Source organism: Demequina pilifera (genome assembly GCF_048814985.1).
Lineage (GTDB): Bacteria > Actinomycetota > Actinomycetes > Actinomycetales > Demequinaceae > Demequina.
In genome coordinates, this window is record NZ_JBMDTW010000003.1 from 432235 (window position 1) to 489622 (window position 57388).

Here is a 57388-nt window from a genome sequence, read left to right on the forward strand (position 1 = left end):
CCCCCCCCCCCCCCCGCTACACGTCCGGGTCTCGGCGCCCCTCCCCCTCCCCTGGGGCGCCGTGCCCGGATCACCTCGCGCTGACGCGCCGGTACCGTCCTGTCATGGACGACTCTTCCCAGGTGCTCGCGGGCGGCAATATGAGTGGCCCCGTGGTGCGGATGGGCAGCCGGGTCCATCGCCACGCCGGGCCTCAGGCGCCCACCATTCATCGACTGCTCTCTCACGTGCGCGCTGCGGGCGTGTCGTGGGTGCCGCGCGCTCACGGCTTCGACGAGTCCGGGCGCGAGGTCCTCGACTACCTCCCCGGCGACGTCGTCCACGACCTGCCCCCCTGGTTGTGGGACGAGCGGAACCTGGCCGCCGCCGCATCGGCCCTGCGCGAATGGCACGATGCGACCGTCACCTTCCCGCGCACTCCGGACGATGTCTGGTGGCAGGAACCGCGCGAGCCGCAAGAGGTGATCTGCCACACGGACTTCGCGCCCTACAACCACGTGTATCGGGACCGCCGATGGGTGGGCGCGATCGACTACGACCTGTGCGTCCCTGGACCGCGCGTCTGGGACCTCGCGTACACCGCGTACCGGTACGTTCCCCTCACCCCACACGCGGCCGATGCCGTCCCGGACGGGGATCCGTGGGGAAGGTCCGAGTTCCCGCACGCTGAACAGCAACGACGTCTGCGTGAGTTCCTGAACGCGTATGGCCCGGTGGGTGGCGCACCCGTGACCAACGGCGCCGTGCTCGCCATCCTGCCGGCTCGCCTGGACGCGATGGCGGACTGGTGCGCGGCCCAGGACAGCGAAGCCCTGCAGCGCAACGGCGTGATGTACCGCGCTCACGCCCGGTGGGTCGAGACCGGCGCTCTCACGGATAGCCTCGAGGCATGACCTCCCGCATCGCCATCGTGACCACCGTCGAGATGCCCGTGCCCGACGCGGACGAAGAGCTGCTGCTCCCGCTCATGCCCGAGGCCGAACTCGTCAGCTGGGACGACCCGTCCGTCGACTGGTCGCGCTACGACCTGACGCTCCTGCGCTCGACGTGGAACTACACCGAGCATCTCGAGGAGTTCCTGGCGTGGGCCGAGCGTGTGAGCCAGGTGTCGCGCCTCATGAATCCGGTCGAGACCATCCGTTGGAACACCGACAAGCGCTACCTCGAGGACCTCGCGGCGCAGGGCTTCGCGACGGTGCCGACCGTCTTCGTCGCTCCGGGACAGGCGGCTGATCCGCAGGCGTTCGACGGACACATCGTCGTCAAGCCCTCGGTGGGCGCCGGGTCGAGCGGAGCCAAGATGTTCCGCGATGACCCAGCGGGCGCATCGGCCCACCTGGCCGTGCTGCACGAAGACGGGCGGACGGCGATGATCCAGCCGTACCTGAGCGCCGTGGACACCGCGGGCGAGACCGCCCTCATCTATGTGGGAGGGGAGTTCTCGCACGCCGCGCGCAAGGCCGCGATCCTGTCCCAGGGGATGTCGTGGTCGACGGGGCTCTACGCCGACGAGAAGGTGGTCGCGACGGAGGCCACGGAGGCCGAACGCGTGCTCGCCGACCGAATCGTCGCCTCGCTCCCCGACCTCGCCTACACGCGCGTGGACCTGCTGCCGACCGACAAGGGCCCGGTGGTGCTCGAGCTGGAGCTCACCGAGCCGAGCCTGTTCCTGGCGTTGGGCGAGGGCGCCCCGGAGCGCGCGGCGAAGGCCTTCCGCGCCCTCGCCTGACGCCCCCACCCACTTGGAAGATCTCGTGCAGACGCGCTTGAGGAATGCCTCAACGCGTCAAGGCTCGACCAACCCCGCCTCGTACGCGACGATCACCGCCTGGACGCGGTCCCGCACGCCCAACTTCGCGAGGATGCGGCCCACATGGGTCTTCACGGTCGCCTCCGCGACGAACAGGTCGGCGGCGATCTCGGCGTTGGACCGCCCGGTGGCCACCTCGCGCAGCACCTCGGTCTCGCGCGGCGACAGAGCGGCCAGCCTCGAGTCACCCGATGGCGCGGGCGTGCCCTCCTTCGGTAGCCGATCGGCGAACATCTCCAGCATCCGCCGTGTGACGCGTGGCGACATCACGGCGTCCCCCGATGCGACCGTGCGGATCGCCTGCACGAGTTCCGCAGGCAGAGCATCCTTCAGCAGGAAACCACTCGCACCAGCGCGCAGCGCCCCGAACGCGTACTCATCCAGATCAAATGTAGTGAGTACGATGACTCGGGTGTCCGGATGCTCCGCCACGATCTGCCGAGTCGCCTCGATGCCGTCCAATCCGGGCATGCGCACATCCATCAGCACCACATCCGGATGGAGCGCCCGCACCTGACCCACAGCGGTCGTGCCGTCGCCCGCCTCACCCACCACGTCCAGGTCGTCCTCACCGCTCAGGACGAGGGCGAAGCCCATGCGCACGAGCGACTGATCGTCCACCAGGAGGACGCGCAAGGGTTGGGGCGTCATGACTGCTCCTCCGCAGACCGCTCAGCGGGCAGCTCGGCAGTCACGCGCCACCCACGCCCGAAGGGACCCGCATGAACTGTTCCTCCCAGCAGTCCCACCCGCTCACGCATGCCGACCAGCCCCATCCCGGCACCCTCGAACTCGGGCGCGGATCCGGACTCGCTGCCCGGCTCGAGCGTGCCCTGGTCGACGACATCAACCACCCATCGACCCGGATCCTGGCGGATGGCAAGGCTCACTCCAGGCGTGCCGGGCGCGTGCCTCAGGACGTTGGTGAGCGACTCCTGCACCACGCGATAGATCGCAAGCCGCAGTCCTGTGTTCTCCGGCAGTGCGAGGCCGAGGCCCTCTGCCTTCACCGGCAGCCCGGCTGCCCGGAACCCTTCGACGACCTCCCGCAGGTTCCTGCTCTCCCCAGCGGGACCCATGGGAACCTCGCCCTCGGTCAACGCCCCCAGAACACGGCGCATGTCACCGAGCGCAGCGCGGCCCGTGCGGGACAGCTCGTCGAGCGCGACCCGAGCCTGGTCCGGGCGCCTCTCGAGCGCCACCGCCGCACCGTCGGCAAGCCTCACCATCACGGACACGCTGTGCGCAACCACGTCGTGCATCTCGCGCGCGATGCTGGCGCGCTCCTCGGCGCGGGCCACCTGCGCTTGCCGGTCCCTGTCGCGTTCCAGCGCGGCCGCACGCTCGGCAAAGTCGGCGAGTCGTTCGCGCCGAAGGCGGACGCTGATGCCAAGGGCGACGCCCACAAGGGCGAGCGACACGATTCCGAAGGTGCTGGTGATGCGCTCGTCGACGAGCGCTATCTGAGTGCCGTCGTCGGTCACGATCTCCTCGAGCAGCGTGTCCTGCCAGGCCCAGACTGCCGCAGTGGTCACTGCCACGGCCACCGCGGCCGCCGTCCACGATCCTGAGGCCGGATGTGCCACCGCGACCGCGTACAGCGCCAGCGCGATGCCGAGCTCCGTTCCGCCAAGGTGCCCCGATGCCAGCAGGGCCACGGGCGTCAGCGCCACGAAGACCGCCACCACCGTCATCGGAAGCCGGCGACGCAGGAGGAGCGCCCCGGAACCCACCACACCCAAGGAAACCGCGAGCGGCACACTGAGGGGCTGGTAGGGATCGATCGCGGCGAGGTACGTGTTGAGGGCGTAGAACCCCGCCACCGCCGCATCCGCCACCCACGGGTGGGCGCGAAGGTAGCGGCGCGCCGAGCCGAGCCGGCTGTCAGCCGGCTCGGCCAGGTTGGGGCTGTCCGCCATCACAGTGCCCTCACGTTCCCCCACCTCCGCGCTACGCGTCACGGCGCCGCAGCGCCACCATCGCCAGTGCGAGCAGCGTCACGGCCCACGCCACGAGCACAGCGAACCCGAGCCACGGGGACAGGTTCGGCCCGGTGTTCATGTTGTCGATCGCTGCCAGCGTATCGCTGTCGAACAGCACCTTGCTGCCCGCCGTCATCGGAAGGAACGGGCTTACCAGGTCGAACAGCCGCAGGGGCACCAGCGCGATGACGTTCTCGACCACCAGCAACAGCGCGATGACGAGCGTGAGCCCCCCGGCGGTGTGCCGCATGAGGCCGCCGATCGCGAGGGCTAGCAGCGAGATCGCCACGAGGTACAACGGCAGCCCCACCAGCATCCTCACCACCTCGGAGTCGCCGAGGTCGAGCTCGATCCCCAACGTGTCGTGGAAGGGCATGGTGGCCACGAAGGACGCGACCATGGACACGAGGGTCACGGCTGCGATCGACCCCCCGAGCACGATGGCCTTGGCGACCAGCACCATCCATCGGCGGGGCACCGTCGCGAGCGTGGTGCGAATCCCGCCAGTCGAGTACTCACCGCCCATGGCCAGAACGCCGAGGACGGCGACCGCGAGTTGAGCCAGTTGGTATCCGGCGGTCACGTACTGCGCGACGTTGCCCAGACCCGGGCCCGCATCGACCATCTGGGTGGTCGTTCCCCACGCGGCGAGCACACTCACCGCGACCAGCAGTGCGACCATGGCGACCAGCGTCCACCGGGTGGATCGCAGGCCGCGGAACTTGATCCATTCGGCGACCACTGTGCGCCTCAAGGTGACGGGTCCCGCGGTCGTGTCCTGAACCCGCTCGGGCGAGTTCTTCGCGGCCAGTGTCGTCGTGCTCATCGTGATCCACCTTCGTATTGAGGCGCCTTGGCGCCGTCTTCATTCGCATTCATGGGTGCGGAGCGGAACTCCACATCGTCGGCGGTGAGCTGCAGGTACGCGTCCTCGAGCGAACCGCCGATCGCCGTCAGTTCGTGCAGGGCGATGCCTGCGTCTGCGGCCGCGTCGCCGATCTGGGACGCGGTGAGGCCGGTCACCTCGAGGGACTCGCGGCCGGTGGCGACCACTGTGGCGCGCTGACCGCGCAGCATGCCCTCGAGTCGTTCGGCGTCCGGGCTCGCCACCCGGACCCGCTCGCCGTGCGCCTCAGCGATCAGTGCGTCCACCGGGGCGTCCGCGAGTACGCGACCGCGGCCCACGACGATCACGTGGTCCGCCGTGAGGGCCATCTCGCTCATCAGGTGCGACGACAGGAAGACCGTGCGCCCCTCGTCTGCGAGCGACCGCGTCAGCCTGCGGACCCACAGCACGCCCTCCGGGTCGAGGCCGTTGACCGGCTCATCCAGGATCAGCGTGTGCGGGTCACCCAGCAGCGCCGCGGCGATGCCCAGCCGCTGGCCCATGCCGAGCGAGAAGCCGCCCACGCGCTTGTCGGCGACGGTGCCGAGGCCCGCGAGGTCGATGACCGCGTCCACTCGCGACCGGCCGATGCCGTGGGTGGCGGCCATCGCAGCCAGGTGATTGCGCGCGGTGCGTCCAGGGTGCACCGCCTTCGCGTCCAACAGGACGCCAATCTCCCTCAGCGGCGCGCCGTGGTCGACGTAGCGCGCACCGTTGACGGTGACTGAACCCTTGGTCGGGGCATCCAGTCCCACTGTCATCCGCATGGTGGTGGACTTGCCAGCCCCGTTCGGGCCCAGGAAACCGGTGACACGGCCCGGTGCCACTGTGAATGACATATCGTCCACGGCGGTGACGGGTCCGTACCGCTTGGTCAACCCTTGTGCCTCGATCATGATCTCTCCTCTTGCTCGGTTGATTTCGAGCGTAGGAAGAGCGCGAGCCGCGGACGACCGCCTCAGGGCGGAACGTGGGTGCCGTGTGGTGTACGACTTTCGGCGTACCTCTGCGCCCGTGAGCTGAACGCTGGGCGGGAGGCGGGCACTAGCCTGATGCTTGGCTTTCCATGCGACCCCGGAGGTACCCCACATGAGCGCACCGATCATCGAGGCGCGCGGCCTGCGCAAGACGTACAAGGTCCGCGGCCGTGGCAAGGAGACGCCGCGCACCGTGGAGGCCGTCAAGGGCGTCGACATCACCATCGATGCGGGCGAGATCGTGGGATTCCTGGGCCCCAACGGCGCGGGCAAGACCACGACCCTGCGGATGTTGACGACGCTGCTCGATCCGAGCGGCGGCACGGCCACCGTCAACGGCCACGACCTCGCGAAGGACCCCGTCAGCGTCCGACGTTCGATCGGCTACGTCGCCCAGATGGGCACGACCGACCCGTCCGCGGTCGCCGGCGAGGAACTCGTGGATCAGGCACGGTTGTACGGCATCGATCGTGCCGTCGCCGCCGAGCGCGGCAAGGCGCTGCTGAGCGGGCTGGACCTGGACGGGGTCTGGGAGCGCAAGTGCGGCACGCTCTCGGGCGGGCAGAGACGCCGGCTGGACATCGCCATGGGCCTCATCCACGAGCCGCGCATCGTGTTTCTGGACGAGCCGTCGACGGGGCTCGACCCGCAGTCGCGCGCGAACCTGTGGGACCACATCCGCCGCGTGCGCGATGACTTCGACACGACCGTGTTCATCACCACTCACTACATGGACGAGGCCGATGCGCTGAGCGACCGGCTGCTGGTGATCGACCACGGCGAGATCGTCGGAAAGGGCACTGCGGAGGACCTCAAGCGCTCCGTGGGCGGCGACCAGGTGCTGCTGACGTCCACCAGCGCCGATGCGGCGCTGTCCCTGGCCGATGCGGCCGCCGCCATCCTCGGCGACCTGCCTTCCGAAGTCGACGGAGACGTGGTGCGACTGACCGTGCCCGATGGCGCATCGGCCCTGCCCAGGCTGCTGCGAGGGCTCGGCGACTCGCACGATGTGGAGGGCGTCGCCGTGCGCCGCCCCACCTTGGACGACGTGTTCCTGACAATGACCGGTCGGTCGCTGCGGGACGAGGAGGACTGACATGACGATCGCTCGCGACACCTGGATCATCTTCACGCGGGCCATGCGCCTGAGCCTGCGCCAGCCCGTCTGGGTGGTGTTCGGACTCCTGCAGCCCATCCTCTACCTCTCCCTGTTCGGCCCCCTGCTCGAGACCATCGCGGACACCCGTGCCTTCGGCGAAGACGCGGACGCCTGGCAGATCTTCGTGCCCGGCCTGCTCGTGCAGCTCGGCCTGTTCGGAGCGAGCTTCGTGGGCTTCGGGCTCATCTCGGAGTGGCGCTCGGGCGTGATCGAGCGCATGCGCGTCACGCCGGCGTCCCGCGCGTCCTTGCTGCTGGGCCGGGTCATGCGCGACGTCGTGGTGCTGCTGGTCCAAGGCACCATCCTGGTGCTGGTCGCGCTGCTGTTCGGCCTGCGTGCCCCGTGGTGGGCCCTGGTCGCCGGCGTGGGGACGGTCGCCCTGCTGGGCGCGTGCTTCGCCTCGCTGAGCTACGCCGTGGCCCTCACGCTGAAATCCGAGGACTCGTTCGCGCCGCTGCTCAACGGCGTGGCACTGCCGTTGCTGCTGCTGTCCGGCATCCTGCTGCCCATGTCGCTGGCGCCCCGCTGGCTGGAACTGCTCTCCGACGTGAACCCGCTCAAGCATGTGGTCGAGGGCGTGCGCGCCATGTTCCGCGGCGAGCTCGGCGATCCCATCGCACTGTGGGGCGTGGCGATCACGGTGGGCCTGGTGCTCGGCGGCATCGCCATCGGGACGCGGGTGTTCCGGCGCCAGAGCGCATAGGACGGGTCAGCGCTCGACCGGTCCTTCGTTGCCGTAGGGGTCGAGCAAGTACTCCGTGCCGCCGCAGTCGGCCACGATCCGGTCCCCCTCGAAGGTCCCCGATCGCGGCCCGTCGACCGGCCGGCAGTCGTCACTGGGCGTCTGCACCACGGCCGTGTCGTCGACGGCGTCGGAGGCCAGGTCGTGCACCACCCACATCTCGTCCGCGAGCCGCTCCGTATCGGGATCGATGAACACACCGTGATACACGGCGCGCTCCGAGGCCGGGTCGAACCACGCGTCCACGCCGAGCTCGCGCGACAGGCCCTGCTGGGCCATGCGCCGAATCTGGTCCGAGACCAGGCTCGACTCCCACTCGGAACCATCGCGCCAGAACACTCCGGTCGCGTAGCCGCTGGGGTCGAACGAGACCCACAGCTCACGTTCGTCGGGCTGGTCCGCGCGGTACTCGACGTTCGCCAACCCACCCGGCACCACGTTCGCCGAGTTCACCACTGAACCGGCGAAGTCCTCGGTGCTATCCAGAGAGACCAGGTCGTACTCGATCACCTGCTCAAGTTCCGACTTGCCGCCGCGCTCGATCCACGCGACCCGGAGCTCGGGATCCCAATGCACCAGGTTCATGTCGAAGTCGGTGCGCAGGTCCGAGATCTTGAACAGGTCCTCCGTGGGGCTCACGAGATACAGCGCCTGAAAGTCTGACAGCCACGTGAAGTTGTCGCCCTCCCCCTCACGCACCACCGTCATCGACCAGTCATCGTCCGCAAGCTCCCACACCCAGCCTTCAAGAATGCGGGCGGGGGGTTCCAGCTCGTTCTCAGGGCTCGTCATGGGCGGCAGCTCGTAGGACGTCCCCTGCAGCCACTCTGGGCGGCCATCGTCGGCTACGGCGCTCTCTGCCTGGGGTGACGCCGTGGTCCCGGGCGTCTCGTCTCCGATGAATCCGTACTCTCCGAGGAGCCAATAGGCGCCGTAGCCCGCGAGCCCCACCACCACGATCGCGATCAGCACCCCCACGGGAAAGCGCCCGCCGTCACTGCCCCTGTCGCCGCTATCCATGGGCTGATTGTAAGAAGCGCAGGCCGGCCGTCGCCGGGGGCGCGCGGCCGGAACGGACTTGCGCGCGCATCGGCCGTTCGCCACAGTGTGTGGATGGCCATTTCCGCCCACGCGCCTCAGCGCGCCAATCCGCTCACCGAGCTCACGCTCGCGTCCCTGCGTTCGCGCACCTCGGCGAAGTGGCGGAGGTACAGCGCGGACGTGCTGCCGCTGTGGGTCGCGGAGATGGACGTGGCGCCCGCGCCCGCGGTCCGCGAAGCGCTCGAGCGTGCGGTCTCGGGCGGCGACCTGGGGTACCCGGCCGGCACCGCCTATACGGAGGCGCTCGCCGAGTTCGCGGACCAGCGCTGGGACTGGTCCGTCTCACCCGGCCACATGACCACCGTGGCGGACGTCATCACGGGCTACGTGGATGTCATCTCGATGCTCACCGAGCCCGGCAGCGACGTCGTGGTGAACCCGCCGGTGTACCCGCCGTTCTTCTCGTACCTCAAGGCAGCGGGAAGGAACGTCATCGATGCCCCGCTCGGCGCCGACCTGCGCCTCGACTTCGCCTCGCTCGAGGACGCGTTCCGCAGGGCCACCGAGGGCGGACGGCCAGCCGCCTACCTGCTGTGCAGCCCGCACAACCCGACCGGCACCGCCCACACCCGCGCCGAGCTCGAACGGGTGGCCGCTCTCGCGGATCGCTACGGCGTCCGCGTGGTGGTGGACGAGATCCACGCCCCCCTGGTCTACGCCGAGCACGAGTTCGTGCCGTACCTGTCCGTCCCCGGAGGTGAGAAGGCGTTCTCGCTCATGGCCGCGTCCAAGGCGTGGAACCTCGCGGGGGTTCCCGCCGCGATCGTGGTCGGCGGCAGCGCGGTGCAGACCGAGCTCGCCGCATACGCCACGTCCCCGCACCACGGTCCGACCCACATGGGCACCATCGCGCAGACCGCCGCGTACCTGCATGGCGGCGAATGGCTCGACGACCTCATGGACGGCCTCGACGCCAACCGGCGACTGCTCGGCACGCTGATCGACGAGCACCTCGCGGGGGCCGACTATCGACTCCCCGAGGCCACCTACCTGACGTGGATCGATTGCGGCCCGCTCGAGCTCGAGGGCGACCCCGCCGCTCATTTCCTGGAGCATGCCAAGGTCGCGCTCAACTCGGGACCCACGTTCGGGGCGGGAGGCGACGACCACGTCCGGCTCAACATCGCGACGCACCCGGACATCATCACGGAGGCCGTGCGCCGCATGGGCGCATCCACGCACCTCGGCTAGTACGGCTCGGCCAGCACGGCCGATGCGCGGGCATCAGTCCTCGATCGCGCCCTGTGCTGCGGCCGGCTTGGTCCACACCAGCGTGTAGCGCCACAGCAGCTTCTTGGCGAACACGCTGCCCGGCATGAGCCGCGCGGCCTCGCGCTTGACGTCCTCGTAGGTGTGAGGGGGCGGCCAGGCGCACGGGGAACCGTGATCCCAGTAGCCCCGGAACAGCCTCTGGAGCTTGTCGGCCACCGACGCGACCATCTCCCGAGGGATGTCGCGCCAGGTCGCCTTCGCCAGACCCACCACGATCACCGTGCCGCCGGGGGCGGTCAGCTCCTTGAGACGCTCCAGCCCCGCCACGATGTCCATGTGATGGAGCGCCGCGATCGAGGCGACCACGTCGAACGATTCACGCGGCAGGTCCGCCGTCAGCACGTCCGCCTCGACGTAAGCGATGCGCGACGTGTCCTGCGCGCGGGCGCGGCGGATGCTGTCCGCGTCCTCATCGATGCCGGTCACGTCGAGTCCGCGCTTCGCGAGCGTGCGGGCGAACAGCCCCTCGCCGCACCCGACGTCCAGCGCGGTGCGCGCCGTCTCAGGCACCTGCTCGATGACCTCGCGCTGATAGTGGATGTTCAGATTCCACCGCTTGCGGTCCGGCTTTGGCTCGTCCTCGCTCATGGCGCCCATTGTCGCAGGTCACCGATGCTCCCCCGCAGGTCCTGAGTGCTCAGAATCGCGACTTCTGGGCACTGAGGACCTGCTGGGGCTCAGCGACCGACCGCGCGGCGCGCTCGGCGCGGTTGACCAGACCGCCGGCGCGCGGGCATACGCTGATCGCGTGACGACGATGCGCATGCCGCCTGCGGAGGTGGCGATCGACAAGGACCTCGTGCGGGCGCTGCTCGCCGACCAGCACCAGGACCTGAGCGACTTCGAGGTCGGCGCGCCCGTCGAGGGCTGGGACAACACCACGTTCCGCCTGGGCCAGACCCTCGCCGTCAGGCTGCCGCGCCGCTCGACCGGCGCCGAGATCGCCACCACGGAGCTGGAGTGGCTGCCGCGGCTCGGCCGCGAGTGGACCTTCCCCGCTCCGGTCCCCGTGCGGATCGGCGAGCCGGCGTGCGGATATCCGTGGCGGTGGAGCGTGGTGCCGTGGGTCACCGGCGAGTTGGCCTACGACGCCCCCCTGACCGATGCGGGCGCTCGCGATCTCGGAGCGGCGCTCGCTCAGGTGCACCAGCCCGCGCCGGACGATGCCCCCGTGAATCCCTATCGTTCGGGGTCGCTGCACGACGTCGCGGAGGTGTTCGACAGCCGCCTGCGCGGGCTCGAGGACGCCGGCGACATCAGCCTCGAGCACGCGGACGTGCTGCGCGCCGTGTTCGAATCGGGTGCGGACACCCCGGAGCCCCCGCGCACCTGGTCGCACCTGGACGTCCACGGGGCCAACGTGCTGACCCGCCACGGTCGGCTCGCGGGGCTGCTCGACTGGGGCGACGCAGGCGCGGCAGACCCGGCGACGGACCTCGGCCAGGCCTGCACCCTGGTGGGGACGGTTCACGCCAACGCCCTGCTGCAGGCATACGGCACGGCCATGGGGCCGATGCGCGCTGGAGCGGGCAGCCCCGGGCGCCTTCGGGTGGCGGCCCGGGCGGTCGCCTTCGCTGCCACGCTGGCCTCCATCGGCGACGAGCCGTATCGATCGGCGGGGCTGCGCGCGATGCAGGACTGGGTCGACACCGACGTCGCGTGGGCCGCGTAGCGGCGCCTCGAGCGCGCGTCGCTGCGATAGCGGCTCAGTCCGTCGCGACCGCGACCCGCTGAGCGCGGCGCGCGCTGCGCCGAAGCTTGCGGTCGATCGCCACGGGCGAGGTCGTCAGCAGATCCACCACCGACTGCTCGAGCGCGAGTTGAATCGCCGCGTCGCGAGCGCCCGGCGAGAGCTCCTCTCCGTGCTCCCCCAGCGCCTCCACCACGGACGCGACCGAGATTCCGTCCTCCCACAGGTCGACCACGCGGGGGTCGACGTATGAGGCGCGGGCGACCGCCGGGGTGTTGCCCAGTTGAGCGGCGACCTCGCGCATGACGCCCGCGACCGCCCGCTTTCGCGCCGTGGGACTCATCTGGGCGGGGTCGCCTGCGCGGGCGAGTGCCTGCGCCGCGATCACGGTGCCGTGCCACGTGCGGAAGTCCTTCGCGGTCGCATCCGGCTCAAGAACCATCTGCAGATAGTCGTTGATGTCCTCGCTGGTGACGTCGTGCCACGACACCGGCGTGCCGGCCTCGCGCCACGCGAGCAGTTGCGGATCGTCGTCGGCGCGACGTTTGAGAGTCGTGATGGCGGACTCGACCTCCGGATCGCGGACGACGACGTGCCGCTTCTTCCCGGACTTGGCGACGTAGTCGAACACCACGCCTTCGTCGGTCACGCGGGCGTGCTCGCGCAGCACCGTCGCGAGCCCGTACGAGCCGTTGTCGGCGGCATACCCCTCCCCTCCCACGCGGAACAGCCCCCGGTCGAGCAGCCTGAATGCGATGCCGAGCACGTGCTCGCGGGACATGTCGTCGCGGCCGGCATCCGCATCGGCGACGGCCCGTGCCGCGGGCAGCGCCGCGGCGACCTCGAGCACGCGCTCGTGCTTGGCGCGGTCGCGACGCTCGCGCCACGCCGGGTGGTAGAGGTACTGGCGCCGGCCCGCGTCATCGGTGCCGAGCGCCTGCAGGTGCCCGTGCGGCCATGGACAGATCCACACGTCGGTCCACGCGGGCGGGATCGCGAGCGCGCGAATGCGCTCGATCACGTGCGTGTCGCCGATGCGGTTGCCGGCCTCGTCGAGATAGGTCCAGCCCTTGCCGGCGCGCCTGCGCGTCAGGCCCGGCTCGGAGGGGCGTGAGCGGCGCAGTCGCGGCATGAGTTGAGCGTAGGCGCCCTCCCGTCAGATTGGCGCGACTGGGTATCCAGGGAGCCTGGGGCGCCGCAGATCGGCCCTCCTGGGTATCCAGGGTGGGTCGAGAGCGGGAGGACGGGCACCGAGCGGGGGACACGGCCGCGAGATAGTGTCGAAGCATGGAGACGCTGCGGAGCGAGCGACTGGCGTTGCGGCCCATGACCATGGCCGACGCCGAGGATCTCGCGGAGCGCCGCTCCGACACCACCACGGCTCAGTACCAGGCGTGGCGGGCCCCCTATCCCGTCGAGCGGGCGCGCGAACTCATCGCCGACGTCACCTCCCGGCCGGGGCCGATGCCCGGGCACTGGTACCAGCTCGCCGTGGTGCGTCTGCGGGACGACAAGGTGCTGGGCGACGTCGCCATCTGGCTGTCCGAGAACGGCCGCACCGCCGAGGTGGGGTTCACTCTCCACCCGTGGGCGCGGGGCCACTACTACGCGACCGAGGCCACCGCGCGGCTCGTCGACTACGCCGTGTTCCACCTGGGCGTGCACCGCATCGAGGCGTCGACGCACCCCCACAACATCAGCTCGATCAAGGTGCTGGAGCGGATCGGCTTCATCCACGAAGGGGTCAGGCGCGAACGCTACTGGGTCGAGGACGAGGTCTCGGATGACGCGATGTACGCGATCCTCGCCCGCGAGTGGAGAGCACGCCGCGCTCAGGACTGAGCACGTGACCGCGCGGCGCCGTCTGCTGGGGTCAGAAGTCTCCGGGGGCCACCTGCAGGCATGTGAGCCCGAGGTCGTCGCGCCACATGTCCACCACGTGGTTGCGGTCGTCGAGCACGCACAGCACGTCGAAGCGGGGCTCGATCTCGGCGTGGTAGATCTCCTGCTTGACGATGCCGTCCGGCCTCTCGTCGTCGTCGGGGCGCAGGTGAAGCCCCTCGTACGGCACGGGCAGGTGAGACGTCAGCCACCGTTCGGTCTCCGCGCGTGAGACCTCCTTGCGTCCCGAGATGATGACGATGGTGTGCCCCGCCAGATGGAGGGCGCGGACCACCTCGAGGACGGGCTTATTGGGCGCGTCGAGGTCGTACCCCGTGGTCGCGAACGGGTGCCGGTCGCCCATGTGCGCGAGAGTGCCGTCGAGGTCGACGATCACAGCCGAGGGTCGTTCCTGATCGGGGCCGGCTCCGCTTGCTGAGGTCATGGATCCATCCTGACGCATGGACGGCTCGAGTTCGCACGCCCGCGACTAGGCTGACCGCATGTCCCCCGACGCCCCTTTGTACGTTTCCGACGAGACTGTCCGCGTCCTTGTCGACGAACAGTTCCCGGAACTGGCGGGTCGCGAACTCGGCCGCCGCTACACGCTCGAGGACCAGTTCGCGATGAGGATCGGCGACGACTACGGCGCGATCTTTCCGCGCGTTCCGGGGCGAGACGAACACTTCGCAAGGGCCGCCGACCTCGTCGCCGAGCCTGCGAAGTCGTGGACGTTTCCGGCCAGCCATCCGATCGCCACGGGCGTGCCTGGTCATGGCTTTCCATGGCACTGGAACCTGGTGCGGTGGATCTCCGCGTCCACCGCCGGCTTCGTGCCGCTGCATGTCGAGTCGGCCCGACCGTTCGGCGCGGCACTGCGGGAGATCCATACGCCCAGCCCTCCGGGTACTCCGCTCAACCCGCGCACAGGAATCTCCCTGCGGGACCTGCGCGAGAAGTTCATGGACCTGCTCGCATACGCCAAGGCGACCGGCGCTCCCGAGAACCGGGTCCTCGACCCTGCCGCTGCCCTAGCCGTCTACGACAAGGGCGCGACGGCGTCGGCTGACGTGCCGTTCACCTGGACCCATGGGCGGCTCGAGCCGCGAGCAGTGCTCTCCGACCGGGGCGCGTTCGCCGGCATTCTGGCCTGGCACAACTTCGGCGCGGGCGACCCCGCCGCCGACCTCGGATACGGCGTCAACCTGCTCTCATCCGACATGCGTGACGAATTCTGGGCCGGATACGGCGACATCGACGAGGCGACCGCGGCCCGGGCGGAGGCGTTCCAGGTCCACGCTGCGCTGCGGCACATCCAGATCGACAACCCGTTCCTGATGCGGATGGCGTGGGAGCGGCTCATCGAGCTGGGTCTGGCGGACGAGGCCTGAGCCCGTCCCGATGAGGAGGCCGCTGCCCGTGGCAAACTGAGGCCATGGACATCTACGAGACCCCGCTCCCCGGCATCGGCGTCCGGTATGAGTTCCAGGCCGAGGGCGGAGACCACGTGGGCGTGGTGGTGAGGCGCGACGGCAAGCGCGACATCGCGCTGTACGACCGCGAGGACCCCGATTCGTGCAAGGGCACCGTGGAGCTGTCCGAGGGCGACGCGTCCAAGGTCGCGGAACTGCTGGGAGGCACCAACATCACCGCCCGGCTCGACACCCTCAGCCACATGGTGGAGGGCCTGTCGATCGAGTGGATCACCATGCCCAAGTCCGGGGGTCTGACGGACCGCACCATCGGGGACGGGCGGATCCGCACCGAGACCTCCGCATCGGTGGTCGCCGTGATCCGCGGCGATGACGGCATCCCCGGCCCGGAGCCCGACTTCACCCTGCGTGCAGGAGACACCGTATTGGTCATGGGCGGCGCCGATGCCGTGCGCGGAGCGACGTCGATCCTGACGGGCTAGCGATGCTCGTCACCGCGCTGCCGCTCGAGGTTCTCCCCGAACCCGAGACCAGCCATGCGGGGGCGGTGCTCATCGAGCTCGGCATCATCCTGCTGGTGCTCGCCGCCCTGGGGCGCGTCGCCGCTCGGATCGGCATCCCCTCGATCCCGCTCTACCTCCTCGCCGGGCTGGTCATGGGCGACGGCGGCTTCATCCCGGTCAGCGCGGGCCAGGAGTTCCTGGAGGTCGGCGCCGAGATCGGGGTGGTGCTGCTGCTCCTGCTCTTGGGACTGGAGTATGCGCCGGAGGACCTTCGCAACGGGCTCAAGTCCAACTGGGCCGCGGGCCTGCTGGACGGGCTTGCCAACGGCGTGCCGGGCTTCGCGGTGGGACTGATGCTGGGGTGGTCGCCCACCGCCTCGCTGCTGCTGGCGGGCGTGACCTACATCTCGTCCTCCGGGATCATCGCGCGCCTGCTGGACGACTTCGAGCGCGTCGCCAACCGCGAGACGCCGGTGATCCTGAGCCTGCTGGTGATGGAGGACATCGTGATGGCGGTGTTCCTGCCCATCGTCGCCGTGCTGCTGGTGGGAGCATCGCTCCTGCAGGGCGCGATCGCCGCCGGAATCGCACTCGCGATCGTCGCGCTGGCCTTCGTCGTGTCCATGCGCTTCTCTCGCCACGTGTCCCGGCTTGTCCACTCGCACTCGCGCGAACTGCTGCTGCTGGGGGTGCTGGGGCTCACGTTCCTGGTCGCCGGCCTGGCCGATGCGGTTCAGGTCTCCGCGGCCGTCGGCGCGTTCCTGCTGGGCCTCACCCTGTCGGGCCAGGTCGCCAACGACGTGCGCACGCTGCTGCCGCCCCTGCGCGACGTGTTCGGCGGGCTGTTCTTCGTATTCTTCGGGCTGTTGATCGACCCGCGCGACCTGGTTCCGGTGCTGCTCCCGGCGCTGGCACTCGCGCTCGTCACCGCCATCACCAAGATCTACACCGGGATGTGGGCGGCCAAGCGCAACGGGATCGGCCCCAAGGGCCAGTGGCGCACCGGGCTGTCGCTCGTGCCCCGCGGCGAGTTCTCGATCGTGATCGCGGGACTGGGCGTCGCGGCCGGCGTCGAGTCGCAGTTGGGCCCTTTCACCGCGGCGTACGTGCTGATCCTCGCGGTCACCGGCTCCCTGCTCATGCGCTTCGCGGACCGGATCCCCCCTCCTGGGTCGTGGGGCGCGAAGCGCACGTCGGCGGCCCCCGCATCGAGCCCGGCACCGGTCGCTGATCGGGCCCGGCGCATCCCTCCGTCGTAGCGCCACCCGCGACCGCTCTCGTCGGGGCAGCCGACACGGCACAATATGCTCATGATTCGCGATGCCACGAGCGCCGATGCTGCGGCGATCGCCGCCCTGTACAACCCGTACGTGCGGGAGACCGTCATCACCTTCGAGTACGAGGAGGTGACGGCCACGGACATGGCCTCGCGGATCGCCCGCGTCCAGGAGCTCGACCTGCCGTGGCTGGTGCTCGAGGACGAGGGCTCCGTGATCGGCTATGCGTACGCGGGCCCCTACCGCCCGCGCGCCGCCTACCTGCACTCCGTCGAGGCCACGATCTACCTCGCGCACGGGGCCAGCGGCCGGGGCCTGGGCCGCGAGCTGTACGACGCGCTGATCGCCCGACTGCGGTCCTCCCACGCCCACTCGGCGATCTCGCTGATCGCCCTGCCCAACGATGCGTCGGTGGCGCTGCACCTCGCGACGGGCTGGAGCGAGGTCGGCCAGCTGCGAGAGGTGGGGCGAAAGTTCGACCGCTGGGTCGACGTCGTCTACTACCAGCTGGACGTCTCCACGCACTGAGCGCACGCGCCCACCCGGCCCTCGCATCGGCCGGTCACTCCCTCGCCCCAGGACGGGGCCTTGCGCGTTCGCGCGAGTGTGCGCCACCATGAACGAGTCGTCCTCGAGGCGCTCACGCGCACAGCGGACGGCCCCCGCCCCGGCGGGGTTGACTATGGAAGAAGAGAATAATGACAGTCCCCACCTCACGGCGGGGATCCGAAGCGGGCTTCTCGTTGCCTGAACTGCTGGTGGTCATCCTCATCGTCGCTCTGCTCGCGGCCATCGCCATTCCGCTGTATCTGGATCACTCCAGGAAGGCGAATGACGCGGCGGCGCAGTCCGACGCGATGAACCTCGGCACCCTGGTGCGAGCGGCCTTCGACGAAGGGGGCGAGCCCACGGTCACCATGGACGGGGACCGCAGGTACACCATCGACGGTGAGGTGGCGTTCGGCGCCTCGCCGGGGGTCGAGTTCGTCACCTTCACGGAGGGCGATCTCGAGTCATGGTGCGTGCAGCTGCGGCACCCCGACGGCGACAAGGCGGCCAGCCCGGGCGTGCGGTTCGACGCCCAGCACGGCTACGTCGAACAGGCGGCCTGCCCGTAAGGATCCTCCGCTGACGCACGAAGGCCCGGTCCCCTCGCGGGGGCCGGGCCTTCGTCGTGCAGCTGAGGTGCGGCTACACGCCGCGGACGGCGCGCGTCGCCTCGAGCATGTGCGTCAGCGTCTCGGTGGTCTCCTCGTAGCCGCGGGTCTTGAGGCCGCAGTCGGGGTTGACCCACAGCTGCTTGCCGGGGATCGAGTCCTTGGCCAGCTGCAGCAGCTCGGTGACCTCCTGCGTCGAGGGAACGCGGGGCGAGTGGATGTCCCACACGCCCGGTCCGATCTGGCGCTCGTAGCCGTGGCTGCGGATGGCGGGAAGAACCTCCATGCGCGAGCGGGCGGCCTCGATCGACGTGACGTCGGCGTTCAGGCCGTCGATCGCGTCGATGATCTCGCCGAACTCGGAGTAGCACAGGTGGGTGTGCACCTGGGTGTCGTCCTTCGCGCCAGAGGTCGCCAGGCGGAACGAGTTGACCGACCAGTCGAGGTAGGCCGACTGCTCGGCCTTCTTGAGCGGCAGCAGTTCGCGCAGCGCGGGCTCGTCGACCTGGATGATGCCGATCCCGGCCTCCTCGAGGTCCGCGATCTCGTGGCGCAGCGCCAGGCCCACCTGGTTGGCGGTGTCGCCCAGCGGCTGGTCGTCGCGCACGAACGACCACGCGAGGATGGTCACCGGGCCGGTGAGCATTCCCTTGACGGGCTTGTCCGACAGCGACTGCGCGTACTGCGCCCAGCGCACCGTCATGGGCTCGGAGCGAGCGACGTCGCCCCACAGGATCGACGGGCGGGTGCAGCGCGAGCCGTACGACTGGACCCAGCCGTTCTTGGTGACGTCGAAGCCCTCGAGCAGCTCCGCGAAGTACTGCACCATGTCGTTGCGCTCGGCCTCGCCGTGCACCAGCACGTCCAGCCCCAGGTCCTCCTGGAGGCGCACCACGGAGGCGATCTCGTCCTTCATCGCCTGCTCGTAGTCGGCGTCCGACAGCTCGCCCTTGGCCCACGCGGCGCGAGCCTTGCGGATGTCCTGGGTCTGCGGGAACGAGCCGATCGTGGTCGTGGCCAGCTCGGGCAGGTGGAAGCGGTTGGCCTGCGCCGCGGCGCGGGCCGAGTACGGCGCACGCTCGAACCAGCCCGGGTCGACGTCAGCCAGCGCGTCGCGCACGTCCGCACGGTTGGTGCCGGGGTGCTCGGCGCGCGCCTTCAGCGCGGCGCGGGCATCCGCCAGCGCACCGGCGACCGCGTGCTCGCCCTGCGAGCGGGCCGATGCGAGGGTCACCACCTCGGACACCTTCTCGTCGGCGAAGGCGAGCCAGCTCAGCAGCTCCTCGCCCAGGTGCTCCTCGCCCTGCAGCGTGTGCGGGACGTGGAAGAGGCTGGTGCTCGAGGAGATGGTGACCGTCGCGCCCAGGGCGGCGACCGCATCGGCCTTGCGCAGCGCCTCATCGAGGTCGGTGCGCCAGATGTTGTGACCGTCCACGACGCCCGCGACGATGGTCGCGCCCGTGAGGTCGACATCGGCCGGGACCGAGCCGCGCACGAGGTCGATGCCGATCGCGTCAACGCCCGCGTCCTTCAGGACGGGCAGCGCGTCGGCGAGCGAGTGGTAGGGCGCGGCGACGAACAGCGCCGGACGCTCGGAGGCTCCCACGAGGGTCTCGTAGACCTTCTGGGCGTTCGCGAGCACGTCCGCGCGGTCGGCGTCGATGTCGGCGACCAGGATGGGCTCGTCGATCTGCACCCACTCGGCGCCCGCGGCCTTGAACGCGGCCAGGAGCTCGACGTAGACGGCGAGCAGGTCGTCCAGGCGCTCGATGGGGTCAAAGCCCGTCGGGGCATCGTCGCTCGGCTTGGACAGGTACAGGAACGTCAGCGGACCGGTGATGACCGGGCGCGTCACGAACCCGGCCTCCTTGGCCTCGACGAACTCGTCGACCCAGCGCTTGCTGGCGAGCGTGAACTCGGTCTCTGGGCCGATCTCCGGCACCAGGTAGTGGTAGTTCGAGTCGAACCACTTGGTCATCTCAAGCGGGGCCTTGTCGCCCTCGCCGCGTGCGATCGTCGAGTAGCCGGCGAGGTCCACGCCGCCGTTGTCGTCGCGAAGCGACGAGAAGCGGGTGGGGACGGCGCCGAAGGTGACGGCGGCGTCGAGCACGTGGTCGTAGAACGAGAAGTTGCTGGGGATCGAGCTGTCGGTGCGGCCCAGGCCGAGCGCGGCCAGGCGGTCGCGGTTGGCGGCGCGCAGCTCCGCGGCGACCGACTCGAGGTCGGCCTCGGACGAGCCAGCCTTCCAGAACGACTCGAGGGCCCGCTTCAGCTCGCGCATTCGGCCGATGCGCGGGTAACCAAGGATGGTGCCGCCGGGGAAGGCGGGCGCAGGGGCTACAGGCTCAGTGATGTCAGACATGGTTCCTCGTGGAGGTATCGGTGCGCGGCGGGCTCGCCATTGCGCTTGGTCGACGCGTGCGTTCAGCGCCGATGCGTGCGCCGCGAGTCTAGTCGGAAGGCGGGGGCGTGGCTACTTGCGGGGTGCGAGACTGGGGTCATGACTGAAGAGATCACAGACAAGCAGGTCACTCTCGCGCGAGAGGCGGAGGGCGTCTACGTGGCGCGCAACGCCGAGGGCGCCGAGTACCGGTTCGGCTACAACGTCGACGGGGCGCTGAGCTCGATCGAGCTGCTCATGGTCGCGATCGCCGGGTGCTCCGCGACCGACCTGGACATGATGACCTCGCGCAGGGCCGAACCCACCAAGTTCGACGTCACGGTCGACGCGCAGAAGGTGGCGGGATCGTCGCCCGCCTTCCTGCGAAACATCGAGGTGCTGTTCGACGTCGCGTTCCCCGAGGGCGAGGACGGCGACAAGGCTCGCGCGCGGATCGGCGCCGCGCTGAAGGCGGCTGAGGAGAAGACCTGCACCGTGTCGCGCACGGTCAGCCACGGCTCGGCGGTGACGCTCAAGGCGACTGACGGGTCCTGACTGACGTCAGTCGCTCGTGCGGCGCAGCGGGAGCTGCGAGACCAGTTCGAGCGCGGCCTCGTGCTTGTTGAAGGTGATGACGTGGATTCCCGGCGCGCCCGCGTCCAAGAGGTCGCTCGACAGCCGGGCGGCGTGAGCGACGCCGGCGCTGCGAGCCGCGGCGTCGTCCTCGGCGGCCTCGAGATCGGTGACCAGCGCGTCGGGGGTCGCGACTCCAGTGAGCTGTGCGGCGCGATGAGCGCGCGTCACTGACACGAGCGGCATCACCTCGGGGATGATCGGCAGGCCGATTCCCTCCTCGCGCGCGTCCGCCACCAGCGAGCGATAGTGGTCCACCTCGTAGAACACCTGGGTGATCGCGAAGTCCGCGCCCGCATCCTGCTTGGCGTGCAGGATGTCGAGGCCCTGCTGACGCCACTGCGGGATCGCGTGCTGCGCCGGGAACGCGGTGACCCCGATGCTCAGGTCCTCGACGCCGTGGGCCTTCGCCACCTCCCTGAGGAGCGTCACGAGCTCGCTGGCGTAGAGCAGGCCGTCCGGGTGCGGGCGCCAGTCCGCCTGGCCCTGCGGCGGGTCGCCGCGCAGTGCCAGGAAGTCTCGCACGCCCTCGTCGAGATAGGCCTCGATGACCCCCGTCAGCTCCGCGCGCGACTGATCGACGCAGGTCAGGTGCGCGAGGGGGGGAATGGTGTGGGACTCCGCGAGCCGCTGGACGACCGAGCGGGACGTGCCGCGCGTGGAGCCCGATGCGCCGTACGTGATCGACATGAAGTCGGGCTCGGTGGCCGCGAGAGTGTCCATCGTCGCCTCGAGGGTCGCCTCGGCCCTCGGGGTGCGCGGAGGGAACAGCTCGTAGCTGAGCGTGGGCGCGTGCTCGCGCAGCAGATCGCGGATGGTCATGGCGCTGGCCACGATAGTGGTGCGCGAGGTGCGTGCGCCATTCAGGGGCGCGCGATGCCGTCCCACCTGCCGTCCTCCATGCCGCGCGCCTGACCGTCCCCAGGCGTCCGGTAACCACCCGCGTCCTCCGTCGCCCCCAGCCCCTTCGCACGTGCCCGCGCGGTCCCCCAGACTGGACGCATGATCACGGAGACCAACGACCTGATTCGCTGCTTCGGCAACGGGGACCCGCTCTACGAGCGCTATCACGACGAGGAGTGGGGCCACGAGGTGCGCGGCGACGCGGCGCTGTTCGAGCGCATGGTGCTCGAAGGCTTCCAGTCAGGGCTGTCGTGGCTGACGATCCTGCGCAAGAGAGAGGCCTTCCGCGGCGCCTTCGCGGGCTTCGAGCCGGGGGCCGTCGCGGAGTTCGACCACAGCGACGTGGAGCGGCTCATGGAGGACGCCGAAATCGTGCGCAACCGCCGCAAGATCGAATCGGCGATCGTCAATGCCCAGGCGGTCGTGGCGCTCCAAGCCGCAGGCCGGTCCCTCGACGACGTGGTGTGGTCGCACCAGCCGCCCTTACGAACCGGTGCACCGGCGACGTGGGAGGACGTGCCGGCATCAACTCCCGAATCGGCCGCGCTGGCGAAGGAGCTGAAGTCGCTCGGATTCGTGTTCGTGGGGCCCACGACCATGTACGCGCTCATGCAGGCGTGCGGGCTCGTGGACGATCACGTGGCGGGGTGCATCGCTGCGTCGAACACGCCGCCGCGACAGCGGGACGGAGGCTAGCGCGAGAAGGCGAGACCGGGCGATCGGACGCCCACCAGCACCTCGGTGTCCGGCCGCCACTCCTGATCGCCGAGCACCCGCGCCTGCACCGGATCCTCACACGCCGGCAGGTCCAAGGTGACCACCGCATCGTGCCCGAAGTAGGCGACATCGCGCACCATCGCCCTGACGCCGGGCCCCGCACTGACGCCAGCGGCACTCGCATCCACGTCGCTGAGCGACAGCTGCTCCGGCCTCAGCACCAGGTCCACGGTGTCGCCGGCGTGCGCGAGGTGACCGTCGGCGAGGTTCGCGGGCACCGCCCCCAGGGGCCCCACCACCGTGCCGTCCTTCCACGTGCCGGGCAGCACCAGTGCTCCGCCCACGAACTGAGCGAGCCACCGGGACATCGGCTTCGCGTAGATCTCGGCCGGGGTGCCGACCTGCACGAGCCGACCCTCGTCCACGACGGCGACCTGATCCGCCATCGACAGCGCCTCGTCCTGATCGTGCGTCACGAGCACGGCGGTGGTCTGCGCTCTGCGCAGCACCTGCCGCACCTGGCCGCGCACCTCGGCGCGCAGCGCCGCGTCCAGCGCCGAGAACGGCTCATCCAGGAGCACCACGTCGGGCTGCGTCGCGAGAGCCCGCGCCAACGCGACACGGTGGCGCTGCCCGCCGGACAGCTCGCCGGGCATGCGGGTCGCGTAACCGGCCATGCCGACCATGTCCAGCAGGTCGAGTGCGCCTTGGGCACGGCGCTGGGCGCGCGGCAGCCCGAATCCCACGTTCGCGAGCACGTCGAGGTGAGGGAACAAGGCGGCGTCCTGGGGCACCAGCCCAATGTTCCTGCGCTCGGGCGCCACATGCACGCGGGGGCCGGACAGCACCGTGCCGCCGATGACGACCGCCCCCTCGATCGGCCGGTTCAGGCCCGCGATCACGCGCAGCAGCGTGGACTTCCCCGACCCCGAGGGCCCGAGCACCGCGGTGAGGCTGCCGTGCGGCACGGTGAACGTGACGCCCCGCAGCACGGGCGCGGCGTCGTACCCGGCCACGATCTTGCGCACCTGCAGTTCGCTCACAGCGTCTCCTCCGGCTGGCGCTTGCCGCCAGCGACTTCCCGTGTCAGCAACAAGGCTGGCACGGCGGCGACCGCGATCAGCACCAACGCGTACGGGGCGGCCGCGGCATAGGCGGTGCCGGAGGTCAGCCGCCACAGCGACGTGGCGAGGGTCTCCGTGCCCGTGGGCCGCAGCAGCAGGGTCGCGGGCAGCTCCTTCATCGCAGTGAGCGCCACCAGCAGCATTCCGGCTCCGATGCCCGGCCAGGCGATGCGCGCCGTGACACGGGTCCACACGCGCGCGGTCGACAGCCCCATCGTGCGGGCCGCGTCCTCGAGGCCCGGCTCCACCTGCCCGATGCTCGAGCGCACGGCGCCTACCGCCTTGGGCAGGAACAGCACGCCGTAGGCGAAGGCGAGCATCCAGATCGACTGGTACAGCATCGGCGCGACGTTGAGCGAGAAGAACACCAGCGACAGCCCGACGACGATTCCCGGCAGTGCCAGTCCCAGATAGCTTGCGGATTCGGTGGCTGTCGCCACACGCGAGCGGAACCGCGCCGCGAGGATGCCGATCGGCAGCGCGAGCGCCAAGGCCACCGCGGCCCCGGCCGCAGCCAGTCCCACCGTGGACAGAGCGTCCGCCAGCAGTTCCCCCGGCCTCACGGTCGTCGAGGTGTCGGTCCTCAGCAACAGGTACTTGGCGAGCGCCCCGAGCGGAACTCCGAGCGACAGGGCCGCCACGACCGCGAGCCCACCCTGGGCGAGCCACTTCCACCGACCGAGCTGCACGGGCACGGGGGCCGAGCGCGCCGCCACGGTGGAACCGACCCGGGCGCGGGCGCCGCGGAGCCGCCTCTCGGCCACCACCAGCGCGATGCCCATCACGGCCAGCACCACCGACATCACCGCCGCGAGCGTGCGGTCGAACAAGGACTCGTAGGCCACCTGGATCGCCCACGTGAAGGCCTGGTAGCGCATCAACGCGACCGAACCGAAGTCGCTCAGCACGTAGAGAGCCACGAGCAGCACCCCGGCCAGCGCGGCCGGTCGAATCTGCGGCCAGGTGGCCTCCATGAAGGCCTGTCGACGGGTGCGTCCCAGGGTCCGTGCCACGTCCTCGCTGGCCGAGTTCGCCAGGCGCAGGGCCGCGATGGTGGGCAGGGTGACGAGGGGAACGTTGCACAGCGTGAGCACGATGAAGGCGCCCCAGAAGCCCCGCACCTCGGTGGTGGCGATCCACCCGAATGCCGCCACATACGACGGCACCGCGAGCGACAGCGACGTCACGACCAGCCACACGCGCCTCCCGCGCAGGTCCGTGCGCGCGAGGACCCACGCGATCGCCACCCCGAGCACCAGGCATGCCGCCGAGACCGCGAGCACGAGCCCCAAGGTGTTGACCAGGAGAGTCGCGATGCGGCCGCTCCACAGCGCGTCCACGATCTCGGCGCCGTCCGCCTGGGCCACCCGGACCAGCAGGTAGATCAGCGGGATCGAGGCCAGCATGGCGGCCACCACCGCCGAGGCGCCCAGCGTCAGGCGCGCGCTCGGGGCGCGCAGACGGCGGCGGAGGGCCAGAGTCGCCTCTGAGCCCTCCGCCGCCGTGCGGCGTGCCACGCGCATATGTCTCCCTACAGGAGGCCGACCTCCACGAGCAGATCGGTGGTCTCGCCCAACGAGTCGAGGTCGGACAAGTCCAGCTCGGGGTTGGTGAGCGTGTCGAGCGCCGGCAGACCCTCGGGTGCCGGCACCCCCTCGATCAGCGGGTACTCGTAGGTATTGTCCACGAAGTACTGCTGTGCGGACTCAGAGACGAGGTACTCGACGAACTCCAGTGCGTCGGCGTCCTCGGACGCGGCGTTCAGCAGCCCGGCCCCGGTGACGTTCACGATGCCGCCCGCGTCTCCCGCCTCGGGGAACGCCAGCTGGGCCCTCATGTTGTCGGCGCCGACCTCGGCGGCCATGCGGTACCAGTAGTAGTGATTGATCAGGCCCAACTGGATCTCGCCGGCGTTGGCGGCCTCCAGGATCGGCGTGTTCTTCGCGTAGATCTGAACGTCGTTGGCGCTCATGCCTTCGAGCCACTCCTGCGCGGCGTCCTCGCCCTCGAGCACCCGCAGCGCAGTGACGAAGGACTGGAACGAGGCGTTCGTGGGCGCGATGCCGACCTGGGAGGCCCACTGCTCGTCGGTCAGGGCGGCGACCGTCGAGGGCACCTGATCGGCGCTCAACTGCTCGGCGTCGTAGACGATGACGCGCGCGCGGCCGGTGACGCCCACCCACGACCCATCCGTGGACGTGAACCCTGCGGGAACCGTCTCACTGACGGCCTCGGGCAGCGTGGCGAACATGTCCGCCTTGGCGACCGCGCCCAACGCGCCCGCATCCTGCGCCAAGAACACATCCGCGGGCGATGCGTCGCCCTCCTCGAGCAGCAGCGCCGCCAGCTCCGTGCTGCCCGCGTAGCGCACCTCGACGCTGATGCCGGACTCGGCCTCGAACTGCTCGATGAGCGGGTCGATCAACTCCTGATCGCGGCCCGCGTACAGCGTGAAGGCGCCGTCGGAGGTCGCGGCGGCGTCGGATGTGGCAGCCGGAGTCGAAGCTCCGTCGTCGTCGGCGGTGGCGCACGCGCTGAGGGTCAGCACGGCAAGGGCGGCAGTCGCGAAGGCGGCTGGGCGCAGGGCAGTCATGGAGGGCCTTTCTGGCGGTCGTCGTGAAGAAGTGAGGTAACCCTAACCGCCTCTTCCGAATTTACGCAACACGCCGATTGCGTAAGTGCCTCCGGGGGGAGATTCGGGTCGCCGGCGTGCGCAACCGCCCCCCTGCGTGTTGACTGTCGTCAGTGGTGACGACTGCACCTTCCGACGTCCGACGGGGGCAACCATGACCCAGTCCTTGGGCCGAGACGTCGAGCACAGCAAGATGGAGCGCCTGTTCTCTGGGGTCGCGTTCCGGTCGCAGTGGTGCCATCGTGGTGCGCGGCGAGGCCGGCATCGGGAAGACGGCCTCCCTGGGCCACATCTGTGACGGGGCGATGGAGTCGGGGTTCCGAGTTGAGTCGTCGGTGGGCGTCGAACCCGAGACTCTGTTCGCCGGCCTGCCTGAGTTGCGCCTCGGCGGGCTCGCCGTTCACCTCCGACCCGCAGCGCCGTGGCATGTTTCGACCATGCCGAACGTTCCACCATCGCCATGCAGATTCCGGACGGGATCATGAACCGCAGTTGAGAGATCGGCACAAGATCAGAGGATCAGCGACATGAGCACCCCAGACGGGCACACCCGCGGCGTCAGCGTGCGGTCGATCGCCACTGCGGTCCCGCCGACCGTCCTCGAACAGGACAGGGTGCGCGACCTGTTCGCCAGCCAGGCCGATGTGACGCGCGCGGCGCGGCGTCTGATCGGCGCCGTCTTCGACGCCTCTGCGATCGAGCGTCGCCATACCGTGATGAGCGACTTCGCGGGCACGACGTCCGCTGCCGCCGATTTCTACGACGCGAACAGCCAGACGATTCTGACCCCCTCCACCGGGACTCGAAACGCCGTCTACACCCGCGAGGTTCAACCGCTGCTGACGCGAGCAGCTGCGAACGCGATCGACCAGGCGCCAGGCCTCGACCGCTCCGACATCACCCACGTGGTGACGGTGTCGTGCACCGGGTTCTTTGCACCCGGTCCCGATTACGTCCTGGTGCGCGACCTCGGCCTCCACCCCTCCACGCGCCGCCTGCACATCGGATTCATGGGGTGCTACGGCGCGTTCCCTGCCCTGCGCGCCGCCGTCTCGACCTGCGTGGCCGAGCCGAATGCCGTGGTGCTCATCGTGTGCGTGGAGCTGTGCACGCTGCACGTCCGCTCCGCCAACGACCCGGACACCATCGTCGCCTCATCGGTCTTCGCCGACGGCGCTGCCGCGGCAGTGGTCTCCGCGCGCACGGCGCCCGCCGGCTCGACGGTGCTGGACATCGACGCCCAGGAGACCGCCCTGACCGACGGCGGTGAGGCCGACATGGCCTGGACCATCGGCGATCTCGGCTTCGAGATGGTGCTCTCTCGCTACGTGCCGCGCATCATCGAGGATCAGATCGTGGACGCGCTGCTGCCTCTCGTGGGCCGGCTTCCACAGTCTGCGGCTCCGGCGTGGTCCGACATCGAACGATGGGCGGTGCATCCTGGAGGGCGCGCGATCCTGGATCGCGTGCAACACGCACTCGCTCTCACCGACGAGCAGATGGCTCCCTCGCGAGCCGTGCTGCGCGACTACGGCAACATGTCGAGCGCCACGGTCCTGTTCATCCTGCGACAGCACCTCGAGGTCGATGGGCGGACTGCTGGGGTCCCTTCGGGACCGGAACGGGTCGCAGCGATGGCGTTCGGTCCCGGCCTGACGGTCGAGTCGGCGCTGTTCACCCGGCGGGTGGTGTGATGAGGTCCGGAGGTCTCGCCCAACGGGATGCCGAGTCGCGCGAAATCATGGATGCGCCGGACTGCGACCCTCACCGGCTTGAGCGCACCTACCGGCAGTTCACCACCGTCAACCGGCTGGTGTCAGGCTGGCGGCGCCTCTACCGGGAGAGGATCCGGCCGCGCTTGAGCCCGGACGTCCCCACGACGATGCTGGACATCGGCTTTGGCGGTGGGGACATCCCGCGCTCCCTCGCCCGCTGGGCCGCCCGCGACGGGCTCGCCCTGGCACTCACGGCGATCGACCCCGACGAGCGCGCGATCCTCCACGTCCGCGGACTGCCGGCCAGCGATGTCCGCTTCGAGCAGGCCACGAGCGCGGACCTGGTCGCCCGGGGCGACAGGTTCGACATCGTGATCTCGAATCACCTGCTCCACCACCTCGACGAGCGCGAGCTGGACTCGCTGCTCGCCGACAGCCTCGCTCTGTCTCGTCACCTGGTGATCCACAACGACCTGTCTCGCAGACACCTCGGCTATCGCCTCTACGCGGCGGCGACGGCGCCTCTCGCGCGAGGCTCGTTCGTGCACCAGGACGGGCTCCTGTCCATTCGCCGCAGCTACCGTCCGGCCGAACTGCGCGCACAAGTGCCGCCGGGGTGGCAGGTCGCGCCCGCGTTCCCCCAGCGGCTGCTGCTCACGCATGACAGGGTCGAACGATGAGACAGCCGCCCGCTACACGAGCGACCCGGAGCCTCGTGACGATGGCCGCCGCCGGCTACGTCACCAACGCCGCCTTCGGAACCGCCGTGGCGACCGGCGTGATCGACAACACCCGCATCCGTTGGGTGCACCACGGGCTCTTCATCACCACCGCTGCGCTGACCGCGGTCGCGGTCGCGGCAAGCGCCGTCGAGCGCCGCCCCGCCGGTCTCCCTCTGCTGATCGCCGCCGCCCCACTCGCGGCGCTGCCCTACGCCGGCGGAAGGGTTCGTCGGCATGCGTCCGTGGCGGGCTTGGCCGCGCCGCCGTTCATGATCGCCCTGATTCTCGCCTGGAGGAAGCACTGATGGAATTCCTTGACGTCGTCCGTCGCCGCAAGACCACCAACGGGGCGTTCCTGCCCGACCCGGTCACCGAAGAGCATCAGCGGCTGCTGATGGAGGTGGCGGGCCGCGCGCCGTCGCAGCTGAACAGCCAGCCGTGGCGGTTCGTGATCATCGAGGAACGGCCGACCATCGAGGCCATCGCCCAGATCAGCGGAGCGAGCATGACTGAGGCGATGTCGAACGGCACGTTCTTCGAGCGCTACAAGCCCTACTTCCGGTTCAGCAAGGAGGAGATGGAGCGCCGCCGTGACGGGATGCTCTTCGACCGCCTCCCCGCGCCCCTGCGGCCATTCACCAACCAGGTGTTCACCTCCCGGGGGCAGAAGCTCATGAACACCATGCGCGTGCCGCAGACTCTCGGCGCGGAGAATCGCAAGCTCGTCGCCGGCTCCCCGCTGCTGCTGGGGGTGATGCTCGACCGCTCCGAGTACCGGCCAGGCGAGCTGTCCTCGTTCTACTCGCTGTTCAGCATGGGCGCGGCGATGGAGAACGTCTGGCTCACCACGGTCGAGCTCGGCATGGGGATCCAGTTCGTCTCGTTCCCCATGGAGGTCCCTGGGCGCTGGGACGAGATCGTGAGCCTTCTCGAGGTTCCCGACGATCTCGAACTGATGGCCGTCTATCGGCTCGGCTACCTCCCCGACGACCAGCGCCGGCCCCCGATCGACTGGACCAGCAGTCAGCGCAAGCGTCCCTCGCAGTACGTCTATCGAGGCACCTGCGCCACCCCCCAGAGCGGCTGGGACGAGACCGCGACGGCCGAAGGAGCGGTGGCACCGCCTCAGCAGTAGGCGCGACGGTGGCGGTCGGTCGCGTCGGCGAGCAGAGCCTCGACGATGCGGGTGTCCGCAGGCAGCCACGCGACGTCTCGCCAGCCGCCGGGCTCGAGCACTCGCAGCTCGTCGTGGTCCTCGAGCGGGCGGGGCTCGACCGTCGCGCCATCGGCTCCCGGCAGCACGCGCGCCCACCACACCCTCATGACCAGGCGTTGGGCATCGGCGTCGCCCGGGCGCAGCATCCACACGGGCTCGTCGCCGCACTGGTCCTCGACGTCGCGGCCGTCGTCGGGTCCGGCGATCTCGTCGCCGATCTCGATCTCGACGCCCAGCTCCTCGCGCAGTTCGCGGCGCAGCGCCTGCTCGACGGATTCGCCTCGCTCGACCTTGCCGCCGGGAAACTCCCACAGCCCCGCGAGCGCATCGGGCGCGGTCCGCCGCGCCGCGAGCAGGGTGCGGGGCACCAGCAGGTCGTCGGTGATCGCCGCCGCGACGACGAGTCGGGTGGAGCGGCCCCCCACCGCCCTACTCCGTCGTGCTCGCGTAGGCGCCAGCGTCGAGCAGTCCGCTCGCGTCCTCCGACAACTGGACCGTGAAGATCCAGCCCTCGCCGTAGACGTCCGAGTTGATGAGGTCGGGAGACGACTCGAGCGCGGGATTCACCTCGACGACGTTGCCCGTCACCGGCGAGTACAGCTCGCTCACGGCCTTGGTCGACTCGAGCTCGCCGCACACTTCGCCCGCAACGACGGCCGCGCCGACCGCGGGTGCCTCGACGTAGACCACGTCGCCCAGCGCATCGGCCGCATACGCGGTGATGCCCACGGTGACGGTCGAGCCCGAGGTCGCGTCTCCGCGCACCCATTCGTGCTTGGCCGAGTACTGCAGTCCGTCAGGAATCTCCGGCACGGTGGCCCACCTCTCGCTTGCGGAAGACGGCCCTCGGGGCCATCAGCACGAGGCTAGCCGCCCCGCGTGTAGAACGGTAGCGGCACGACGCGCATCATCTCGCGTCGTCCCCGCACATCCACCCCGATCTCGGTGCCCGCCTCGGCGAGCCCGGGCGGCACATATGCCATCGCGATCGGGTGGCCCAGCGTGGGCGAGGGGGCACCCGAGGTGACGATGCCGATCTGGTTGTCTTGCGGGTCGGTCACCGGGTAACCGGTGCGCGGCGAGCGGCGGCCGTCGCCCGCCAGGCCGACGAGCGTCTTCTGCACCCCGACGTCGCGCACCCGCTCGAGCGCCGCCCGTCCCACGAAGTCTCCGCGCGGAGGGCCCTCGGAGCCGCCGAGCCCCACGATCCGGCCCAGGCCGGCCTCGAAGGGGTTGGTGTCGTGACTCAGCTCGTGACCGTAGAGCGGCATGCCGGCCTCGAGACGCAAGGAGTCTCGGGCCGCGAGGCCGCACGGCATGAGCCCCGCGGCGTCGCCCCGTTCGATGGCCAGGCTCCACACGGCGCGCGCGCGATCCGCTGGCACGAACAGCTCGAAACCGTCCTCGCCCGTGTAGCCCGTGCGGGCGGCGAAGGCGTGGATGCCTCCTTCGATGAGCACGTTCGCACCCTTGTAGTACTTGAGCGCATGGATGTCATCCGCGCCGAGCTCGCACATGGACGCCGTGATCGATTCCGCGGCCGGACCCTGGATCGCGACCAGAGCGATCTCGTGCGTCACGTCCTCGACCGACGCGTCGAACCCGCCCTCGCCGATCCGGGACCGGAGCTGGTCGCGCACCGTGATCCGGTTGGCGGCGTTGGCGACCACCATGAAGTGGTCCCAGTCGCGCCGGTACACGATCACGTCGTCGATCACGCCCCCGTCGGGGGCGCACATCATCGTGTACTTGGCGCCCCACAGCGGCACCCGGCTCACCTGTCCCACGAATGCGTAGTCGAGGGCCGCCGCGGCATCGGCCCCGCGCACCATCAGCTCGCCCATGTGGGACAGGTCGAACAGGCCCGCGGCGGTGCGCACCGCCTGGTGCTCGGCGATGTCGCCGGAGTAGCGCACCGGCATCTGCCAGCCGGCGAAGTCGACCATGGTGGCGCCGTCGGCGACGTGCTCGGCGTGCAGGGGCGAGGTCTCTGAGGTCACGGGACCAACCTACGCGAACGCCCTCGCGCGCCGTGCGTGACGGGGCAGCCAGTCACGCGATGTGTGTCAGCCGTCGGGAAGTCCCAGGAAGAACACGATCGCCAGCACCGCCAGGGTGCCGATCGCCGCCACCCCAGCGGCGACCGCCATCGCCACCAGCAGCCGGCGCCTGCGGACGGCCTTGCGTCGCCGCGCCGCCTCGGCGGGCGTGAGCACGCGGTGGTCAGCGGGCGCCGCATCCGCATCGCCGGAGCCTTCGTCTGCGGCCGCCGGACCCACCCGCGGTGCGGTCTGGGACTCGGATGCCGACCGCGGTCGGTAGGTGCCGCCCTTCTCGCCAAAGGATCCGCGCGACACGTCACCCGGGACCACGCCGCCCGGCAGCGCTCCAGGGTCCGCGGCGCCACCGGGGGCCGCCCTATCGGCCGGGAGGGTGCCCGCCGTTTCGCGTCGCGACGCGAAGCGCGTCGACTCGTCGTCCATGGCTCCTGCACGCGAACTCAGTCGAGTCGCGTCGTCGTCGGAGGCGTCGCCACCCGCACCGGCGGCGGCATCAGCGCTCGCGCGCCTCGACTCCTCGGCTCCGGGGCGCCCCTGCTGGCGGCGAGAGGACATGCGAGTCGAGTCGTCGTCGCCGCGCGGAGCCTCGCCCGCGCCGCCGGCGCCGGACCGACCGCGTGGAGCCGCGAGCCGGGTGGCATCATCCTGGTCCGCTTCGGCATCCGGTCGCGTTCGCGCCCGACGCGACGCGAGCATCGTGTCGTCGTCGGGATCTCTCTGCTGTGCGACGTCGTGACCGTGCGGGGCGCTGGCCTCCTCCGCCTGAGCCCGCTCGAGCGCCTCGCGGCGCTCCCGCCGCTCGCGACGGCCGCCGCCCGTCACACCGACTCCCGGCGCCGGCCCGAGATGGTGGTGTCGTCGTCATCCCCGCGGGCACCCCACAGCCGCCACGGAGAGGGGTCTGCGTCCGGGTCGGTGTGCGCGTGCAGAGTGTCGACCACCACGACCGTCACGTTGTCGCTCGCCGCGGCGTCGACGGCCGCTCCGACCAAGCGGCCCGCCGCCAACGAGACCTCGCCCGCGAGCGAGGCGATCGACGCGATTCGCGCATCGGAGAGCGCCTTCATGAGTCCGTCGCTCGCGACCACCAGGCGGCTTCCGGGCCGCGCCTGCACCAGCCAGGCATCGAAGTCCCGGATGCCGTCGCCGATCGCGCGCGTGACGATGTTGCGGTCCGGGTGCACCTCGGCCTGAGCCGGGGTGATGTCACCGCGTTCGACCAGCCGCTGCACGTACGAGTGGTCCACGGTGATCTGCGACAGCACTCCGCCCTCGATCGTGTAGACACGGGAGTCGCCCACGTTGATCACCATCCACCACGGCTGACCGTCGTGCTCGACGGCGATGGCGCCGGTCAGCGTCGAACCCGAGCTGCCGCCCACCCTTTCCGAGAGTCGCTCCACCGCCTCCTGGGCACGCGCCACGGCCAGCACCACGTCGTCGGGGTCCACGGTGGCAGCATCCGTCAGCTCACGGAAGGCCTCGACGACCGCGCTGCTCGCCGCCGCTCCCGCGAGATGTCCCCCCATGCCGTCGGCCACCACGTGGACGGGCCCCGAGCTCAGGAAGGCGTCTTCGTTCTTCGGACGGTCGCCCGGCGCCGTGGCTCCCGCTCCCGCACACCATCGGACCGTCATCGGCGCTCCTCGAGCCGGACGATCCGCACCACCAGGTCTCCGAGGATGAGGTCGCCGTCGACCGTGGATCCGCGTTCGCCCACCTCCCGTTCGGTGCCATCCTCGGCGCGCAGGTAGGTGCCGTTGGTGGAGCCGAGGTCGCGCACCCACCATCGACCCTCACGCGGCTCGAGCTCGGCGTGGAGCTTCGACAGCGTGCGGGTGGGGTCGTCGACGCCCAACCGCCCCGGGATCGCGACGGAGGTCGACCGGCCGATCACCACGCTCTCGGCCCCGAGCCCATAGGAGGCCCCACCCTCGACCTCGAGCATCCACGCGTCTCGTCGACGCTCCGCGATGATCGTGTGATCGTCGTCGTCGGGGGCCGTGCCCGCGGACTGGGCGCTGTCGGCCCTCGCGGGCGGGGGAGGCGGCAGCGGCGACACGATGGGGGCTCCCTCGAGCCCGTCGGTGCCTGCGGCCGATGCGGTTGCGGGCCGGGCAGGCGTCGCTGGCGGCGCCTGCGTGGGCTCAGCATCCTTCGCGTCCCCGTCGCCCGGCAGGGGCCGCACCTCCAGGGTCGAGGTGGTCGGGGCCGGCTCGCTCGGGGCGACGGGGCCGGTGGGCCCCGCCGCGTCGCTCACCGGCGCTGCGTCAGTGGGCGAAGCCTCGGTGTCCGCAGATGAGGCGCCCTCGGGCGTGTCGGTGGGGTCGGGCGACGCGGCACTGGGCTCGGGCTGGAGGTACGGCGACAGGCGCCTCACATACGGGGACGCCGCTGAGGGGGGCGGCACCCGCGGCACCGCCGCCGTCGCTGGCGAGGGCTCTGCCGGAGGTGCGGCTGGCGATGGGGCCACGACCGCATCGTCCGTGTCCGCGATCGCTCCGTCGCGCACCGGGCCGGGCGCCGAATCAGGCGCCGACGAGCCGGCGACAGCCGGGGCGTCTGCAGGCGAGGCCGTGGGGGCGTCGGCGTCCGTGTGCTCGGCGAGGGGCTGGTGAGGCGGGGACGCAGGCCCGCTCGCGGCCGGGAGGTCCTCTCCCGCGCCCGGCCCGCCCGGCCCCGCGTCACCGACGTCCGGGAATTCCACTGCGTGGTCAAACGCGGCGGCGTCGTCAGAAGCGGCGGCGGCGTCGAGGTCGGAGGGCTCGGCCTTCGGCGTCGACGGCGGTCGCGGTTCGTCGTCCGCGACCTTGGCCCACGCTCCCGTCCATCCCGGCGGCAGGGGGGTGACGGCCGTGGGCTCGCTGGGCACGGAGTCGTCCGGTGAGGAGTGGTCCTCCGCCGAGGCGCTGGACGCGGCGCCGTCGGAGTCGGCGTGGTCCGTGGGGCGCGCCATGGAGTCGCGCTCCGTCGCGTCACCGTCGCCGGCGCGCACGTCGCCGGGGAACGTGTCGCCGCCACCCGGCGCGTGGCCCGTGACGGGAGGCTCGTCCTGGCGGTCCGCGGGACCACCGGGTCCCAGGTCGACAGGGAACTCGTCCCCGTCCGCCTGGCCGTCGGCGAAGCTCGCGCGCGGGGCGGCGGGCGTGTAGCCCTCGCCGAATCCCTCCCACCGCTGGGCGACCGTGGCGCCGCCGTCACCCGTGACCCAGGCCGGGCTGTCGCCGCGCGCGGGGGCGGGATCGGGACTGGTCCCCGGGGGCGAGGCCGCGGCCTCTGCCTGACGGAGAGCGGACTGCGCGGCGGGGACGGCTTGCGGGGCGTCGGAGGCCGCGCGGGGCTCCCGGCCGTGGACGGACGCGGCACCGGCGGCCGCCGCATTCGCCGTCACGCCGTGGCCGGTGGCCTGGTACGAGCCCCAACCGAGCACGGACGCCCAGACGGCGGGGGCGATCGCCGCCAGCCAGGTCATCGCCCGTGGCGCGCGCATCCTCAACTCGATGGTGCTCGCGCCGTCGATCCACATCAGCCATCCCGCCAGTCCGCCGATCAACCACATCAGCAGGCCGACGATCAGCGCCGTCCGAGCCGCCGGCACTGGCTCCTCCGTCACGAGCATCGCCACCCACGACACGACCGCCACGACCGCTCCGGCGAACTCCACGGAGCGGGCCTCGGCGACGGGCACCGTCGGCACGCGTCCCTCCCGTGCGGCCGCCACCCACCGCAGCACCGGGACCCAGGCACGGAAGGGGCTGCCGCCGAGCTTGCGCAGGAGCGCGCCCAGCGCGAGACCCATCCACACGGCGTCGATCGCCGCGATGATGCCAAGCGTCGCCAGCACCGCAGTGCCTAGTGCCGCGTCCATGGGGGTGATCCCTTTCCTCTGTGCCATCTGCGGGCGGCGAGACTCGCCCCGGATCGGGGCCGTGTCGCCGTCGCTGTCCTACACCCAGCATCGCCGTTCAAACGGCGCTGCCATACCACCAGAACTGTGCCATGGGCTGGTCCGCGATGCGCGTCCCCAGCCCGCGCGCCGCGGTGACGCCGCCCCCGCACCCTACGAACGACCGCGCTGGCGGCGCAGTCGCGAGCGCCGCGTGCTGTGCCCGGAGTCCGTACGAGAGGTGTGCTCCGAGCGCCACTGCGGGCGATCGGCACGGCGCCGGACCGGGTCCCGAGGCGCCGGCGTCGCCACCGAGAGCCACACGGACCGCAGCGACACCCGCATGCGCATCCTCGCCCACCATCCGCGCTCGCTCAGCCGGGCCACGCGGTCGGCGTCGACGAGCGCCCAGAACTCCGTGGCCTCCTGCGCCGTGATCGTGGCGTCGGAGAAGGTCGCGCGATCGGTCGCGAGCGCGATGCGGGCGCCGTTGTCCGGCCCATAGGCGGCCGCCGTCTCGGCGCGGGTGGCCAGCGGCATGGGCTCGAGGCCCGCCTCGACCGCCGTGTCGACGTACTCGTCCCAGCCGCGATGCACGGCGTCCATCGGCTCGCCCTTGCGTCGCCGCACCCGTCGCACGGCCTTCCACGCGATCACCAACAGGAACGGGCCGCACAGCACCAGCAGCACCAGCAGCCCGATGCCGCTGATGCGCAGGGTCGTCGCGAGCCAGCCGGCCCGGCCGTCCGCGTCCTCGTCTGCGCCAGCATCGTCGCCAGACAGTCCTCGTTGGGACGACGGCGGCACGATCGGCTCGGCGCGCTCCGGGTCGAGCGCCGTCGGATACTCCGGATCGGTCTGCTGCGACACGTCGGGAGACAGCGGCGACTCGTACTGGGGCGACACGTCTGCCTCGACCCAGGTGCCGTCGCTGCCCTGCACCTCGACCCACGCGGAGAGGTTGCGCCCGCGGCACTCGCCGTCCTCGCAGGGCGGCACCTCCCATGCCTCGTCCTCGTCCCCGGCCAGACGCGCCCCCACGACCACGCGCGAGGGGAACCCCAGCTCGGCCGCGATCAGTGCCGCCGCGGCGGCGAACTGCTCATCGTCACCCACCGCGGCCACGAGAGAGGCGCGCGGGTTCCCCGCGACCTGCTCCTCGCGATCGATGAGCGACGCAAACAGCCGGTCGAGGCGGTCATAGGAGTGGCCGGCGGGCGAGGATGCGAACACATAGCCGGGCAGATCGCTCCGCCAGTTCGTGGTGGTGGTGCCGTCGTCGAGAGAGTGGCTCAGGTATCCGCGCTCCCGCAGCCGCGTGAGCAGCTGGTCCAGCCCGGCTCCGTCCCGGGACACGCCCTGAAGCGTGACCCAGTCCGAGAGCGACTGCGGTATCAGCTCGGTGTCGATGCTCGCGGCCCCGGGCGACGTGCCGAGATCTGCGAGCTCCTGAGCCTCGGCCGGGACGTGGCCCTCGACCGTGTAGGTGTCGCCCGCGACGATTCCCCCTTCGGCGCCCATCACGCCCGTCGCCCCCTCCTCGAGGTAGTAGAAGCCATCCACGAGCTGCGCCTGTCGCGGCCCGTGGAACTCGACGCTGCCGAGCCGGCCGAGCAGCGGAACCCAGATGCCGCCGCCGGCCCCCACGGTGATGTCGGCACGAAGCGTCACGGCGCCGGGATCGGGGGCGATGAAGGACGGCACCCGTTGGAAGCGCACCGGGGGCGCGTCCGGACCCGCGGAGGCGCTGAAGGTCTCGCCGTCGAAGTGCGACAGCGCGGCAAGCCGCACTCGCTGCGGGTCCCCCGCACGCGTGTCGACCGAGAACAGCAGGGCGTCGTACGCGTCGTCCTCGAAATACGAGCGATACGACGACAGCGGCGACACCGCCTGCGCAACCGTCAGGCGCGGGTCGATCGCGCTGCGCGCGACCTCCCGCGGTGTGTCGGCGGCGATCGGGCCGGCCACGAGCGTCGCCATCCCGGCTGCCGCGACCACGATCACGAGCACCGCGGCCACCCCACCCAGGACGCGCATGCGGGGCCTGCGCACCAGCCGGGCGTCGTCCCCGCCCTGCGCGATGCCGATCGCCCTGCGCCGCACATACGCCGCGCGCCAGCCGAACCAGGCCAGCACCACGACGAGCGCGGCGAGCCCCACTGCGAACTCTCTCGTGACGTAGGTGCCGAACGCACCCTCGACGACGGCATCGGCCCTTGTCGCCGGGCCGATCGCGACGCACACCGCGAGCAGTCCGCCGAGCACCGCCGCACCGAGTCCCCACAGGCGGCGTGAACGGACCGCCGCCCATGTCGCGAGCAGCGGCGCGACGAGGAACAGCGCGAAGACCGGCACCAGCGTCGCGCGGTACTCGCCCAGAGGCAGCGGCAGCGTGACGATGTCCTTCCACCCCAGGGCGGGGCCGCGGACGAGCTCGCCGGCGGTGCTGCGCCAGGCCTCCGGGCCGTCGAGGGGCCCGCCGATCGCGAGGACGGCACCGCCCACGAGGTACACCACGAGCGACAGCATCACGGCGGTGCCCGCACCGCGCCTCAGCCGCTCGCACACCACCGCGATGGCCGCGCCGGCGGCGATCGCGGCGCCGACGGTGAGCAGATAGCGGGTGGATGCGAACACCGGCTGCAGGCTCCAGGCCGCGACCGCGCTGATGGCCATCACGAATGCGGCGTTGCCGAGCACGAACGCCCATGTGACGCCGGCCGTCCCGCCTCTCCTGCGCGCGCTCATGCCGCCCCCCGCGCCAGCAGCTGCCGCAGGTCGTCCAGCACCCCGAGGCTCAACACCCGGGTCCGGCCCATGGCCCGCATGGACGGCTGGGAGTTCGGGTTGCACACCACGGCCGCGACGCCGACGTCGCCCGCGAAGGCCATGGCGGCGCTCTGCAGGTGAGCGTGCGAGGCGGCGGAGCCGGTGATGAGGAACGCCAGCGAGGTGTCCCCGGTCGACTCGACGAGCATGCGCGTCAGCGTGGGCATCGCCACCACCGCAGCACCGGCCTCGACGCCGGCCAGGTCATCCAAGAGCCCCCGTGGGCTCGCGACGCGCAGCTGGCGCAGCGACCGCACCGAGGCGCGCGCGAACTCGGGGACCTCGCCGCTCACCACCGCCTGCACGTCGCGACCATCCCGGATCGCGCGGACGCCCAGGGAGCCGACCGCGCTCACCGCCATCTCGAATTCGTCCTCGGACGCGTAGGAATCCTCGTCCAGGTCGAGCACCACCGAGATCGTGGACCGCCGGGTCTCCTCGAACTGGCGCACCATGAGCTGGCCGGTCTTCGCCGTGGACTTCCAGTGGATCTGGCGCTGCGCGTCTCCGCGCGCGTACTCCCGCACCGCGTGGAACGAGATGTCCTCGTTCGTGAGGGTCCGCGTGGTCCGCCCCTCCAGGTCGCGCACGAACCCCATCGAGGTGCTCGGAATGGCCACCGTGACGGGGTGGACGTACAGCGTGCGCACATCCGCCCAGCGGAACTCACGCTGCAGCAGGTGCACCGGATCCGTACGGGACGTGGTCGCGGGACCCACGTCGATGACGCCCCTGTGCGGCGCGGGGATCACTATCGACTCGCGATGCTGATGGTCGCGCCGCAGCAGCGGCACGTGGAAGTCCACGAGCCCGGCGCCCACGGGCACGTCGACCCGGCCCGGGAGGGCGAGCCTCGCCCGCGTGTTGCGCACCACGATCTCGCCCTCGGCGTCCGTGCCCGCGACCACCGCATCGTGGCTCAGGTCGAAATCCACCTCGTAGGCCTCGCGGCCCAGCAGGAACGGCAGCGCGAGGATCAGCAGGACTGTGGCGAGCAGCGCCGCGAGGAGGAACTCTCCCCAGCCGAACGCGAGCCCGAGCACCAGGCCCGCGAGCGCGGACACGATGGCCGCCCAGCCCGAGGGGGTGACGACGGATCGCGTGCGCGCCCAGCCCGCCCGCACGGACTCGCTGCTCGCACGCGACAGCCGCAGCGCCCACAGGCCCAGCGCCACCCATCGGCCGCGCCGGCGGCCGGTGAGCTGGGTGCGCGTGCCCGCCCACGTCGTCCCCGTGTGCGTGTGGCCCCGGGGATGCGACGCTGAGGTGTGATCGGCGCGGGTGCGCCCTCTGGACTCGACGCTCAAGCGAGATCCTTCTGGCTGGGCGGCGGGGTGTCGAGGAGGACCTGGCCGATCACGGCGGTCGCGGTGACGCCGTCGAACTCGGCCTCGGGGTCGAGAATGAGCCGATGCGCCAGGACGGGCTCCGCGAGATCCTTGACGTCGTCGGGCGTCACATACGTGCGGCCGTGGCCCAGCGCCCACGTGCGCGACCCGCGCGCGAGCGCCATCGCGCCACGCATCGAGGCGCCGAGCCGCACCTGCGTGGCTCCGCGCGTGGCATCCACGAGACGCGCGATGTAGTCCAGCACGAGGGGGCTCGAGTGGACCTGGGCCGACAGCTCGGTCATCGCGGCGATGGTCTGCAGCTCCACGAGCGCCGGCACGGTGACGCGGGGCGGCCTGCCGGCGTCAAGGATGCGCAGCGTCGCGCCGTGGTCGGGGTAGCCGAGAGAGGTGCGCATCATGAACCGGTCCAGCTGCGCCTCGGGCAGCGCGTATGTGCCCGCCTGCTCGATAGGGTTCTGGGTCGCCACCACCATGAACGGGCTGCCCGCGGGCCGGGTCACGCCGTCGACGGTCACCGCGCCCTCCTCCATGACCTCGAGCAGCGCGGACTGGGTCTTGGGGCTCGCGCGATTGATCTCGTCCGCGAGCACCACGTTCGCGAACACCGGGCCCGCGTGGAATTCGAAGGTGCCCTGACTCTGGTCGAAGACCGTGATGCCGGTGACGTCGCCCGGAAGCAGGTCCGGCGTGAACTGGATGCGCGTGGAGGTGCCCTTCACCGTCTGTGCCAGGGCCCGTGCGAGCGACGTCTTGCCGGTCCCGGGGACGTCTTCGAGCAGCAGGTGCCCCTCCGAGATCATCGCGGTGAACGCGAGCTCGACCACGTGACGCTTGCCGAGCACCGCGCGCTCGACGTTGTCCGCGAGCGCCGCGAATGTCTGCGCGAACCAGTCGGCCTGCTCCTCGGTGACGGTCATCAGTTCTCCTTAGGCGTTGAGGTGGGGCGCGGCGCGCGCGCCCACTGGTCGGTGGGCCGGTGCTCGGGGCGACAGGGCCGATGCGCGCTCACGGCGCGTCCGTCGGGCTCGGCGCGGGATCGGGGCCCGGATCGGTGGGCTCCGGCGTCGGTTCGGGCGTGGGCTCGGGTGCGGTGTACTCGCAGTCCACGGTCGTGACCCAGTCGTTGAGGCTGGACAGGGCGCCCGAGAACGACACCTGCCAGCGCATGCGGCGCATCTGATCGATCGGCACCGCGCCGTTGCCGCTGACCCCCAGCATGGTGCGGGTCGTCTCGTAGTCGGCCGCGGCGGCCGAGACGTCGATTCCGCCGGGATCGGGATCGGCCCCTGCGCGACACGGTCGGACCTGGATCTCGACGGGGTAGCGCGGCGAGCCGGACTGCGCGGGGACCACGGAGGTCTCGCTTGAGCACTGGACCGTGCCATCGTCGTACTCGATGCAATACCGGGACCGCACCTCCGACGCGGAGCCGACGGGAAGGACGAAGGCCTCGTTCCAGCTGCCGCCGGCCACCGAGTACTGCGTGAACATCCCCGACGGTTCGTTGGGCCGCGGTTCCGTCACGCTCGTCGAGCACGACCAGTCGTCGCCGCTGCACGTGGAGTTGACGCGGTAGCCGCGCTGGAAGGTCGGCGCGCCTGGCTCGACGAAGGAGTTCACGGACTTGTCGATCGTGTTGGACGCCGCGAAGGTCGTGCCGTCGTACCGGCTCTCCCCGCACAGCGTGAAGTCCGTGCGCGTGTTCGGCTCCACATCGGCGCTGACCCGCGCGGTCCCGCCCGAGGCCTGCACCATCGCCGTGCACGCGTCGCCCACTTCGAGCCCGACCCACGTCTGCGAGCCCTGGCCACCCGATCGGGTCCGTACCGTGAACGTCACCTGCTCGCGCTCGTCGTCGAGGGCGAAGTCCGCGGAGAGCAGCGTGGGCGCGCCGACTCCGTGCGCACTGAAGGTGACGGCGGCGCCCGTGCTGCTGCCGCCGCCCACGGGCGGGATCTCGAGCGCCGTCGTGGGGATGGCCGTGACCGTCTGCGCCTGATTGGACCCCACGTCGTAGCCGCTGACCGTCAGGGTCCGCCCGGACACGCTGTACTCCCGCGTCGCGCCCGTGGGGCTCGAGAGGATCACCGAGCGGGTCGTCGGGTCGGGGATCCGCATCTCCACGTCGATGCGACGGCCGTCGCCGCCCGTGTCCCGCGTAGGACGCCACGTGACGTTGGTGGGCCGCTCCGGGGGCGCGTACGCCCACGCCGTGACCGACACCGCGTCGCGAGACCGTCCCACCGAGTTGATCGCCCTCGCGGTGTACTGCTGCCTGTCTCCGTTGACGAGGCCCGTGATCTCCTCGCACGCTCCGCGCGCCGTGCACGACGACACGCGCACGTCTCCGGCGTAGACGTCGAAACCGGAGATCGCCGGGTAGGCGGAGGCGGCTCGACCAGGAGAGACCGCGAGGGTCACCCGGCCGTCCGCGAACGCCGTCTGACGGATCTCCGCCGGCGCCGCGGGGTAGCCCTGGAGGTCGAGGCTGATCGACCCTTGGCGATCGCCCGCGCTCACCCGCCCCTGGGCGTCGCGGACGGAGAAGGTGGCGTCGCACACTGCACCCGGGGCGTCCGCCGTCCACGAGGCGCGCACCGTGCTGGCGTCGACGGGGGTGAACGAGACGTCGGGGCACGACGCAGCGCCGGCCACCGCGACCAGTTCCAGCGGAGTGCCCGGCAGCGGGTTGACCTCACCGGGCACCCCCGAGACGGTGATGGTGCATGATTCGCCGTCCGCCTGAGAGCAGCGCTGCACGACTGTGGCGCCCTTGGGCAGCTCGGAGGGCGCGGGGCCGACCTCGAGCGACAGCGACGCCGCAGGAGTGGCGGGGTCCGACGGGAGCGACACGGTGACGGCGTCCTGGCGCCCAGGCACGGCATCGTCCCTCGCCGTGACCGTCAGCACCGTGCCGCTGCGCGACACCTCGAACTGCTGTCCCGCGTAGGCCGTCGCGATCTCCACCGCCCGAGCCGCCGCACCAGGGGGCCAGGACACCATGCGTGCCACGTCGAACGCGGCCGCGTCCCCGGGGGAGATCTCGAGGGAGGCGCCGGTCAGGATGGGCTGCGGGTCCTCGGCGATGATCACGATCGGCACCGGCAGCACGGTGGACTCGTCCTGTCCGGCGATGGCGACGGGCACCAGGCAGGTGTCCGTGTAGGGCTCCCCCATGCCGGCCGAGTAGCGCAGCGTGGTGCCGGCGACGAGCGAGCAGCTCGAATCCTCCCGACGGCCCGAGTCCGTCACTCCGCCCGCCTCGATCGCGATCTGCACTCCCGCAGGCAGCGCCGCGAGATCCCGCAGGTCGAAGGTCACCGAGTCACCCTCGTCCACCTCGGGCGGGGTGAAGTCATCCCGGAGCGCGACACGGAAGTCGCCTTCTCCAGGCACGCGCAGGAAGCCGTAGGACACGACCTCCTCGCCCGCGTAGTCCACGCCGCTGACCTGGAACGGCACCAGCCGCGAGGACTCGGGGAGCGGCCCCGCGATGGTGCGTCCCTCGACCGTGAGGTCCGGCTGGTCGCCCCACAGCGACAGTTCGAGACCAGAGGAGTCGCCCGAGCCCCACGACACCCTGTCCGTCAGGACGTCCACGCCGGATTCGAACACGTCGCGCGTCTGCGCCGTCAGCACCGTGTCATCCACGATCGGCACGTCGGCCACCGGCACGCGCACGGCCTTGAGCACGATCCTGCCGATCGCCGTCGAGCCACCGGAGTTCCGCACTGTGTACACGAACGAGTGGGTGCCGGGCGATTCGCCCACCGACAGCGTGACCCGCCCATCGTCGACGGACTCGAGCCGCTCGCTGAGAGCGGCGAACTCCGTGGACTCCGGGTCGGCGTCCGGGCGCACCGAGACCAGTTCCAGGTCGCCGCCCGCCAAGTCGATGTCGTTGCCGGTGGGGTCGAGGCTGACGCGACGGTCGGGGCCCACCTGCGCCTGCACATAGTCGGAGTAGGTGACCGGGCGCGGGTCGACTCCGGCCGCCAGCACGCCGACGGTGGCCCTCGCCACCGCAGACTGGCCCCGGGCATCCTCCACGCTGTAGTCGAAGGCCACCTGTCCGGCGAAGCCCGGCTCGGCCGTGTAGACGATGGATTGCCCGTCGGAGGACACCCGCGCCGATCCCGACTCGGGCTGGGTCTCGATGCGCCGCAAGCCCACCGCGTCACCATCGGGGTCGGTGCCCGTGCCGTCGAAGGGCAGGCGCACGCTCTGGCCGGCGGCCACGCGTCCGGTCAGGGGGCGGGGCACCGGCGGTGCGTTCGTCTCCGACTCGAGAACCGTGACGACCACGGTCGCGGCGTCCCGCTGTGCCGGGTAGCCCAGGACATAGGTGGCATACGAGATCACATGAGTTCCCGGCTCGTCCGGAGCGAGGTACCGCACGGTCGAGCGCGCGGGGAAGGCGAGCCCCGCTTCGTCGTTCGCCTCGACCGAGCCGGCGTCCAACGCGATGACGTTGCCGGCGGGCCCCAGGTCGTTCGCGAGCACGTCGATATCGGCCTGGGTGCCCACTCGCACGGTGATCGCGTCATCCACCGCGAGCGGCGTCGAGGGCGCCTCTGAGTCGAGCAGCACCACGGTGACCTCCCCGCGAGCGGTCGCCTGGGGACGCCCCGAGCCGTCGGACACGGTGTAGCGCAGCACGCCCAGCTGGCCCGGCTGCGCGTCCGCAGTCTCGCCGCTGATGCGCAGCGCCGAGTGGCCGACGATGTCGGCGGACAGGCGCGCACCCTCTGCGGCCGCCGTATCGAGCTCGCTCAGCAGCAGCACGTGGCCCCCGGGGTTGGAGACGGAGGACAGCACGTCGATCGTGGCGTCCTCCCCCGTGCGGACGAAGGCCGTCAGTGGCGCGGTCGCCAGCCGCTCCTCCTCGGGAGGGACGACCGTGACCCGGGCGGAGGCGCGCACCTCGGAGACGCCGTCCGTGAGGGTGTAGTCCACCGGGTACGAGCCCGGCTGCGGTGAGGTGAAGGTGAACCCCACGGAGCCCTGCGCCACCGCCACGGACGCGTCATCGCTGGCATCCGTGCCCGCCTCGGTCACGACGAGCGGTCCGCGAGCGCCGGTCGCGAGCTCGGACACGTCGACGGTGGTGTCCGTCCCTGCGGTCACCGTCGCCACCGCGGCGTCGACCCGCAGCTCGGGCTCGCCCATCACGGTGACGTTCAGGGTTCGGGTCGCCCGCGCCCCGTTCACGTCCGCGACGGTGACCTCCACCGGCACGATCCCGGACGCGGTGGCCGATGCGTTGGTGTGCTGGAAGACGACGTCGCCTTCCGGCGAGGAGGCCACGACGCCCACCGATGCGGTGGTGCTCGCGCCCACCACGTACATCTGGTCCCCCTCGGGGTCCACCCAGCCGGACAGCACGTCCGTCGACACCGTTCCGCCAGGAGCGACCTGGGGAGCGGGCCACCGCGCCAGGCATTCGTCGGTTCCGCACCACACGGGTGCGCTGTTCTGGGACGGAGCCGCAACGGTCAGCGTCACCGAGGCGGGCTCAGAGAGCAGTCCGTCGCCTGCGGTGCCGTCGGTGACGACGTATGAGAAGGTCGCCGAGCCTGCCGCGTCGGGCGCGACGTCGACGACGATCGACTGCTGATCGTCGGCCAGCGTCAGCGTGCCGAAGGACGGTTCGAGCCTCGTCACCGAACCGGGCACGATGGTCAGCGCGTCCGCGTTGGCATCGTGGTCGTTGAGCAGGACCGGGAGGCTGACCTGACGCCCCGCACGCACGCCCAGGTCGTCATCGCGCGCCACGGGAGGCCGCGGTTCCGACACCTGGGTCGCGACCTCATCGTCATCCGGCGCGGTCTGCGTGGTGTCCTCGCGCACCCACTCCTGAGAGGACGGCACCAGCGCACCCGACGGGACTCCCCACACCCACCCCGAGCGCGACTCGTTCAGGATCAGGCGCGAGCCGTTGGTCCGGAGCCGGGGAGACCGACGTTCGCCGAGCGTCCCGTCGCCGTAGTCGAGCTGGGTCGTGGTGCCGTTCGACATCCACATGGTCCCCGCGCCCTCGCCGGCTGGCAGCCAGGCCCCGGCGATGATCGACGATCCCGGCAGCGGGGCGGGCTGCGCGGGCTGTCCGAGCACGAGCTCCGAGGCGCCATACGCGCGCTGCGGGGCCGTGCCGTCGAACGGGACCGTCACGGCGCCGAACTCGTCCGCGATGACGATCAGCTCCGACTCGGGAGACGGGGTCTGCAGCAGCGCGCTCTCCGAGGTGCCGGTGGCGATGGGCTCGTCGATGAGGCCCGTCCAGACGAGTCCGCTGGCCGGATCGAGCAGCACCCACTGCCCGCCCACCCACGAGATCTGCGTGGCTTCGCTCTCCGGTCCTTCGGGAAGGAACACCGTGTCCCGGATGTCGCCCGTGAGCGCGTCTGCGATCAGCACGCTGCGGCGCTCTGCGGAGTAGGCCGCCAGGGTGCCGTCGACCGCGACCGCCGCGGCGACCGCGCGAAATTGCGGTCGGTCCTCGCCCTCGGCCACCTCGACGTCCACGTACGGGTCGACGGCCCGCGGAGTCACGGCGGTGCCGTCGCTCACCGATCCCGCGAGCACCTCGCCCGTCTCGGTCACGTACGCCACCACGTCGCCGGTGTGAGCCACCTCGCTCGTGCCGCGCGGGGTCGTGACCGTCGCGTCGCCGCTCGTCTCTCCGACGTCCTGCGGTCGCGCCGTGTCGAGAGCGGTGACCGAGCCCAGGTTGTCGGAGTACACGAGCAGCGTCCGGTCGGCCTGGAGAATCTCGCTCGGGTCGGCGACCGCCTTCACCGTGTCCACCTCGGACACGACCGTGTTCACCCGGCCGAACCTCTCGCCAGACGCGGTCTGCAGCGCCCACACCGAGGGATCGTCGACCTGAACCTCGCGTTCGTCGAACCCCGGGGCCAGGACGACGCCCACCACCAGTGCCGTGAGCACGGCCGCCACCGAGGCGCGCCGGAAGGTCCGCCACCGCGCCGCGGTGGCTTCTCCCTGCCCGGCCTCGACTCCAGCCATGACCTAGGCCCCGACCACGATCAGCACGGTGACCGCCGCGCCGAGCGCAGCGGCGCCGATGACGGCGGCCGTGATCGCGACCGCGCGGCCCACGCGGTTCGCCGCGGCCTCGTGACGGGTGACGGTGCCCTGCCGAGTGCCGGTGGCCGCATCGCGCCGGGGACGGCGGGACTCCACGGACACCGTCGAGCGTCGCGTGGGCGGGGCCGGCTCCGCGTCGCGCAGGCCCACCGCCGCCTGCGCCCACTCGTCGGTGGGCACGTCGAGCGCCGTCGGCGCCCGCCCCAGCTCGCGCTCCACCTCGCGCAGCGCCTCCCCGAAAGCGAGCGCAGTCGGGTAGCGATCTCCCGGCAGGCGGCGCATGCCCCCCTCGAGCGCACGCTCGAGGGACGCGGGCACATCCGAGCGCCCGGTCGGGGTGTACTTGGCGCGCGAGATGCGGGCCCTCAACTGCAGGTCGTCGCCCCGGCGGCCGTCCGGCAGGTCGAAGGGCGCGCGCTGAGCCAGCAGCGTGTACACGGTGGCCGCGAGCGCCCACACCTCCGATGCGACCGTGCCGGACGTGCGCTGCTCGACCACCTCGGGCGCGCTCCACGGCGGCGACAGTGCAATGGTCTCCGCCTCGCCGTGCGCGAGCGCGGACGCGACGCCGAAGTCGGACAGCACGGGGTGGCCGAAAGAGGTGAGCAGGATGTTGGAGGGCTTGATGTCGCGGTGCAGCAGTCCCGCCCGGTGAGCGGCCTCGACCGCGCCCGTGATCTTCACGCCGATCGACAGCACCTCGGCCACGGGCATCAGTTCATTCCGGTACCGGTTCGTGAGCGAGGCGGGGCAGTACTCCACCACCAGGTAGGGGCGCCCGTCGGCGGAGACGCTCGCCTGATACACGGTGAGGATCGACGGGTGAGAGCTGAGACTCGCCATGATGTCGGCCTCGGCGGACAGCGTGCGCGCCGCGGCCTGATCCTCGATGCGACTGAGCAGCACCTTGACGGCGACGAGCCGGTGCGGCATGTCCTGCTGGAAGAGATAGACGTCCGCGAAGCCGCCGGAACCGAGCGGCCGGATGTAGGTGTAACCGGGCAGCACCGGGGGGCTCAGCGGTTGACGACGCGTCACGGCCTCTCCCTCCCCTGATCAACTCGTGCCACCGCGCTGCGGCCACAAGGCCATGGGAAACCAGGTCACTCTAACCGACGACGCGCACCGCGCCGCGGCGCGTGTGACCCAAGCCACCGCAGCGCAGATCCGGGGTCAGTCGTCGGCGTCCTCGACGTACGCCTCCACGGGCGGGCACGAGCACACGAGGTGGCGGTCGCCGTGCGCGTTGTCGACACGAGACACCGGGGGCCAGTACTTGTCCTGCCGCAGTCCGGGCACCGGGAACGCCGCCTGCTCCCGCGAATAGGCGCGATCCCAGCCGTCGGCGACGACCGCATCGGCCGTATGGGGGGCGTGCCGGAGCGGGGAGTCCGCCGCGGCGATGTCGCCGCGCTCGATCGCCGCGATCTCCTCGCGGATGACGAGCATCGCGTCGACGAATCGATCGATCTCGCCCAGGTCCTCGGACTCGGTGGGCTCGACCATCAGCGTGCCCGGCACCGGGAAGGACATCGTCGGTGCATGCAGCCCAAAGTCGACGAGCCGCTTCGCGACGTCCTCGTTGGTGATGCCGGTGGTCTTGGTCAGCGGACGGATGTCGAGCACGCACTCGTGCGCCACGAGGCCCCCGGGTCCGCGGTACAGCACGGGGAAGGCGTCCGCGAGCCGGGCGGCGACATAGTTGGCGGCGAGCACCGCGGTCTTGGTGGCATTCATGAGGCCCTCGTGACCCATGAGCGCGATGTACGCCCACGTGATCGGCAGGATCCCGGCCGATCCGTACGGGGCAGCGCTGACCGGGGCGCCGAGCCGGCGCAGCTCGGCCGGGCGCTGGATCGTCTGTCGCAGCGCGGGCAGGTAAGGAATCAGGTGCTCCGCGACCGCGACGGGCCCCACGCCTGGGCCTCCGCCGCCGTGAGGGATGCAGAACGTCTTGTGAAGGTTGAGGTGCGACACGTCGCCGCCGAAGTGGCCGGGCTTGGCGAGACCCACCAGAGCGTTCAGGTTCGCGCCGTCGATGAACACCTGACCACCCGCGTCGTGCACCGCGGCGCACACCTCGCCCACGTGCTCCTCGTAGACGCCGTGGGTCGACGGGTACGTGATCATCATGCACGCCACCCGGCCCTCGTGAGCCGCGAGCTTCGCGCGCAGGTCGGCGAGGTCGACCTCCCCGTCGGTGGCCGTGGACACCACCACCACACGCAGTCCCGCGAGCACCGCGGAGGCGGCATTCGTGCCATGCGCCGATGCGGGGATCAGGCATATGTCGCGCTCGGGCTGGCCCTGGTCGCGGTGGTAGGCCCGGATCGCCAGCAGTCCCGCGTACTCCCCCTGGGCGCCGGAATTGGGCTGCACCGACACTGCGGCGTAGCCCGTGATCTCCGCGAGCCATCCCTCGAGCTGAGCGATCATGTCGCGGTATCCCGCGGTCTGGTCCGACGGCGCGAACGGGTGGATGCGGGCGAAGCCGGGCCAGCTGATGGCCGCCATCTCGACGGCGGCGTTGAGCTTCATCGTGCACGAGCCGAGCGGGATCATGGTGCGGTCCAGCGCCAGGTCCCGGTCGGCCAGGCGGCGCATGTACCGCATGAGCGACGTCTCGGACCGGTGCTGGTGGAACACCGGGTGCGTCAGGTAGTCGCTGGTGCGGCGCAGGGAGCGGGGAATCGCCACGCGCGGCGCGGTGTACACCGCATGCCGCTTGACGGCCGTCACGGCCTCGACCAGGTGGTCGATGATGTCCAGGCTCGTCACCTCGTCGCATGCCATGGCGACGTGGTCGGCGTCGACGCGGCGCAGGTTGATGCCTGCGGCGGCCGCGCGAGCGATCACCGAGTCCGCGCCACCGTGCACCTCCGCCACGATCGTGTCGAAGAAGCTCTCGTGCTTGATGGTCACGCCAGCGGCGGACAGGGCGTCGGCCAGCGTGACAGCGGTGTTGTGCACCTGCTGCGCGATCGCGCGCAGTCCGTCGGGGCCGTGGTGGATCGCGTAGAAGCCGGACACGATCGCGAGCAGCGCCTGCGCGGTGCAGATGTTGGACGTCGCACGGTCGCGGCGGATGTGCTGCTCGCGCGTCTGCAGCGCGAGGCGATACGCGGTGCGACCGTCGGCGTCGACGCTCACCCCCACCAACCGGCCGGGGAGCTGCCGCTCGAGCCCCTCCCGCACCGCCATGAACGCCGCGTGCGGCCCGCCGAAGAACAACGGCACGCCGAACCGCTGCGCGGAGCCCACCGCGATGTCGGCGCCGATCTCTCCCGGCGACTTCACCATCGTGAGCGACAGCAGGTCCGCGGCGACCGCGACCAGGCCGCCGGCATCGTGCGCGGCGGCGACGACGTCCTGGATCTCGCGCAGCACTCCGGTGGCTCCCGGCTGCTGGAGCACCAGTCCCACGAGGTCGGCCGGCGGCTCCCAGCCCACGTCGATGTCGTGAATCTCGAGTCGCATGCCGATCGCCTCCGCGTGCGCCTCGACCACCGCGATGGTCTGAGGCAGGCATTCGGAGTCGAGCACCATCACCCCGTCCTCCCGGCCCGTGACGGCGCGGCGCATCAGCAGCACGGCCTCAGAGACCGCCGTGGCCTCGTCGAGCAGGGACGCACCGGCGACGGGCAGCGACGTGAGGTCGGAGACCATGGTCTGGAAGTTCAGCATCGCCTCGAGGCGGCCCTGCGAGATCTCGGCCTGATACGGGGTATAGGCGGTGTACCAGGCAGGGTTCTCGAGGACATTGCGGCGAATGACCATCGGGGTGATGGTGTCGTAGTAGCCCTGGCCGATCATCTGGGTGTGGACGTGGTTGCGCTGCGCGAACGACTGAAGAGCGCTCAGGGTGCCGTTCTCCGTGAGCGGGTCCGGCAGCACCAGCACGTCGTCCTGGCGGATCGACTCGGGCACGGCGGTCTCCGCCAGCACGGCGAGCGAGGGGTGGCCCACGGCCGCGAGCATGGTGTCGATGGCGGACTCGTCGGGGCCGATGTGGCGGTCTGCGAAGGAGGTCACGGGCCCATTGTGTCCCAAAGGCACGAGGGGCGACAGGGCCCCGACGGCGCGTGGCGACATTGCGGCCCTCGCGCGGGGACGTCGCGGCGTGCCGGCGCGGTGCCGCGAGCGCGGCACAGGCGGCGCGCCACTGCGAAAGGCGTCGCGGCCTGGCACGGAGCGCTGTGCCACCATGTGAACTCGAGGAGGTCACCCATGGAGGTCATGCTCGGCGCCGTGCTCGGACTGCTGTTGGGGTGGGGCGCGTCCCGCACCCACCCGTCGGTGGACGCGGGAGGCATCGTCGGCTCGCTGGCCGGGGTCGTCGGCGGCCTCATGGGCCAGGCCTGGCTGGGCCCCGTGCTCGCGCCCTCCCTGGCGGACGAGGCCTTGGCGGGAGCCGCCGCCGGCGGGGCCATCGGGGGCCTCGTGCTCGCCCTGCTCGTGGGCGCAGCCGTGCTCCAGCTGCGACGCCGCCTGCGCGATCGGGCCCGCGATACCCGCGACTGAGGGGCCGCGCCTTGTGTCAGGCGTGTGAACTCTTGAGGCAAGTGGACACGGGTCCCGGGTCCAGCGCCATAGATTGGGGGATGTGAAAGACAACCCCGCACCCATGGCCGCCCGCGAGCACACCGTCGAGAGCTTCACCCGCGAGTTCCTTCGCGAAGTGAACTTCGGGCAGGGAGTCGACCTCGACCGGGCCTCCCCCAACGACGCCTACCTCGCTCTCGCGCGCACCGTGCGTCACTACCTGATGACGGGCTGGCTCGAGACCCTCCGGCGTCAGCACCAGGAGCAGGCGAAGTCTGTCGCGTACCTGTCCGCCGAGTACCTGCTGGGACCGCAGCTCGAGAACGCGCTGCTGGCCGCCGACCTGGGGCCGATCGCCAAGGAGGCGCTGAGCGAGCTCGGCCTCGACATCGCGGACCTGTGCCAGGTGGAGATCGAGCCGGGCCTCGGCAACGGCGGGCTGGGCCGGCTGGCCGCGTGCTTCGTGGACTCGCTCGCCACCCTCGACGTGCCCTCGATCGGCTACGGAATCCGCTACGAGTTCGGCATCTTCCGCCAGTCCTTCGTGGAAGGCGAGCAGGTCGAGCGGCCGGATCACTGGCTGCGGCTCGGCTCTCCGTGGGAGCTGCCTCACCCCGAGAACTCGGTCGAGGTGTCGTTCGGCGGTCACACCGAGGCCGTCGGCGCCGGCCCGGATGGCGCCCGCACGTGGGTGCCCGGCTGGCAGGTGACCGCGGTCCCGTACAACTACATGGTCCCGGGATACCGCAATGGGCGCGTCAACACGCTGCGCCTGTGGTCCGCCAAGGCCACCCGTGAATTCGACCTGCAGATCTTCAACGCGGGCGACTACGCCGAGGCGGTGCGCGCCCGCACGTTCGCCGAGAACATCTCGAAGGTCCTCTACCCCGAGGACTCGACGCCCCAAGGCAAGGAGCTCAGGCTCCAGCAGCAGTACTTCTTCGTGGCCGCGTCGCTGCGCGACTTCCTCGAAACGGTGCTGCCGGAGGACTTCGACCTGCACAAGCTCCCGGACCGCGTCACGTGGCAGCTCAACGACACCCACCCGGTGATCGCGGTGCCCGAGTTCATGCGGCTGCTCGTCGACGAGCGCGGGTGGGCCTGGGAGGACGCCTGGGCCGTCACGCAGAAGGTGTTCGCCTACACGTGCCACACGCTGCTGCCCGAGGCCCTCGAGGTGTGGCCCGTCGCGCTGCTCGGCAAGCTGCTGCCCCGCCACCTGGAGATCATCTACCGCATCAACGACAACTTCCTCGACGAGCTGCGGGAGGCCTACCCGGGCGACGTGCTGCGCGCGCGGCGCATGTCGATCATCGCCGAGGAGCCGGTGCGCTCCGTCCGGATGGCGCACCTCGCGACCGTCGCGGGCTTCAAGGTCAACGGCGTGGCCGAGCTCCACTCTCAGCTGCTGCGGGACAAGGTGCTCGCCGACTTCGCCGAGCTGTGGCCGGACAAGTTCACGAACGTCACCAACGGCGTCACGCCGCGCCGGTTCCTGCGACTGTCGAACCCGGGCCTGTCCGAGCTCATCACCGAGGCGATCGGCGACGGCTGGGTCACCGACCTCGAACAGCTGCGCGGCCTCGAGCCGCTCGCCGACGACGCCGAGTTCCGGCGCCGGTTCCGCGAGGTCAAGGCCTCCAACAAGGTCCGCCTGGCCGAGGTCCTGCGCGAGCGCGACGGCATCGACATCGCGGGGGACGCGATGGTCGACGCCATGGTCAAGCGCCTACATGAGTACAAGCGTCAGTCCCTCAAGCTGCTGCACATCGTGTCCCTGTACGAGGGCATCACCAGCGGCCGCGTGCCCCTCGAGTCGGTCACGCCGCGGACGTTCGTGTTCGGCGCCAAGGCGGCGCCGGGCTACGTGCGCGCCAAGGAGACCATCGCCCTCATCAACGCCGTGGGCAGGACCATCAACGCCGACGCGTCGCTCGGGGGCCGCCTCCGGGTCGCCTTCCCCGCCAACTACAACGTGACCCTCGCCGAGACGCTGATCCCGGCCGCCGACCTGTCCGAGCAGATCTCGCTGGCCGGCAAGGAGGCCTCGGGGACGGGCAACATGAAGTTTGCTCTCAACGGCGCCCTGACCGTGGGCACCGACGACGGCGCGAACGTGGAGATCCGACAGCTGGTCGGGGACGACCACTTCTTCCTGTTCGGCATGACCGAGCCCGACGCCGCCGACCTCGAGGCCGGCGGCTACAAGCCGGGCGACGTCTACGAGACCGATCCCCAGCTGAAGGCCGCGCTCGACATGATCGCCTCTGGTGCGTTCACGGATGGGGAGCGAGGCGGCGCCGTCGCGTCGATCTTCGCGAGCCTCACCGAGCGCGACAGGTTCATGGCGCTCGCGGACTTCCGCTCGTACATGGACGCGCAGGAGCGGGTCGACGCCGCCTACGCGGACCCGGAGGCATGGTCGCGCTCGGCCGTGCTGAACGTCGCACGCTCCGGCTTCTTCAGCTCGGACCGGTCGATCCGGGACTACCTCCAGCGCATCTGGCGCGCCTAGCGGGTCATCACAGCGGCCGGCCGCCGCACCGCACCCATGGGGCCCTCATTCCGCCAGACCCCCCGTTTCGCCGCGCCCCCGTGACCCCGTGACCCCCTGACCCCGTGACCCCGCAACCCCCTGACCCCCTGACCCCCTGACCCCCTGACCCCCTGACCCCACCGCAAGTGTCGATAACTGTGCACTTTCGCGCCGAAAACCGGCCATAAATCGACACTTGCGCAGGCTTGGGGGCCTCGAGCGGGCAGGGGCCGATGCGCGGGCAGGGCCCGGTGCGCAGGCTTGGGCCTTGGAACGGGCGTGGGGCCGATGCGCGGGCAGGCTCAGCGCGTCCGGCGGCCGCGCAGCCGGTCGAGCTGGCGGCGTTCGCGCTTGGTGGGTCGTCCGGCACCGCGGTCCCGCACCCCGACCGCTGCCGGGCGCTCCGCTCGCGGCGGCGGTGGCGGACTGTGGTCGATGTAGGCCGCCTGTGCCACGGGTGCGCCCACGCGCTTCACCAGCAGCTGGCGCACCTCGACGATCTTGATCTGCTCGTGCAGCCGCACCTCGACCCGGTCGCCCACGCGCACGGTGGTCGCAGGTTTGGCACGCTCGCCGTTCACGCGCACGTGACCGGCCCGCGCCGCCGCGGTCGCCGCTGACCGAGTCTTCGCCAGTCGCACGGCCCACACCCAGGCATCGGCCCTCGCGCTCGTCCTACTCTCCACGGATCGAGCCTAAGGGCGAGCGCGGAGGCGCGCGCGCATCGGCCGGGCATACGCTTGCCGGTATGAACGTCATCCTCGAAGTCATCGGCTGGACCGGTTCCCTCCTCATCGTCTGGTCGCTCATGCAGGCGCGCGTGCTGAAGTTCAGGTGGATGAACCTCGCGGGCGCGTTCATCGCCACCGTGTACAACGCGGTGATCGGGATCTGGCCGTTCGCCTTCATGAACCTCGCCATCACCGTCATCGACATCTACTGGCTGCGCCGGCTCTACCGGGAATCGCACGATGAGGCGATCTACCAGGTGCTTGCCGTGGACGCCGACAACGCCTTCCTGCACCGCGTGCTCGAGGAGCACGCGCAGGACGTTCAGGAGCACGCACCGAACTTCGCCATCGACGGCGACACCGGCACCGACGCCGGGGGAACCCGCCACACGTTCCTGGTGGTGCGCGGCGACGAGGCCGTCGGCGTGGTCGTGGTCCGCGACCTCGGCGACGGCGTGGGCCTGGTCGAGCTGGACTGGGTCAAGGAGCGGTTCCGAGACTTCACGCCCGGAGAGTTCGTCTACCGCAAGTCTCAGGTGCTGTCGGACGCGGGCTTCCAGCACCTCGAAGTCGTCCCCCATGACGCGACGGACCTCGACTACCTCCGGCGCGTGGGATTCCACCAAAACGGGTCGCGGTGGGTGCGAGAGGTCGCTGCGGCTTGAGCCACGAGGCCGGGACCGTGCACTTCGCCTCTGACAACTACGCGTCGGTCCACCCCGAGGTGTTCGCCGCGATGGCCGACGTCAACGTCGGGCACGACGCCGCCTATGGCGCCGATGCGGCAACGGCTGCCTTCGATGCGGCAGTGGCTCAGGAGTTCGGTGAGGCCGCGCTCGGGTATCCCGTCTTCAACGGCACCGGCGCGAATGTCGTGTCGCTGATGGCGCTGTCGCCCCGCTGGGGTGGGGTGGTCGCATCCGAGCACGCGCACATCCACCGGGACGAGAACGGCGCACCGGAACGCGTGGGCGGGTTGAAGCTCCTCGAGGTGCCGGCCCCAGACGGCCGCATCGATCCCGCGTCCCTCGACCGCTGGACGCCGGACATCGGCGACGAGCACCGCGCCCAGCCGCTGGTGCTGTCCGTCACCCAGTCGACCGAACTGGGAACCGTGTACGACCTGGACGCGCTGACGGCACTGGTGTCACGGGCGCATGCGCTGGGGATGAGGGTCCATCTGGACGGGGCGCGGCTTGCGAACGCCGCCGCGGCGCTGGGGGTGAGCCTGGCCGAGGCGTGCGGCGGGGCGGACATGGTGTCCCTCGGCGGCACCAAGAACGGCGCGATGGGCGCCGAGGCCATCGTGGTGCTCGCCCCCGACCTGCGCGACCGGTTGGCCGCCGAACTGCCCCACCTGCGCAAGTCCACCATGCAGCTGGGTTCGAAGATGCGCTACGCATCGGCGCAGCTGACCGCGCTGCTGACATCGCGCGACGAGTCGGGCGACCCGCTGTGGCTTCGCAACGCGCGCCACGCGAATGCGAGGGCGGCACGGCTGCGGCGAGAGCTCGAACCGCTTGCGGGGGACGGCACGGTGCGCTTCACGCAGGAGACGCAGGCCAACGCGGTCTTCGTCGAGATGCCGCGTACGCTGGCGGCACGGCTTCGCGAGGCGTCCCGCTTCTACGACTGGCAGGCCGGGTCGACCCCCGACACGGTCGAGGTGCGCCTGATGTGCGCGTGGGACACGTCCGCCGAGGACTGCGCTCGGCTCGCCGCGCACGCTCGTGCGCAGCGGTGACGAGCCCGTGCGGAAACTGACGCTGATGGCAGCAGCCCCGACCACGCTGCAGTGGAGGGCATGAATGGCAGTCGCGTGTCCCTGCGGCTCCGGCGAAGGATTCGCCGCCTGTTGCCGACCGCTGCTGCGTGGCGAACGCGAGGCCGCGACCGCATCGGCCCTCATGCGCTCGCGCTACACCGCGTACGTGCGCCGGGACCAGGAGTACCTGCTGCGCACGTGGCACCCGTCGACCCGCCCGGATCTGCTCGAACTGGAGGGGATCCGGTGGCGTGGGCTCGACGTTCGCGCCGCGGTCAAGGGCGGCGAGAGCGACACCGAGGGCACCGTGTCCTTCACCGCGCTGTTCGAGGACGCGGCGGGGGCTGCCGCCGCGATGCACGAGACGAGCAGGTTCGTGCGCGAGTCCAGGCGGTGGGTCTACGTCGATGGCGACGTGGACTGACGGTTCCGGCGGAATGCAACGCGGGTCGCGTGGGGTTGACGCTCGCGTAGACGGATTGCCCGCCGACGAGAGGAGAGCGCCGTGAGCGCACTGATCATCACCACCAACTATGGGGTCGAGCAGGACGAGTTGAAGAAGCCCCTGGAGGCGCTGCGCGAGGCGGGCGTGCCCGTGACCCTCGCCGCGTCCGAGTACAGCCCCGTGCAGTCGCTGGTGGGAGACAAGGACCTGGGCGAGACGTTTG

50 protein-coding genes (1 of these 50 cut by a window edge) are annotated in these 57388 nt (G+C 71.0%); 24 read left to right on the forward strand and 26 right to left on the reverse strand.

Features of this window, described 5'->3' with window-relative positions; translation table 11 throughout:
• Positions 1 to 104 precede the first annotated feature (104 nt).
• Together ACNI14_RS07415 and ACNI14_RS07420 are read left to right on the forward strand one after the other, a co-directional pair.
• The gene (locus ACNI14_RS07415) at positions 105 to 893 is read left to right on the forward strand and encodes a phosphotransferase (RefSeq protein ID WP_420519344.1); all 789 of its coding nucleotides are present in this window, start codon (positions 105 to 107) and stop codon (positions 891 to 893) included.
• Complete coding sequence (locus tag ACNI14_RS07420; protein WP_420519345.1) at positions 890 to 1729, forward strand: ATP-grasp domain-containing protein; 840 nt, start codon at positions 890 to 892, stop codon at positions 1727 to 1729. Before ACNI14_RS07415 ends, ACNI14_RS07420 begins: the two co-directional genes overlap by 4 nt.
• 57 nt (positions 1730 to 1786) lie before the next feature.
• Here ACNI14_RS07420 and ACNI14_RS07425 read toward each other — a convergent pair whose 3' ends face one another.
• The 4 genes from ACNI14_RS07425 to ACNI14_RS07440 are packed head-to-tail and all read right to left on the reverse strand — an operon-like array spanning position 1787 to position 5574.
• The gene (locus ACNI14_RS07425) at positions 1787 to 2461 is read right to left on the reverse strand and encodes a response regulator (protein WP_420519346.1); all 675 of its coding nucleotides are present in this window, start codon (positions 2459 to 2461) and stop codon (positions 1787 to 1789) included.
• Positions 2458 to 3729, reverse strand: a complete 1272-nt coding sequence (locus tag ACNI14_RS07430) for a sensor histidine kinase (protein WP_420519347.1) — start codon at positions 3727 to 3729, stop codon at positions 2458 to 2460. The genes ACNI14_RS07425 and ACNI14_RS07430 overlap by 4 nt, the downstream gene beginning before the upstream one ends.
• Positions 3730 to 3760: 31 nt before the next feature.
• On the reverse strand, positions 3761 to 4618 hold the full coding sequence (locus ACNI14_RS07435) for an ABC transporter permease (RefSeq protein WP_420519348.1): 858 nt from the start codon (positions 4616 to 4618) through the stop codon (positions 3761 to 3763).
• Positions 4615 to 5574 (reverse strand): ABC transporter ATP-binding protein, encoded by a 960-nt coding sequence (locus ACNI14_RS07440; protein ID WP_420519349.1) that lies wholly within the window; start codon positions 5572 to 5574, stop codon positions 4615 to 4617. Before ACNI14_RS07440 ends, ACNI14_RS07435 begins: the two co-directional genes overlap by 4 nt.
• Before the next feature lie 193 nt (positions 5575 to 5767).
• Here ACNI14_RS07440 and ACNI14_RS07445 point away from each other — a divergent pair, with 193 nt between their 5' ends.
• A complete protein-coding gene (locus tag ACNI14_RS07445; protein WP_420519350.1) occupies positions 5768 to 6751 on the forward strand; it encodes an ATP-binding cassette domain-containing protein in 984 nt (327 codons plus the stop codon).
• A gap of 1 nt (position 6752) precedes the next feature.
• On the forward strand, positions 6753 to 7517 hold the full coding sequence (locus ACNI14_RS07450) for an ABC transporter permease (RefSeq protein WP_419390373.1): 765 nt from the start codon (positions 6753 to 6755) through the stop codon (positions 7515 to 7517).
• A 6-nt stretch (positions 7518 to 7523) separates the two neighbouring features.
• On the opposite strand, the gene ACNI14_RS07455 is transcribed toward ACNI14_RS07450, so the two are convergent.
• Positions 7524 to 8576, reverse strand: coding sequence for a hypothetical protein (locus ACNI14_RS07455; protein ID WP_420519351.1), 1053 nt, complete (start codon positions 8574 to 8576; stop codon positions 7524 to 7526).
• 93 nt (positions 8577 to 8669) lie between these two features.
• On the opposite strand from ACNI14_RS07455, the gene ACNI14_RS07460 reads away from it, so the two are divergent.
• Entirely contained in the window at positions 8670 to 9848 is a 1179-nt protein-coding gene (locus ACNI14_RS07460; protein WP_420519352.1) for a MalY/PatB family protein, read from the forward strand.
• 33 nt (positions 9849 to 9881) lie between these two features.
• Here ACNI14_RS07460 and ACNI14_RS07465 read toward each other — a convergent pair whose 3' ends face one another.
• A complete protein-coding gene (locus tag ACNI14_RS07465) occupies positions 9882 to 10517 on the reverse strand; it encodes a class I SAM-dependent methyltransferase (RefSeq protein ID WP_420519353.1) in 636 nt (211 codons plus the stop codon).
• 169 nt (positions 10518 to 10686) lie between these two features.
• On the opposite strand from ACNI14_RS07465, the gene ACNI14_RS07470 reads away from it, so the two are divergent.
• Positions 10687 to 11601 carry a phosphotransferase gene (locus ACNI14_RS07470; RefSeq protein WP_420519432.1) on the forward strand — a complete coding sequence of 305 codons (915 nt, stop codon included), beginning with the start codon at positions 10687 to 10689 and terminating at the stop codon, positions 11599 to 11601.
• Positions 11602 to 11635: 34 nt separating this feature from the next.
• On the opposite strand, the gene ACNI14_RS07475 is transcribed toward ACNI14_RS07470, so the two are convergent.
• Entirely contained in the window at positions 11636 to 12751 is a 1116-nt protein-coding gene (locus tag ACNI14_RS07475; RefSeq protein WP_420519354.1) for a DNA topoisomerase IB, read from the reverse strand.
• Positions 12752 to 12906: 155 nt separating this feature from the next.
• On the opposite strand from ACNI14_RS07475, the gene ACNI14_RS07480 reads away from it, so the two are divergent.
• The gene (locus tag ACNI14_RS07480) at positions 12907 to 13461 is read left to right on the forward strand and encodes a GNAT family N-acetyltransferase (protein ID WP_420519355.1); all 555 of its coding nucleotides are present in this window, start codon (positions 12907 to 12909) and stop codon (positions 13459 to 13461) included.
• Between the two features lie 31 nt (positions 13462 to 13492).
• On the opposite strand, the gene ACNI14_RS07485 is transcribed toward ACNI14_RS07480, so the two are convergent.
• Entirely contained in the window at positions 13493 to 13945 is a 453-nt protein-coding gene (locus ACNI14_RS07485) for a phosphatase domain-containing protein (protein WP_420519356.1), read from the reverse strand.
• Positions 13946 to 14003: 58 nt separating this feature from the next.
• On the opposite strand from ACNI14_RS07485, the gene ACNI14_RS07490 reads away from it, so the two are divergent.
• The 5 genes from ACNI14_RS07490 to ACNI14_RS07510 all read left to right on the forward strand — a co-directional run bounded on the left by ACNI14_RS07490 (position 14004) and on the right by ACNI14_RS07510 (position 17831).
• Complete coding sequence (locus ACNI14_RS07490; RefSeq protein ID WP_420519357.1) at positions 14004 to 14891, forward strand: phosphotransferase; 888 nt, start codon at positions 14004 to 14006, stop codon at positions 14889 to 14891.
• Positions 14892 to 14935: 44 nt separating this feature from the next.
• Positions 14936 to 15415, forward strand: coding sequence for a cation:proton antiporter regulatory subunit (locus ACNI14_RS07495; RefSeq protein WP_420519358.1), 480 nt, complete (start codon positions 14936 to 14938; stop codon positions 15413 to 15415).
• A 2-nt stretch (positions 15416 to 15417) separates the two neighbouring features.
• A complete protein-coding gene (locus tag ACNI14_RS07500; RefSeq protein ID WP_420519359.1) occupies positions 15418 to 16695 on the forward strand; it encodes a cation:proton antiporter in 1278 nt (425 codons plus the stop codon).
• 51 nt (positions 16696 to 16746) lie between these two features.
• On the forward strand, positions 16747 to 17241 hold the full coding sequence (locus tag ACNI14_RS07505) for a GNAT family N-acetyltransferase (protein ID WP_420519360.1): 495 nt from the start codon (positions 16747 to 16749) through the stop codon (positions 17239 to 17241).
• Positions 17242 to 17411: 170 nt separating this feature from the next.
• Entirely contained in the window at positions 17412 to 17831 is a 420-nt protein-coding gene (locus ACNI14_RS07510) for a type IV pilin protein (protein WP_420519361.1), read from the forward strand.
• A gap of 73 nt (positions 17832 to 17904) precedes the next feature.
• On the opposite strand, the gene metE is transcribed toward ACNI14_RS07510, so the two are convergent.
• Positions 17905 to 20232: a 5-methyltetrahydropteroyltriglutamate--homocysteine S-methyltransferase gene (gene metE, locus ACNI14_RS07515; protein ID WP_420519362.1), complete on the reverse strand. Its 2328-nt coding sequence runs from the start codon at positions 20230 to 20232 to the stop codon at positions 17905 to 17907.
• A gap of 138 nt (positions 20233 to 20370) precedes the next feature.
• On the opposite strand from metE, the gene ACNI14_RS07520 reads away from it, so the two are divergent.
• Positions 20371 to 20805: an OsmC family protein gene (locus ACNI14_RS07520; protein WP_420519363.1), complete on the forward strand. Its 435-nt coding sequence runs from the start codon at positions 20371 to 20373 to the stop codon at positions 20803 to 20805.
• Between the two features lie 6 nt (positions 20806 to 20811).
• Here the strand turns inward: ACNI14_RS07520 and ACNI14_RS07525 are convergent, their stop codons facing one another.
• Complete coding sequence (locus ACNI14_RS07525; protein ID WP_420519364.1) at positions 20812 to 21705, reverse strand: methylenetetrahydrofolate reductase; 894 nt, start codon at positions 21703 to 21705, stop codon at positions 20812 to 20814.
• Between the two features lie 180 nt (positions 21706 to 21885).
• Between ACNI14_RS07525 and ACNI14_RS07530 the strand changes: the two genes are divergently transcribed.
• A complete protein-coding gene (locus ACNI14_RS07530) occupies positions 21886 to 22482 on the forward strand; it encodes a DNA-3-methyladenine glycosylase I (protein WP_420519365.1) in 597 nt (198 codons plus the stop codon).
• On the opposite strand, the gene ACNI14_RS07535 is transcribed toward ACNI14_RS07530, so the two are convergent.
• The 3 genes from ACNI14_RS07535 to ACNI14_RS07545 are packed head-to-tail and all read right to left on the reverse strand — an operon-like array spanning position 22479 to position 26220.
• Positions 22479 to 23546, reverse strand: coding sequence for an ABC transporter ATP-binding protein (locus tag ACNI14_RS07535; RefSeq protein ID WP_420519366.1), 1068 nt, complete (start codon positions 23544 to 23546; stop codon positions 22479 to 22481). The genes ACNI14_RS07530 and ACNI14_RS07535 overlap by 4 nt on opposite strands.
• Positions 23543 to 25144 carry an ABC transporter permease gene (locus ACNI14_RS07540; protein ID WP_420519367.1) on the reverse strand — a complete coding sequence of 534 codons (1602 nt, stop codon included), beginning with the start codon at positions 25142 to 25144 and terminating at the stop codon, positions 23543 to 23545. Before ACNI14_RS07540 ends, ACNI14_RS07535 begins: the two co-directional genes overlap by 4 nt.
• A gap of 14 nt (positions 25145 to 25158) precedes the next feature.
• The gene (locus ACNI14_RS07545; RefSeq protein ID WP_420519368.1) at positions 25159 to 26220 is read right to left on the reverse strand and encodes an iron ABC transporter substrate-binding protein; all 1062 of its coding nucleotides are present in this window, start codon (positions 26218 to 26220) and stop codon (positions 25159 to 25161) included.
• Positions 26221 to 26786: 566 nt separating this feature from the next.
• On the opposite strand from ACNI14_RS07545, the gene ACNI14_RS07550 reads away from it, so the two are divergent.
• Genes ACNI14_RS07550 through ACNI14_RS07565 form a run of 4 tightly spaced genes read left to right on the forward strand, consistent with a single transcriptional unit; the run spans position 26787 to position 29831 of the window.
• Positions 26787 to 27953, forward strand: a complete 1167-nt coding sequence (locus ACNI14_RS07550; protein WP_420519369.1) for a type III polyketide synthase — start codon at positions 26787 to 26789, stop codon at positions 27951 to 27953.
• 47 nt (positions 27954 to 28000) lie between these two features.
• On the forward strand, positions 28001 to 28654 hold the full coding sequence (locus ACNI14_RS07555; protein WP_420519370.1) for a class I SAM-dependent methyltransferase: 654 nt from the start codon (positions 28001 to 28003) through the stop codon (positions 28652 to 28654).
• Between the two features lie 41 nt (positions 28655 to 28695).
• A complete protein-coding gene (locus ACNI14_RS07560; RefSeq protein ID WP_420519371.1) occupies positions 28696 to 29001 on the forward strand; it encodes a hypothetical protein in 306 nt (101 codons plus the stop codon).
• A complete protein-coding gene (locus tag ACNI14_RS07565; RefSeq protein ID WP_420519372.1) occupies positions 29001 to 29831 on the forward strand; it encodes a nitroreductase family protein in 831 nt (276 codons plus the stop codon). The genes ACNI14_RS07560 and ACNI14_RS07565 overlap by 1 nt, the downstream gene beginning before the upstream one ends.
• Here the strand turns inward: ACNI14_RS07565 and ACNI14_RS07570 are convergent.
• From ACNI14_RS07570 to gcvP, 12 genes are all read right to left on the reverse strand, one after another.
• Positions 29822 to 30337, reverse strand: coding sequence for a (deoxy)nucleoside triphosphate pyrophosphohydrolase (locus ACNI14_RS07570; RefSeq protein WP_420519373.1), 516 nt, complete (start codon positions 30335 to 30337; stop codon positions 29822 to 29824). The two genes, ACNI14_RS07565 and ACNI14_RS07570, sit on opposite strands and share 10 nt — an antisense overlap.
• Before the next feature lie 4 nt (positions 30338 to 30341).
• Positions 30342 to 30725, reverse strand: a complete 384-nt coding sequence (gcvH, locus tag ACNI14_RS07575) for a glycine cleavage system protein GcvH (RefSeq protein WP_420519374.1) — start codon at positions 30723 to 30725, stop codon at positions 30342 to 30344.
• 53 nt (positions 30726 to 30778) lie between these two features.
• Positions 30779 to 31912: a glycine cleavage system aminomethyltransferase GcvT gene (gene gcvT, locus ACNI14_RS07580; protein WP_420519375.1), complete on the reverse strand. Its 1134-nt coding sequence runs from the start codon at positions 31910 to 31912 to the stop codon at positions 30779 to 30781.
• Positions 31913 to 31978: 66 nt separating this feature from the next.
• Complete coding sequence (locus ACNI14_RS07585) at positions 31979 to 32794, reverse strand: hypothetical protein (protein ID WP_420519376.1); 816 nt, start codon at positions 32792 to 32794, stop codon at positions 31979 to 31981.
• On the reverse strand, positions 32791 to 33609 hold the full coding sequence (locus ACNI14_RS07590; protein WP_420519377.1) for a PP2C family protein-serine/threonine phosphatase: 819 nt from the start codon (positions 33607 to 33609) through the stop codon (positions 32791 to 32793). Before ACNI14_RS07590 ends, ACNI14_RS07585 begins: the two co-directional genes overlap by 4 nt.
• The gene (locus ACNI14_RS07595; RefSeq protein ID WP_420519378.1) at positions 33606 to 35840 is read right to left on the reverse strand and encodes an FHA domain-containing protein; all 2235 of its coding nucleotides are present in this window, start codon (positions 35838 to 35840) and stop codon (positions 33606 to 33608) included. Before ACNI14_RS07595 ends, ACNI14_RS07590 begins: the two co-directional genes overlap by 4 nt.
• 192 nt (positions 35841 to 36032) lie before the next feature.
• The gene (locus ACNI14_RS07600; RefSeq protein ID WP_420519379.1) at positions 36033 to 38606 is read right to left on the reverse strand and encodes a transglutaminase domain-containing protein; all 2574 of its coding nucleotides are present in this window, start codon (positions 38604 to 38606) and stop codon (positions 36033 to 36035) included.
• On the reverse strand, positions 38603 to 39994 hold the full coding sequence (locus tag ACNI14_RS07605) for a DUF58 domain-containing protein (RefSeq protein WP_420519380.1): 1392 nt from the start codon (positions 39992 to 39994) through the stop codon (positions 38603 to 38605). Before ACNI14_RS07605 ends, ACNI14_RS07600 begins: the two co-directional genes overlap by 4 nt.
• Positions 39991 to 40956: an AAA family ATPase gene (locus ACNI14_RS07610; RefSeq protein WP_420519381.1), complete on the reverse strand. Its 966-nt coding sequence runs from the start codon at positions 40954 to 40956 to the stop codon at positions 39991 to 39993. Before ACNI14_RS07610 ends, ACNI14_RS07605 begins: the two co-directional genes overlap by 4 nt.
• Before the next feature lie 88 nt (positions 40957 to 41044).
• Positions 41045 to 47065 carry an Ig-like domain-containing protein gene (locus ACNI14_RS07615; RefSeq protein ID WP_420519382.1) on the reverse strand — a complete coding sequence of 2007 codons (6021 nt, stop codon included), beginning with the start codon at positions 47063 to 47065 and terminating at the stop codon, positions 41045 to 41047.
• Between the two features lie 3 nt (positions 47066 to 47068).
• Positions 47069 to 48184 (reverse strand): serine/threonine-protein kinase, encoded by a 1116-nt coding sequence (locus ACNI14_RS07620; RefSeq protein WP_420519383.1) that lies wholly within the window; start codon positions 48182 to 48184, stop codon positions 47069 to 47071.
• Positions 48185 to 48319: 135 nt separating this feature from the next.
• On the reverse strand, positions 48320 to 51178 hold the full coding sequence (gene gcvP, locus ACNI14_RS07625) for an aminomethyl-transferring glycine dehydrogenase (protein WP_518486580.1): 2859 nt from the start codon (positions 51176 to 51178) through the stop codon (positions 48320 to 48322).
• Positions 51179 to 51373: 195 nt separating this feature from the next.
• Between gcvP and ACNI14_RS07630 the strand changes: the two genes are divergently transcribed.
• Both ACNI14_RS07630 and ACNI14_RS07635 read left to right on the forward strand, forming a co-directional pair.
• A complete protein-coding gene (locus ACNI14_RS07630; protein ID WP_420519385.1) occupies positions 51374 to 51667 on the forward strand; it encodes a hypothetical protein in 294 nt (97 codons plus the stop codon).
• Between the two features lie 103 nt (positions 51668 to 51770).
• A complete protein-coding gene (locus ACNI14_RS07635) occupies positions 51771 to 54203 on the forward strand; it encodes a glycogen/starch/alpha-glucan phosphorylase (RefSeq protein WP_420519433.1) in 2433 nt (810 codons plus the stop codon).
• A gap of 323 nt (positions 54204 to 54526) precedes the next feature.
• On the opposite strand, the gene hslR is transcribed toward ACNI14_RS07635, so the two are convergent.
• A complete protein-coding gene (gene hslR / locus ACNI14_RS07640) occupies positions 54527 to 54910 on the reverse strand; it encodes an Hsp15 family ribosome-associated heat shock protein (protein WP_420519386.1) in 384 nt (127 codons plus the stop codon).
• Positions 54911 to 54972: 62 nt separating this feature from the next.
• On the opposite strand from hslR, the gene ACNI14_RS07645 reads away from it, so the two are divergent.
• The 4 genes from ACNI14_RS07645 to ACNI14_RS07660 all read left to right on the forward strand — a co-directional run.
• Positions 54973 to 55620, forward strand: a complete 648-nt coding sequence (locus ACNI14_RS07645; RefSeq protein WP_420519387.1) for a hypothetical protein — start codon at positions 54973 to 54975, stop codon at positions 55618 to 55620.
• Positions 55621 to 55637: 17 nt separating this feature from the next.
• Positions 55638 to 56699 (forward strand): threonine aldolase family protein, encoded by a 1062-nt coding sequence (locus ACNI14_RS07650; protein WP_420519388.1) that lies wholly within the window; start codon positions 55638 to 55640, stop codon positions 56697 to 56699.
• A gap of 64 nt (positions 56700 to 56763) precedes the next feature.
• The gene (locus ACNI14_RS07655; protein WP_420519389.1) at positions 56764 to 57144 is read left to right on the forward strand and encodes a YchJ family protein; all 381 of its coding nucleotides are present in this window, start codon (positions 56764 to 56766) and stop codon (positions 57142 to 57144) included.
• An 81-nt stretch (positions 57145 to 57225) separates the two neighbouring features.
• Positions 57226 to 57388, forward strand: partial view of a DJ-1/PfpI/YhbO family deglycase/protease gene (locus tag ACNI14_RS07660; protein ID WP_420519390.1) — the beginning only. 371 nt of this gene lie beyond the right edge of the window; the window shows 163 of its 534 coding nt (coding positions 1–163); it begins with the start codon at positions 57226 to 57228; the stop codon falls past the right edge of the window.

Coding starts and splice junctions, on each gene's coding strand:
- ACNI14_RS07415 (WP_420519344.1), top strand. CDS start 105: ATGGACGACTCTTCCCAGGTGCTCGCGGGCGGCAATATGAGTGGCCCC.
- ACNI14_RS07420 (WP_420519345.1), top strand. CDS start 890: ATGACCTCCCGCATCGCCATCGTGACCACCGTCGAGATGCCCGTGCCC.
- ACNI14_RS07425 (WP_420519346.1), bottom strand. CDS start 2,461: ATGACGCCCCAACCCTTGCGCGTCCTCCTGGTGGACGATCAGTCGCTC.
- ACNI14_RS07430 (WP_420519347.1), bottom strand. CDS start 3,729: ATGGCGGACAGCCCCAACCTGGCCGAGCCGGCTGACAGCCGGCTCGGC.
- ACNI14_RS07435 (WP_420519348.1), bottom strand. CDS start 4,618: ATGAGCACGACGACACTGGCCGCGAAGAACTCGCCCGAGCGGGTTCAG.
- ACNI14_RS07440 (WP_420519349.1), bottom strand. CDS start 5,574: ATGATCGAGGCACAAGGGTTGACCAAGCGGTACGGACCCGTCACCGCC.
- ACNI14_RS07445 (WP_420519350.1), top strand. CDS start 5,768: ATGAGCGCACCGATCATCGAGGCGCGCGGCCTGCGCAAGACGTACAAG.
- ACNI14_RS07450 (WP_419390373.1), top strand. CDS start 6,753: ATGACGATCGCTCGCGACACCTGGATCATCTTCACGCGGGCCATGCGC.
- ACNI14_RS07455 (WP_420519351.1), bottom strand. CDS start 8,576: ATGGATAGCGGCGACAGGGGCAGTGACGGCGGGCGCTTTCCCGTGGGG.
- ACNI14_RS07460 (WP_420519352.1), top strand. CDS start 8,670: ATGGCCATTTCCGCCCACGCGCCTCAGCGCGCCAATCCGCTCACCGAG.
- ACNI14_RS07465 (WP_420519353.1), bottom strand. CDS start 10,517: ATGAGCGAGGACGAGCCAAAGCCGGACCGCAAGCGGTGGAATCTGAAC.
- ACNI14_RS07470 (WP_420519432.1), top strand. CDS start 10,687: ATGCGCATGCCGCCTGCGGAGGTGGCGATCGACAAGGACCTCGTGCGG.
- ACNI14_RS07475 (WP_420519354.1), bottom strand. CDS start 12,751: ATGCCGCGACTGCGCCGCTCACGCCCCTCCGAGCCGGGCCTGACGCGC.
- ACNI14_RS07480 (WP_420519355.1), top strand. CDS start 12,907: ATGGAGACGCTGCGGAGCGAGCGACTGGCGTTGCGGCCCATGACCATG.
- ACNI14_RS07485 (WP_420519356.1), bottom strand. CDS start 13,945: ATGACCTCAGCAAGCGGAGCCGGCCCCGATCAGGAACGACCCTCGGCT.
- ACNI14_RS07490 (WP_420519357.1), top strand. CDS start 14,004: ATGTCCCCCGACGCCCCTTTGTACGTTTCCGACGAGACTGTCCGCGTC.
- ACNI14_RS07495 (WP_420519358.1), top strand. CDS start 14,936: ATGGACATCTACGAGACCCCGCTCCCCGGCATCGGCGTCCGGTATGAG.
- ACNI14_RS07500 (WP_420519359.1), top strand. CDS start 15,418: ATGCTCGTCACCGCGCTGCCGCTCGAGGTTCTCCCCGAACCCGAGACC.
- ACNI14_RS07505 (WP_420519360.1), top strand. CDS start 16,747: ATGATTCGCGATGCCACGAGCGCCGATGCTGCGGCGATCGCCGCCCTG.
- ACNI14_RS07510 (WP_420519361.1), top strand. CDS start 17,412: ATGACAGTCCCCACCTCACGGCGGGGATCCGAAGCGGGCTTCTCGTTG.
- metE (WP_420519362.1), bottom strand. CDS start 20,232: ATGTCTGACATCACTGAGCCTGTAGCCCCTGCGCCCGCCTTCCCCGGC.
- ACNI14_RS07520 (WP_420519363.1), top strand. CDS start 20,371: ATGACTGAAGAGATCACAGACAAGCAGGTCACTCTCGCGCGAGAGGCG.
- ACNI14_RS07525 (WP_420519364.1), bottom strand. CDS start 21,705: ATGACCATCCGCGATCTGCTGCGCGAGCACGCGCCCACGCTCAGCTAC.
- ACNI14_RS07530 (WP_420519365.1), top strand. CDS start 21,886: ATGATCACGGAGACCAACGACCTGATTCGCTGCTTCGGCAACGGGGAC.
- ACNI14_RS07545 (WP_420519368.1), bottom strand. CDS start 26,220: ATGACTGCCCTGCGCCCAGCCGCCTTCGCGACTGCCGCCCTTGCCGTG.
- ACNI14_RS07550 (WP_420519369.1), top strand. CDS start 26,787: ATGAGCACCCCAGACGGGCACACCCGCGGCGTCAGCGTGCGGTCGATC.
- ACNI14_RS07555 (WP_420519370.1), top strand. CDS start 28,001: ATGGATGCGCCGGACTGCGACCCTCACCGGCTTGAGCGCACCTACCGG.
- ACNI14_RS07560 (WP_420519371.1), top strand. CDS start 28,696: ATGGCCGCCGCCGGCTACGTCACCAACGCCGCCTTCGGAACCGCCGTG.
- ACNI14_RS07565 (WP_420519372.1), top strand. CDS start 29,001: ATGGAATTCCTTGACGTCGTCCGTCGCCGCAAGACCACCAACGGGGCG.
- ACNI14_RS07590 (WP_420519377.1), bottom strand. CDS start 33,609: ATGACGGTCCGATGGTGTGCGGGAGCGGGAGCCACGGCGCCGGGCGAC.
- ACNI14_RS07595 (WP_420519378.1), bottom strand. CDS start 35,840: ATGGACGCGGCACTAGGCACTGCGGTGCTGGCGACGCTTGGCATCATC.
- ACNI14_RS07600 (WP_420519379.1), bottom strand. CDS start 38,606: ATGAGCGCGCGCAGGAGAGGCGGGACGGCCGGCGTCACATGGGCGTTC.
- ACNI14_RS07610 (WP_420519381.1), bottom strand. CDS start 40,956: ATGACCGTCACCGAGGAGCAGGCCGACTGGTTCGCGCAGACATTCGCG.
- ACNI14_RS07615 (WP_420519382.1), bottom strand. CDS start 47,065: ATGGCTGGAGTCGAGGCCGGGCAGGGAGAAGCCACCGCGGCGCGGTGG.
- ACNI14_RS07630 (WP_420519385.1), top strand. CDS start 51,374: ATGGAGGTCATGCTCGGCGCCGTGCTCGGACTGCTGTTGGGGTGGGGC.
- ACNI14_RS07635 (WP_420519433.1), top strand. CDS start 51,771: ATGGCCGCCCGCGAGCACACCGTCGAGAGCTTCACCCGCGAGTTCCTT.
- ACNI14_RS07645 (WP_420519387.1), top strand. CDS start 54,973: ATGAACGTCATCCTCGAAGTCATCGGCTGGACCGGTTCCCTCCTCATC.
- ACNI14_RS07655 (WP_420519389.1), top strand. CDS start 56,764: ATGGCAGTCGCGTGTCCCTGCGGCTCCGGCGAAGGATTCGCCGCCTGT.